Origin of the sequence: Nocardia bovistercoris (assembly GCF_015674855.1) — a bacterium.
Taxonomy (GTDB): domain Bacteria; phylum Actinomycetota; class Actinomycetes; order Mycobacteriales; family Mycobacteriaceae; genus Nocardia; species Nocardia bovistercoris.
In genome coordinates this window covers 603,338-661,008 of record NZ_JADMLG010000001.1, presented here as the reverse complement: position 1 = coordinate 661,008, position 57,671 = coordinate 603,338, and the positions used below count along the sequence as shown (strand labels likewise).

Below are 57,671 nucleotides of genomic sequence, written 5' to 3'. Positions count from 1 at the left end.
CGACGGGGTCTCGCATTCGCATCCGGCGCGGTTCGTGCTCGTCGGCACCATGAACCCGGAGGAGGGCGAGCTGCGCCCGCAGCTGCTCGACCGGTTCGGCCTGACCGTCGACGTGGTCGCCTCCCGCGACGTGGACGTGCGCATGGCGGTGGTGCGCCGCCGCCTCGACTACGAGGCCGATCCGGCCGCATTCGCCGCCCGCTACGCCGCGGAGGACCGCGCGGTCGCCGATCGGATCCTCGGCGCCCGCGACCGGGTCGGGCGGATCGCGCTCGACAACGGCGAATTGCGCCGGATCGCGGCGCTGTGCGCGGCCTTCGACGTCGACGGGATGCGCGCCGACCTGGTGGTCGCGCGGACCGCGAGCGCTCATGCGGCGTGGCGCGGGGCCGACCGGGTCAGCGAGGAGGATGTGCGGGTCGCCGCGGAGTTGGCGTTGCCGCACCGGCGCAGGCGCGATCCCTTCGACGAGCCCGGTATCAGTGACGAGCAGCTCGATCAGGCCATGCGTGACGCCGCCGAGGAAGTAGCGCGGGGTGCCTCGGAAGCCGAGGAGGATTCGGATCCTGGGCCGAATTCGCGCGGCGACATGTCGGAGGGTTCCGACCGGGACGCGCCGGAAGCCGAAAGCGTGCTGAAAGGCGAAGGCGCGCCTGATGATTCGGGCGCGTCGAATAATGGTGTAGGTGACGACTCCGGCCTCGGGGATGCGCGCGGCGATGCGGAGGGTGCGCGCGACGACGCCGGACCCGAGGGCGCGGTCGAGGATCACGGTCCCGATGGCGCGCGTGACGGTGGTTCCGATGACGACGGACCCGACGACAGTGGCCCGGACGACGGACCCGGCGGTGGTGGTCCGGACGGCGGTGGTCCCGACGACGACGGCCCCGGCGGCTCGCGCGGCTCGCGTGAGAACCGCACGGGCACACCCACTCCCGCCGCGGCGGCCGCGCCTTTCTGGGAGGTGCCCGGCATCGGGGAGGGCGCGCCGGGTCGCCGATCGCGCGCCGAGAGCCGCCACGGCCGCACGGTGCGGGCGAGCGCCGACACCTCGTCCGGGCTGCATCTGCTCGGCACGGTGTTCGCGGCGGCGCCGCATCAACATCGGCGCGGCCGCGTCGACGGCCCGCTCGCGCTGGCGGCGGAGGATCTGCGCGGTGCGTATCGCGAAGGGCGCGAAGGCAATCTGGTGCTGTTCGTGGTCGACGCCTCCGGGTCCATGGCCGCGCGCGACCGGCTCGCCGCCGTCACCGGCGCGGTGGTGACCCTGTTGCGTGACGCGTATCAGCGCCGCGACAAGGTCGCCGTGATCACCCTGCGCGGCACCGAGGCCGAACTCGTGCTTCCGCCGACCTCCTCGGTCGATATCGCGGTGCGCCGCCTCGCCGACCTGCGCACCGGCGGCAAGACCCCGTTGGCCGCCGGATTGCTGAAGGCGCGCGATGTCGTGCGCCGCGAACGCGTCCGCGATCCGCGCCGCCGCCCGATGCTGGTGCTGCTCACCGACGGTCGCGCCACCGGCGGTGTCGACCCGCTGCCGAGGGCGCGCGCCGCCGCGGCGATGCTGGCCCGCGACGCGGTGACGGCGATGGTGGTCGACTGCGAGCGCGGCATGGTCCGCCTCGGATTGGCCGCCGACCTGGCGCGCGCCCTGCGCGGCGGCTGCGTGCGATTGACCGAACTGACCGGCGAGACCGTCGCCGGCATCGTGCGCGCGGGCGCCGGACCTGGCGCGCGCGCCGCCTGACCCGCACCGCATGTCACCGCTACCACCGAGGAGTTGCCGATGCCGAAGGGCGTGCCGGAAACCGTTCCCGACGACGGCCTGACCACCCGGCAGCGCCGCAACCAGCCGGTGCTCGCGGTGCACACCGGACCGGGCAAGGGCAAGTCCACCGCCGCGTTCGGCATGGCGCTGCGCGCCTGGAACCAGGGCTTCGATGTCGCGGTCTTCCAGTTCGTGAAGAGCGCCAAGTGGAAGGTCGGCGAGGAAGCGGCGTTCCGCACCCTGGGCCGCCTGCACGAGGAGACCGGCGCGGGCGGCGCGGTGGAATGGCACAAGATGGGCGAAGGCTGGTCGTGGTCGCGCAAGCCCGGGTCCGACGAGGACCACGCGGCCGCCGCCCTCGCGGGCTGGCAGGAGATCGCCCGCCGCCTCGACACCGAACAACACCGCTTCTACGTCCTCGACGAATTCACCTACCCGCTCAAATGGGGCTGGGTGGACGTCGACGAAGTGGTCGAGACCCTGCGGAAACGCCCGGGCAACCAGCACGTCGTGATCACCGGCCGCGACGCCCCACCCGCCCTCGTCGCCGCCGCCGACCTGGTGACCGAGATGACGAAGGTCAAGCACCCCATGGACGCGGGCCGCAAGGGCCAGCGCGGCATCGAATGGTGAGCCGCCCGGCGCGAGGTCGATCGCGTGCCGCACGGTGTGGTGCCCTGCGATCGGGTGTCGTGCCGTTGTCGGCCGTCGGCGTGGGAACGGCCCGGATCGCGCCAGGGTGCGCGGTGCTCGGCGCGCAGGCGCGGGGGATTCGATGACCGCCCCCGCCGTCGTGATCGCGGCGCCTGCTTCCGGGAGCGGGAAGACCACGGTGGCGACGGGGTTGATCGGGGCATTGCGGCGGGCGGGGCATCGGGTGGCGCCGTTCAAGGTGGGACCCGACTACATCGATCCCGGGTATCACGGGCTTGCGGCCGGGCGGCCCGGGCGCAATCTGGATCCCGTGCTCGTTGGCGCGCATCGAGTGGCTCCGCTGTATCGGCACGGTGCCGCAGGCTGCGACATCGCGGTGGTCGAAGGCGTGATGGGGTTGTTCGACGGGCGCATCGATGACGGGGTCGCGCCGGTCGCGGAAGGTTCGACGGCTCAGGTCGCGGGAATACTCGGCGCCCCGGTCGTACTGGTCGTCGACGCGCGCGGGCACAGCCAGAGCTTGGCTGCCCTGCTGCACGGCTTCGCCACCTTCGACAGTTCCGTCCGACTCGGCGGCGTCATCCTCAACCGAGTCGGCAGCGAACGCCACGAACAGGTGCTGCGCGCCGCCTGCGACCGCGTCGGACTGCCGGTCCTCGGCAGCCTCCCGCGCATGGCCGCGCTGGAGGTCCCGTCCCGACATCTGGGACTCATACCCGCTGTCGAGCACGGCGCTGCCGCGACAACGGCGGTCGCCGCGATGACCGACCTGGTCGCCGCCCATGTCGATCTCGCCGCCCTCGTCCGCTCGGCCACCTGCACGGTGTCGGCCGCCGCATGGGATCCGCGCGCGGAAATCGCCGCGACCCGTGCGAAACCATCGCGCGACACCGCCTCCGAGGCGGTCGGAACGAAAGTGCCTCCGGTCGCGAGCGTCGCGACCGGAGGCGCGTTCGATGCGGAGGCGGTGTCCGCGCATCGCCGTCGCGCGGACCGTGCGAAGCCTGCTGATCCCCGGCGGCGTGGTCACCCGCTGACCGGCGATCGTGCCTGCGGCGCCGCGTTGTCCGATCCTGTTCTCCCGGAAAGTGATTCCGGCCAGTCAGTGGCAGGCGGGACCGCGTTGTCCGATCCCGGCCTCGCCGAGAGCGATGACGGTGAGTCCGCGCGCACCGCTGATCGGCCCGCCGCGACGGGGTCGGCACATCTCGCGGCCGAGCCGACCGGGTTCGGTGTCCTCGATGCCTCCGGTCGCGGCCCGGTGATCGCCATAGCGGGCGGCCCCGCCTTCACCTTCGGCTACGCCGAGCATCGCGAACTGTTGATCGCCGCGGGCGCGCGGGTCGCGGTCTTCGATCCGCTGCGTGACGAATTACCCATGGGTACAGCGGCATTGGTTCTGCCCGGCGGGTTCCCAGAGGAACACGCCGCCGCTCTCGCGGCCAATACCCCCCTCCTCGACGCCGTGCGCGAGCTGGCCGCACGCGGACTCCCGGTACACGCCGAATGCGCCGGTCTGCTCTATCTCACCCGTTCCCTCGACGGCCACACCATGGCCGGAGTCGTCCCCGCCACCGCCGAATTCGGCCCCCGCCTGACCCTTGGCTACCGAGATGCCGTGGCACTGGCCGATTCCCCGCTGTGGCGCGCGGGCGAACGCGTGACCGGCCACGAATTCCACCGCACCCACCTACTCGACGTAGGGTCCGAGGCACCGGCGTGGGGCTGGCGCGGCGGCCTCGGCGAACCCGTGCGCGAAGGGGCGCTCGTACACCGCGTCCACGCGTCCTACCTGCACACCCACCCCGCCGGAAACCCCTCGGCGACCGCGCGTTTCGTAGAAGTCGCCGCCTCCTACGCCCGCGCCGATGCCGCCCGCTGACCCCGACGATCGGGATCTGCGAACGCGGTCCGCGCACAGGCGTCCAGGTGGTCGATCGTTGTGGCGACCGGACACCGCGCCGGGCTCCGTTCGGCGTGGACCACGAGGATGCCGCCTGCACCACGCTGATCCGGCAGGGCATCGCCTCGCGCCTGCGACGGTCGCGCCGACATGTCGTGCGTCGGGCGGATCGAGGTGAGTGAGATCGACCCGGCCGGTACCGCGAGGGACGTGGCCACCACTCGGGTGTCCTCGACGGACGTGCTCGCGGTCGGACTGGGGCTGCGGCCGGGTGTCTCGGCGGAACGCGTCGTGCGCGCCGTACGTGAAGTGTTGGGGGAGTGCGTGATCGGCTGCCTCGCCACGATAGACCGGCGGGCCGGGGAGGAAGGGTTGCGGTCGGCGGCCGTCGCATTGGGGGTGCCGCTGCTCGGCTGGACCGCTGAACAACTCGCGAAGGTCGATGTCCCGCATCCGGGTGCGCGGACAGCGGCGGTGGTCGGCACGCCGAGCGTCGCGGAGGCCGCCGCCGTACTCGCCGCGCACGGCGGTCCGATCGTGCTACCCAAACGGGTGGTGGACGGGATCGTAGTGGCCGCGGCGGTCCGTGGTCACGGCGCCACGGAGGTCCAGTCGGCGAATCCGGTGGGGTCGTGACGTCCGAGGGCGGCGTGTTCGAACAGGCCCCAGCCTTCGGAATTGCCGCAGCGGGCGTGTGCGACGTAATCGGTGGCGCCGTAGGGCAGGCGTGCGGCGACGGCGGGATCGGTGAGGTCGTAGCGGCTGGTGGAGCTCCAGTCGCGGCCTTTCCACTGCCCGTGCTGCCATTCGGGGTCGCCGCTGTATCCGCAGCCGACGTGCAGCGGCACGCCGATGCCGGGGGTGATCTCGACCGTCAGCGGTGACCCGTCGAGGGCGGTGAGGTCGATGCGCGCGGCGATCGGCGTCCTGGTCCCGGACCGGTAGTCGATGCGCACGCGCGGCCAGCCGAGTTGTTCGACGCGCCCGTCCGGCCACACCCGCACCGCGTCGTTGAGGGTCCGCGTGCCGTCGGCTTCCTCTTGGACGATGACGACGATCGCGAAATCGGGGAAGCGCAGCGGCACATACAGCCACCAGAATCCGCCGAGGGGTTCGCTCGCGGCGCGTCCGGCGGGTTCGGCCTCGCCGACCGGGCGGATGCCCCACGAACGATCGCGGCAGCCGGTCCACACCTCGGGATCGACCCGCACCGGGTCGCCTTCGACGGTGAGCGTGCCCTCCCACGAACCGACCTGCGCGAAACGCGACGAGTCGATGATGGGCCGCGCGCCGCTCATGACGACATGCGGCTGTTCCCGCACCGCCGGGAACGCGCCGGTCCAGGTGAGGTCGAAGCCGAGGTCGTCGTGTTCGCACACGACCCTGATCCGCGACAGCGGTTCGAGCACTTCGATGCGGTAGCCGCCGACCCGCATGTCGAGGCCGCGGTCGCCGAGCGCGTCGGAGAAGCGCACCGCGCGCTGGATGTCGCCGCGGCGCACGCACGCGTACGCGTCGGTCACCCCGAGGTTGGGGTAGACGCCGAATCCGCTGACGAGGAAGGTGCCGCCGTCGCGGTCGCAGGCGTTGAAGTAGCTGCGGTCGTAGAAGTTCCGGTCGCTGCTCGCGACTCGCTCGAACGACAGCGGCGCTTGGTGGATGGCGTATTCGTCCAGCGGGGCAGGCATGATCAGTCCCATTCGTAGGTTCCGTCGAGCATTGCCTCGAGGCATGCTCGGTGCATCACGTAGTCGTCGCGCTCGGCGGGTTCGACGGCCTCGCCGAAGTGGATCATGCGCCGCGTGATGCGGCCCATGACAATGGCGTGCCGCAGCGCGGCGTACACCAGGTGGAAGTCGAGGTCGCGCGGCATATGCCCGCTGCGGCGTTCGTATTCGGCCGCGACGTCGGCGCGGCGCAGGAATCCCGGTAGCCCCGGTTGGTCGAATCTCGCGGCGAGGTCCTGGAAGAACCGGTGGATGAAGATCATCCACGCGATGTCCAGTTCGCGCGGGCCGAGCGCGGCCATCTCCCAGTCCAGGACCGCGGCGGGTGCGAGACCGCGGAAGATGATGTTGCCGGGTCGGGCGTCGCCCCAGCTCAGCACGTCGGGTCCGGGGTCGGCCGGCCAGTGCCGTTCGAGCCAGGCGAAGGCGCGGTCGATGAGCGGTACGGCGTAGCCGTCGTCGGCCAATGCCCAGCGGTACCAGGCTCGCTGGGCTTCGACGTGGCGGCGCAGCGCCGATCCCGCACCGTCGAGCATGGGGAAGCGGGCGGCCGGGTCGGGGATGGCGTGGATCCGCGCGATGACGTCGATGGTGTTGGCGGCGAGGGTTTCCCGTTCGGCGTCGGTGGCGTCGAACAGCCAGCCGACGAACACGTAGGGCGGATTGTCCGACGGGATACGGCCTTCCACGCGCCGCATCACGAAGAACGGTGTGCCGAGCGCGTTCTCGCCGGTCTCCAGCCAGCACAGGCCGGGCACCGGCACGTCGGTCGCGGCGGCGACGCCTTCCATGACCCGGTACTGGGTCGGCAGGTCGTAGGTCCGGAAGACCGGGAAGGAGTTGTCTTCTGGCGCCATCCTGGCGACGAACGACCCGCTCGCCGCGCGTCCGCCCACGCTCCATTCGGCGTCGAACAGGATCGAAGTGCTCGACATCCCGCCGGATTCCGGTCGGGCCAGGTCGCGGATCCGCGGCGGCGCGTCGGCGTCGACCCGCGCGCCGAGCCACCGCGACAGGTCGAGGGCGAGGCGGTCGAGGTCGCGCTCGCTCACCGTCAGCTGTACGCGTGCGCTTGGGTCGGGGTCGACGGCCATCAGTCCTCCTGTGTCGGGGCGCTCACCCGCGGGACCGCACCGAGATAGGTGACTGTAACGTGTTCTAGTTGTCTCGCGCCGGGAAACTCCGAAGAACAGAATGTGCTCGCTACCGGGTGACGCCGTCGGCCACGCCGATGTCCTCGAACCACAACTCGGGCCGCTCGGCCACGAACCGGGTCATCAACTCCACACAGCGCGCATCATCGAGCACGGTCACGCGGACGCCGTGTTCGGCCAGCCAGTCGTGGCCGCCGTGAAAGGTCCGCGCCTCGCCGACGATCACCGACCCGATGCCGAACTGGCGCACCAGGCCGCTGCAATACCAGCACGGCGACAGGGTGGTCACCATGATCGTCGAGCGGTAGTCGCGGCGGCGGCCCGCGGCGCGGAACGCGTCGGTTTCGGCGTGCGTACTCGGATCGCCGGACTGCACGCGGCGATTGTGCCCGCGGCCGAGCAGCGCGCCGCCCGCGTCGAACAGCGCGGCGCCGATCGGTATGCCGCCTTCGGCGAGTCCGCGCAGCGCTTCCTGATAGGCCACTTCGAGCAGATCTTCGGGCATCGGCTGGGTCATCGGTCAACGATCCGGCCCGCGCGGTGCGCGCGCAACCTACCGAATGTCCGCTTTGCTGGACCGATGCCGAACAGTTGCCGGTCCGTCAGCCGCAGGCTGGATCGTCAGCCCCAGGCCGATCCGGTCTGATTGCTCCAATGCGCGGACGGAGCGAACAGTTCACCGCCCATCCTGAACGCCCGCCGCGCGTCGGCGTCGCCGCGCAGCTCGGCCATCAGCCACGCCGTCGGATACCCGAGGAATCCGTACACCCCGACCCCGCACGGCGCGGACGCGCCCGCGCAGTCCGGCTGACCCTGCACATCGTTGTGATCGACCCCGTTCAGCGTCGCCCACACCTTCGGCACGTGCGGCGGGGTCGCCTCGTAGTAGGCCCGATTGGACTGGAGTCCGGCGATCTGCCAGGGGATCGACTGGTTGGACGGTGAGATGAAGCCGTCGGAGGAGCCGTTGACGAAGAAGACCGAACCGGTGCTCAGGGTGCGGGTATCGGCGCAGGTCGGCCGGTTCGAGCACAGCGCCTGCGCGGGGATCTCCAGCGGCACCGCGGTCGCGATGGCCCCGCGCGCGTCGCGCAGCGCGTTCACGACGCCGGTCGCGCCCTGGGAATGGCCGACGGCGCCCACCGCGGCCGTGTCGAGCTTGCCGTGGAGTTCGTCGGCCGGATCGGCGGCCCGGTCGAGCAGGTACCGCAGTGAGTCGCGGATCTCGACGCCGGAACCGGTGGCGGTGTGCTCGGTCGCGACGACGACGAAACCCCACGACGCCAGATGCCGCAGCAGCGTCCGGTACTGGGTCGGCACCGCGTTGGTGCCGTTGCCCCACAACACGATCAGGTGCCCGGCGCCGCCCGCGCCGAGGCCGCTCGGGTACCACAGATCGAACGACGCGCCCGCACTGTCGCAGCAGCCCACCGAGATTCGCTCGCTCACCCGCCACGGACCCGGCGCGGAATAGGTGGCCTCGATTCCGGGATTCGGCGTGAACCCCACCGGATCTGCCTGCGCGACAACAACTGTCGCTTGTGTCGCGACCGCCACCGCGGCGATCAGGAACGTACGCACCCAACCGATCATGGGCCGAGTATAAGAACCGGGCATGCCGCGGTGTCGAGGTCTCGGGCCGATCTGTTTGCGGAGTTGTCGGAGACGGGCCGTAGTCTCGTCCTCTGTGCCGACAACGTCAGACCCCACCGAAGAACAGCCGACCGGCGACCCGAACTATCTGGTCGGGCTCGATCTGAACGGCCGCCGCGTCGTCGTCATCGGCGGCGGAACGGTGGCGCAACGCAGGCTCGGGCTGCTGATCGCCTCGGGGGCCGACGTGCACGTGATCAGCCGCGAGGTCACCCCCGCCGTCGAGGGCATGGCCACCTCCGGGCAACTCACCGTCACCCTGCGCTCCTACGCCGACGGCGACCTGGACGGCGCCTGGTACGCCATCGCCTGCACCGACGAACCGCACACCAACGCGGCCGTGGTCGCCGAGGCCGAGCGCCGCCGCGTGTTCTGCGTGCGCGCCGACAACGCGCGCCTCGGCACCGCCGTCACCCCCGCCACCGCCCGCTACGACGGATTGAGCCTCGGCGTCCTGGCGAGCGGTCAGCATCGCCGGTCCGCCGCGGTCCGCACCGCACTGCTCGAAGCGCTGCAATCCGGTGTCGTGACCGACGACTCCGTCCCGCTCACCCCCGGCGTCGCGCTGGTCGGCGGCGGTCCCGGCGATCCCGACCTCATCACCGTGCGCGGGCGCAGACTGCTGGCAAGGGCGAACCTCGTCGTCGCCGACCGCCTCGCCCCGCCGGAACTGCTCGCCGAACTCGGCCCCGACGTCGAGGTCATCGACGCCGCCAAGATCCCCTACGGGCGCGCCATGGCCCAGGAGGCCATCAACGCCGCCCTCGTCGAAGGCGCGAAGGCGGGCAAGTTCGTGGTGCGGCTCAAGGGCGGCGACCCGTACGTGTTCGGCCGCGGGTTCGAAGAGGTGCAGGCGTGCGCGGAGGCAGGCATCCCGGTGACGGTGGTGCCCGGCGTCACCAGCCCCATCTCGGTGCCCGCCGCCGCGGGCATCCCGGTCACCCACCGCGGCGTCACCCACGAATTCGTGGTGGTGAGCGGCCACCTCGCCCCCGACCACCCCGAGTCGCTGGTGGACTGGCCCGCGCTCGCCCGCTTGCGCGGCACCCTGGTGCTGATGATGGCGGTGGAACGGATCGAACAGTTCGCGGGCGCGTTGATCGACGGCGGCCGGCCCACCGAAACCCCCGCCACCGTCATCCAGGAGGGCACCCTGCGCACCCAGCGGGTGCTGCGCGCCGACCTGGGCACGGTCGCCGAGCGGGTGCGCGCCGAGGGCATCCGCCCGCCCGCCATCGTGGTGATCGGACCGACCGCGGGGTTCACCGTGGACGCGCTGTGACGTCGGTCGCGCGGTGAAGTCGGGAGTCGCCACAGTGCGGCGGCGGGCGTTCTGTGGCGTGTCGGCCGGTTCCACGGCGACAACCGGGGCCGCTGCCGCCGTCAACTACAGTGGCTCACCATGCTCCAGAATCCCGCTGTGACGACGCAGTACCCCGTGACGCAGCGGGCCTTCGGGCTCGCGATCTTCGTCCTCAGCGGACTCCAGCTCATGGTGGTGCTCGACGGCAGTGTGGTGATCCTGGCGCTGCCGCGCCTGCAACAGGAAATGGGGCTGTCCAGTTCCGGCAGCGCGTGGACGGTCACCTCGTACGGGCTCACCTTCGCGGGCTTGATGCTGCTCGGCGGCCGCATCGGCGACGCCTTCGGCCGCAAACGCATGCTGATCGTCGGCGTCACGCTGTTCACCTTCGCGTCGCTGCTGTGCGGGCTGGCCACCGGCGAGGCCATGCTCATCGCCGCCCGCGCCCTGCAGGGCACGGGCGCCGCGCTGGCGGCGCCGTCGGCCTTCGCGCTGGTCGCCACCACCTTCGCCCCGGGCAAGGCCCGCAACCAGGCCATCGCGATCGTCGGCTCGATGGTCGGCGTCGGGTCGGTCGGCGGACTCGTCATCGGCGGCGCGCTGACCGAACTGTCCTGGCGGTGGATCTTCCTCATCAACGTGCCGATCGGCGTGCTGATCGTGATCGGCGCCGTCTACTGCCTCGCCGACACCGACCACCATCGCGTCGGACTCGACATCCGCGGCGCGGTCCTCGGCACCTCGGCCTGCACGGCCATCGTGTTCGCCGCCACCGAGGGACCCGAACTCGGATGGGGTCACTGGTCCATCATCGGGTCGCTGGTCGGGGGCCTCGTGCTGCTGATCGCCTTCGTCTTCGCCGAGCGGCGCGTCGACAATCCGCTGGTGCCGTGGACGCTGTTCGACAGCCGCGACCGCGTCGCGACCTTCGCCCTGATCCTGCTCGCGGGCGGCGTACTCGGCGCGATGACCTACTTCGTCGCCCAGTTCCTGCAGAACGTGCTCGGCTACAGCCCCCTGCACGCGGGCATCGCGTGCATCCCGTTCACCGTCGGCATCGGCGTCGGCGCGGCGGCCGCGTCCAAGGCGGCGCTGGTGATCGCGCCGCGCTGGCTGCTGAACGGCGCCGCCATCGTCCTCGCGATCGGGTTGTTGTTCGCGTCCACCCTCGACCGCGACGTGACCTACGTGCCCACCCTGTTGACGCTGCTCGTGGTGATCGGCGCTGGCGTCGGCGTCGCCATGGTGCTAACCCCGCTGTGCGTGCTGGTCGGCGTGCCCGCCTCCGATATCGGCCCGCTGGCCGCCGTCGGCCAGATGTACATGAACCTCGGCACCCCGCTGGCCATCGGCATCCTGACCCCGGTCGCGGTGTCGCGCACCCTGTCCCTCGGCGGGCGCACCGGCAACACCGCGACCATGACTCCCGCCCAGATCGCGGCCCTCGGCAACGGCTACACCCTGGTCCTCGCCGTCTGCGCGGGCGTCGCGATCCTCATCGCCCTCGTCGCGCTCACCCTCCGCTACACCCCCCAGCAGATCGCCCAGGCCCATTCCGCGCAGGAAGAGGCCCAGCGCAGCTGATTCACCGGGGGACGGCTCGCATTCGGTCGGTGGGCGCGGCGGGGATTCCGCCGCGCTTCGGCGTCTTCAGAACCGGCCGGTGATCTTGCGCGGTGTCACGCGGACGGTGATGCGATCCGCGCTGTCGTCGGGAGCGGACGGGTTGAAGTCGCCGTAATCCTGTCCGGTGTACTTGCGAGACAGGCGATCCGGCAGTTCGCGGTTCGGGTCGGGGGTGAAGGTCGCGGTGCCGACGATCTCGGCGTACACGTACGGGTTCTCCGGGGGATTGATGAGGATGGTGACGCGCGCGTCGCGGGCGATGTTCTTACCCTGGCGGCGCGGGCGAGTGGTGGAGAACACGATGTCGTCGCCGTCGCGCTCGATCCACACCACCGTCAGGTGCGGTTCACCGGCGGGGTTGATGGTGGCCGCGGTCGCGAACACCTTCGATTCATCGATGTACTTCTTGAGCTCTGCGGACAGTTCAACTGTGGTCACGCTTGTGCGCAACGTGCTCGACCGGCCGATCATTCCTTTTCGAGTGGAGAACCCCGTGGGCCTAGCCTGCCCACGGGGTTCCGCGTGTGCCACCCAATTCGCACAACCGGATCGAGGGGATCGGGTCACTCTGATCGCGACGCGCCCTACCTTTAGGCCATCCCCCATCGTGGCTGAGGGAGCCGGAGTCGAACCGGCATCTCGGCGCTGCGAGCCCTTTCCTCCTGATCGGTGTTCGGCGGCGAATACTCGTGCTGGAGCGAGAATTTGAGTGTCGTCACGGCTGCCTCTTCCGCTTGGGCTACTCGGGCGGGTACCCGAGGCGGGATTCGAACCCGCACTGACACCGTGTGATTCATTTTCCGAACTTCAGTGTGAGTGTGCGCTCCTCGCGCTGTCCCCGCACGCGGCGGGGACGACTGTGGGACCGGGGCGAGCCGCACTCGCCCCGGTCGGTGTCACCGGAACAGATACTCGAAGATCGCCGCCCCCGCCTTACGGTCGGTGATCTCCGCGCCATTGGCCTCCTCCCGCGCGAACTTCACCGCCCGCTGCACCTTCTCGATCCGCTCCGCCAACTCGTTGACCCGCCGAGCGGGCAGCGAACCACTGAACTTCACCGTGGTCCAGTAGCCGATGGCGATGTCTTCGTAGTAGACCTCGACCTGGGCGGGGTGCTTGTCGGTGGCTTCGGCCTTGACGTGGTTGCGTGGGACCTTCTTGGTGCGCAGGGTGCGGACGGCGTCGGTGCGCCAGGTGTCGGTGGAGTCGTCGAAGGTCCAGGTCTCGGCGGCGTCGAGGACGGGGAGCTTCTTGACGAAGGTGTGCAGGTCGGTGAGCTGCTTTTCGAGGAAGAGCAGGTAGGAGACCGGTACGCCGGACAGCAGGGTGGTGTCGTCGACGGTGATGTCGGCCTTGGCCTCGGTATTGGCCCAGTCCTTGGTCGCCGTGACATCGAAGAGCCGGGTGAGCGTGGCGGCCGTGCGCCGCAACACCTCCTCCGACTTCACCTGCACCCGAGTCGATTCCGGAGGCAGCTGCTCGCCTTCTTCGTCCTTGGGCTGGTAGGTGCGCGCGATGCCGGCGAGCAGGGCGGGCTTGTTCAACAGCCCGTGGGTCTCCGCGAGCTCCCGCGCCGCGCCACTCTTGACGCCCTTCTCGACGGCGATGATCTGGTTGAGCTTGGTCATGTCCTACCTCCCCGCGGCGCTCGGTGTGTTCGCCGAAGTGCTTCCACCGCAATTCTTTTCACGGTTCTGGTGCGCGGCCTCTGGTTGTCCTGCCCGCCGCTGTGATCACGGTACGCGTCCCTCGAGACCGACCGCATCCGAATTTCGGCACTCGGCGGGCGCACCGATCGATGGTCGTCCGATCCCTTCGGTCCAGGTGGCTCCCTATCTGCACAACGGAACTCTTACAGTGAAGTCAGTCGCATGGAAGGACAGATGAACCGCATGACGGGAAAGGTTGAGTTGCAGATCGACCCGAATGTCGGTGCCGCGTATATCCAGTTGAACGACAGCGCCGTTGTCAGGACTGTCGAGGTCACGGACAGTGTGTTGATCGATCTGGATGCGATGGACATGGTGGTGGGGATCGAGGTGCTCAGCTTGTCGGCGGAGATTCCCGTGGGGCCGCTGATGCGGGACTGGCACATTCATTCGGACGTGGTCTCGGCTCTGCAGAACATTCGACCGTCTGTCAGTGGCTTCGTCGCCTTGTTCAGTTCGGTCGGTGGAGCGGCTGTCGGCGTCGGAGAAGGGGTGGCGCAGGTCAGGTCCTGTTGATGTCGGCAGGTCGGGTGCACTGCGAGATCGTCTGTTTCCGAACGGTTTTCAGCTGCGGAGACTGTGGCCTAATGTGTGTCTTCGGCTCCGTCGCCGATGTGCGTGCTGGAGCAGCTTGGGACAGGAACTCCTGCGCGACGTCCAGGTTCGCGCTCCTTTCATCGCCGCGTGTGTCGCCTCACCGGCGTGGGAAGGACTAGGTCGCGCCCCCGCTCGGGACGGTCGCGGCTTGGGCGCGGATGGCGGCTCCGAGCCAGCGGCGCAGGTAGTGGCGCTGTTCGGCTTCGGTGCGGGTGCCGGGGGAGATGAAGAAGGATTGCATGGTGCGCAGGGTGTATTCGACCAGTTCGTGTTGGGCGCGGTCATCGAATCCGTGGCCGCGCCAGTCGACGTCGAAGCGGTCGAGCATCGCCATGCCGAACAGGTGTGCTCGTTCGGAGGCGACTTCTTCGGGGTGGGCGTTGGAATAGGTGCTCGACAGCATGAGGCCGAGGTGGGGGATCCGGCGCACCTGGGTGAGGGTGAACAGGACGGCTTCGGTCATGGCGTCGGCGGGGTCGGTGTTGCCGCTGACGTGTTCGGCGAGCTGATCGAGGAATCCGTCGACGGCGGCGTAGGCGGCGGCTTGCATCAGGGCGTCGGAGCTGGGGAAATAGCGGTATACGGTCTGGCGGATGACGCCGAGTGATTCGGCGACGTCGGCGATGCTGATCTCGGTGCCGGTGCGCCCGATCAGTTCCACGGCGGCCGCGACGATGCGACGGGTCGCTTCCTCGTCGCTGCTCGGCGGGTCTCCGCCCCATCCGCGCCTGCCTGCCACTGCTCGCTTCCCTCGGTTCACACTGTGCTTCTCGGGTACCAAGTCGCCGCGGCGGCGCATGCGACCGTTCAGTGAAAATGACGCTACCACAGGCCGTCGGTCCGGATGTTCGCCCTGGTCGGAGCGATGTTCGCGATCACATCATACAGAAAATCGGTTCTGTGTATGATTACCTCGATCGTGGGTGAGCGGCGTCACGTCTGCCCGCTCCTGACCGACATGAGGTGAAAGCACAGTGACGGATCTACAGGTGCGGAAAATGCGTTTCGCATTCGCCGACTACGACGTCCCGTTCATCTGGAACGAGCGCAATCCGGCCTTCTCGGCCATGGCCAACGCGGTGTCGTTCCTGGCGATCGGCTTCGAGAAGATGATCGTCAACATGATTCGCGAGACCATGCCGCGCATCACCGATCCGGCGGTCGCCGAGGAGGCCGACGCGTTCGTGCGCCAGGAGGGGCAGCATTCGACCGCGCACCGCCAGCACGCCAACGCCCTGATCCGGCGGTATCCGGGGCTGCGCGAAACACTCGGCCAGGTCGTCGGTGCGTTCGACACGATGACCGCCGAGAAATCGTTGGAATACCGGCTCGCCTACACCGCCGACCTCGAGGCCACCTTCACGCCGGTCTTCAAACTCATGCTCGACAACGACGCGGAACTGTTCGCGCCGGGTGACGACCGGGTCGCCTCGCTGTTCCTGTGGCATTTCGTGGAAGAGGTCGAACACCGCAGTTCCGCGCTCATCGTCTTCGACGCCGTGGTCGGCAGCGACATCTACCGAATGCGGATGGCGCCGTCGATATTCCGGCACGTCCTCGAGGTCATACGCATCGCCTGCGTCGGGTTCAACGAGCACGTGCCGCTCGCCGACCGGCAGGTGGACTGCCTGGCCATGTTCGCCACGCACCGGCGTGTGCAGCGGATTCGCAAGCGACTGCCGTGGCTCGACCACACCGACCACGGGCCCATGCCGCGCGCGTTCGACGCCCTGCCGCTGCGTGCACAACTCGTCGCGCTGGTCGGGATCGTGCGCAGCCAACTGCCGAGGCACAATCCCGAGCACGAGAACCTGCCGGAACTGGCGGGCGTGTGGTTCGAACGCTTCGCCGCGGGCTACGACGTCACCCGCTGGTACACCGCCGAAGCGACGGCGGGAGCCGACCGGTGAGCGACCACTGCGCGGCCACGTTCGCGCGACTCGCGGACGAAATGGGTTTCACCTGTGACGATATCGGTGGTCTCGTCGACCTGAACAACCCCTTCGGGCTGGAGAACTGGACGCTGCTCGTGCTCGAGGTGACCATCGTGCTCGGCGCGATCCTGGCGCTGGTCTACGCGATCACCCGGTACCGCCGCCACGGCGACCCGACGAATCTCGTGGTCTGGTTCGGCGCGACCGCCTACCTGTTCATCATCGAACCGCCGCTGTATTTCCCCGCCGCCTTCGGCATCGACGCCCACGTGGACACGATGTTCGCGCACAACCTGTTCACCGTGGAATTCCTGTGGGGGCGGCTGCCGATCTACATCGTGGCGATCTACCCGTTCGCGGCGACCCTCGCTTTCGAGATCGTCAGGATGCTCGGGGTGTTCCGCCGGTACGGCGTGCTCGTCGGCGCGGTCTGCGTCGGATTCGTGCACCACGCCTTCTACGAGATCTTCGACCACATCGGGCCGCAGCTGCGCTGGTGGGAATGGACCACCGAGAATCCGCTCAACCAGCCCATGTTCGACTCGGTTCCGCTGCCGAGCGTGGTGGTGTTCGCGGCGCTGTGGCCGATGTCGCTGGCGTTCTTCGCGCAGCTGTTCGTGGGGCGTCACGTCGATCGGGGACGCGAGTTCACCGGGGCGCAGCTGGTGGGGCGCACGGTGCTGATCGGTGTGCTCGCCTCGCTCGGCACCTTCGTGCTTCCGCTGCCCGCCACGGTGGGTGGCGCCGGGAGCGACACGGTGCGCGGTGTGCTGTACGCGGCGGAGTTGGTTGTGGTCGCGGTCGTCGCGGCGGTGGTGTTGTTGCGGCAGTGGACGAGTCTGCGTGCGGGTGATTCCGATGTCGAGCCCTACACCAACCGGTTCGTCCAGATCTACGGCTTCGTGTATCTGGGGGTGCTCGCGGTGCTGTGGGTGACGGCGCTGCCCGCCTTCCTCGACGCTGTGGACGGTGAGACGCCCAACGGTGACCCGATCGGCAATATCTGGTATGCCGCAGGATGTTTCGTCATCGCGGTGCTGTGTCTGGTCGCCACGCTAACGGTGCCGAAGCGGACGGGGAGCGGTTCGCGCGCGGTAGAGGACGCTGCGGTCGAACAGGCCGTCTGATGGTGTCGTGCCGTCCGGTGTTCACTCGGACGGCATGATGCTCGCACCTGTCGCTCGGATCGTTCCGGGTTCGACACGGTCCATGTCGAGTCGCGGTGTATCCGGTTCCGGCGGGACCGGCTCGCCTACGCCCGGTCCTGCTCGGCACGCGCCGGGCGTGGCGCAACGGTGAGGGGGATCGGCTCGTGTGGGTCGAGGCGGTACACGCACCGGGTGCGGGTGTAGATGGTCGGCATGCAGCGGTTGCAGTGCACGCACGCCGAGCGGGTGGTTTCGTCGGATCGGATGCGGTGCAACAGGTCCGGCTCGCGCAGCAGCGCCCGGCCCATCGCGACGAACTCGAAACCCTCGGACATGGCGGTGCGCATGGTGTCCATATCGGTGATGCCGCCCAACAGGATCAGCGGCATGGACAGTTCGCGGCGGAACTGGCGGGCTCGTTCCAGCAGATAGGTTCCGCGATAGGGGTATTCCTTCAGGAATGCGCGCCCGATCAGCCGGAATCCCCATCGTGCCGGTCCGGGAAGGGCTTTCGCGAACTCGCGGCGCGGCGCGTCGCCGTGGAACAGCAGCATGGGGTTGAGAAGTGAACTGCCCGCGGTCAATTCGAGTGCGTCCAAGGCGCCGTCGGCTTCCAGCCAGGCGGCGACCCGGAGCGCTTCTGGCACGGTGAGCCCGCCGCGTCGCCCGTCCTCCATATTGAGTTTCGCGGTGACGGCGAGCCGCCCGCCGACGGCGTCGGCCACCGCGACGGCGATCTCGCGGGCGAGCCTGGCGCGGTTGCGCGTCGAGCCGCCGTAGCCGTCCTCGCGTCGATTGAGCAGCGGGCTGAGGAAGGCGCTCACCAGGTAGTTGTGGCCGAAATGTATTTCCACGGCGTCGAATCCGGCCTGTTCGGCCAGTCGCGCCGCCCGCACGTGCGCGTCAACCACCTCGCGCAGCTCCGTCTCGTCGGGAACCTTCATGGCGCGCATGCCGAGCGGACTGAACAGCGGACTCGGCGCGAGCGCGGGCGCGCGGTTGGAGGCGGCGTTGGCGACCGGTCCGGCATGGCCGATCTGGGCGCTCGCGGCCGCGCCTTCGGCGTGCACGGCGTCGGTGAGAGCGCGCAGTCCGGCGACGGCTTCCTCGCGCATCCACAGCTGCCTGCGGTCGGTGCGACCGCCGGGGGTGACCGCGCAGTAGGCGACCGTCGTCATCCCGACGCCGCCCGCGGCGACCTCGCGGTGGAAGGCGACGAGATCGTCGGTGACGAGGGCGTCGGGAGTGCGGGCCTCGAAAGTGGCGGCTTTGATCACCCTGTTGCGCAACATGATCGGGCCGAGCCGGGCGGGGGCGAAGACATCGTGCATGCTCACTCCTGTGTCGGCGCGGTGAGTCCGGCGACCACGAAATCCCTTAGGGTCGCCACCGCGCGTTCGGATATGCCGTATTCCTCGACCTCGGGGCTGCCGAATCGCATGATGATCAGGTCGAAGGCGAGCATCCAGCGACGGCGGCTCTCACCGGCGCTCAGATGCGGCAGCAGCCCGGTCCACGAGTCCATTCGGAACCAGCGGCCCTGCCATGCGGTGAGGTGGCGGCCGAGGACGAAGCGCGCGAGCAGCCGCAGGTGCAGCCGTCCAAGCGGATCGGCGGCGAGGGTGCGGAACGGCGCGAGGACGGTGTCGACCAGTTCGGTCGCCGAGGTGGGCCGCCGGGTGGCCGCGTGCGCCATGTCGTCGGCCCACAGCGGTCCGAGCCTGTCCTCGATCAGCGCGCCTACCAGCGCTTCCTTCGATCCGAAGTGGTAGTGCACGGCCGCCGGGTTGGCGCCCGCCGCCGTGCACACGGCGCGGACCGATACGTCGTCGTAGGGCTCGGTCAGCAGCAGGCGTTCGGCCGCCGCCAACAACCGTTCGCGGGTTCCTCGGGAGACCTTCTCGACCATGGACAGAAGTAGAACACGTTTCAAACGAGACTTCAATCAGTGATTGAACCATTGATGGGGTCCACCTGCGCGCCGCTTGACCTACGACGCTCTCGGGGGCGTGCGGGTGGACCGCGTATCGGAGCACCGTGAATTCGCCCGACCGGTCCGACGGGATGGCCGACTCGGGCGGAGCGGGTGCCGGGGTCGGGATCCGCGGAGTGCCGGAACGCACAACCCCGACCCGTTGTCCGCGACAGCGCACATCGGTGAGACTGGGCCGATGGCAACCGAGGCGGAACGAGAACTGTCGGTGCGGTGGGTCGATCTCGCCGGGGCCGAGAACGCGGCGGTCGGTGCGGATCTGGTGCGGCGGTACGCCGAGCCGCACCGCCGGTATCACACGGTCCACCACCTGCTCGCGATGCTGCGGGTGATCGATGACCTGGCCGAAGACGCCGCCGACGCCGATGCCGTTCGGTACGCGGCCTGGTTCCACGACGCGATCTACGCCGTCGATCGCGCCGACAACGAGGAGCGCAGCGCCGAACTCGCCGAGGTCGTGCTCCCGTCGATGGGAGCAGCGCCCGAATTGACCTCCGAGGTCGCGCGGCTGGTACGTGTCACCGCGCGCCACGATCCCGCGTCCGACGATCGCGACGGCGGCGTGCTCTGCGACGCCGACCTGGCGGTGCTGGCGGCCGACGAACCCGGATACGCCGCCTATGCCGCCGCCGTGCGCGCCGAGTACCGGCACGTACCGGACGATGCGTTCCGGCATGGCCGCGCGGCGGTACTGCGCGGACTCGCCGAACAGCCGCGACTGTTCCACACCGAGCTCGCGCGCGCACGGTACGAACCCGCGGCGCGCGCCAACCTCGCGCGCGAGCTGGCGGCGCTGACGGGCTAGCTCAGAGCGTCACGAGAGTTGTGCGGGCGACGATTTCTCCGTGCCTGCCTGCGCGGTGAAGCGGCGCGCGAACTCGCGGGAGAGCTCAGGTCACCACGAGAAGTTCGGTGGGGGAGGCGATCTCGACGCGCAACCCGGCTTTGGCGGCGATCCGGGCGACCGCGCGGATATCGGTCGGATCGGCGCGCGTCAGGACCAGGGCGCGCGCCAGGAGTCCCTTGTGGTGCTTGTTGAAATGGCTGACCACCGTGCGACTGCCGTCGGGGTGTTCGGTGAGCACATTGGCGGTGATCGCGCCGGGGACACGCCCGAGTTGCTGGTAGGTGCCCGAACGTAGGTCGATGACCAGTTCGCCGTCGGCCTCCTCGGCCAGCGCGGCGCCGAGGTGGTCGCGCCACACCGCCGACAACGTAGGTAGACCGGGCAGTTTGGAGCCGCCGGACAGGCGGTAGGCGGGGATGCGGTCGCCCGCGCGGACCGCGCCGAACAACGCGGAGCCGATGGCGAGTCTGGCCTCGGCCTTCTGCCGCTGGACCTTGGTGAACCCCTTCGCGTCCAGCGCGTCGTAGAGCACGCCGGTGTAGCGCTCGAGCGCGGGACGGGTCGGCGCGGCGCGCAATGCGGCGTTGCGGGCGATCTCGGATTCGGCGCCCTTGCCGAGACCGAGTGCGACGCGGGAGGCGTCGGGATCGGCGGCGAGTCGGATCAATTCGGTGAGCAGCTCCTCGCGCACGCTCGTGAGCTGCGGCATCGCGAGTCCGGTGAGTTCCAGTGGCGCGTCGGCGCCGCCGTCGGACTTGGTTTCGGAGGGAGGCAGCAGCACCAGCACGAGCGGATACGGTACCGGCGCGCTGCGCGGGCCTCGGGTGGTGGTGGTCCGCGCGGGCGCGGGGACTACTGTGTCAGCCGTGATCACCCGCCTCTCCCACCTGTTCCTGCGCACCCTGCGCGACGACCCCGCCGACGCCGAAGTAGCCAGCCACCGGTTGCTGGTGCGCGCGGGTTATGTGCGTCGCATCGCTCCCGGCGTGTACTCGTGGTTGCCGCTCGGTCTGCGGGTGCTGCGCAAGGTGGAGCAGGTCGTGCGCCAGGAGATGGATGCCATGGGCGCACAGGAGATCTCGCTGCCCGCGCTGCTGCCGCGCGAACCGTACGAGACCACGCGGCGCTGGACCGAATACGGCGACGCGCTGTTCCGTTTGCAGGACCGCAAGCAGGCCGACTATCTGCTCGGCCCGACGCACGAGGAACTGTTCGCGCTCACGGTGAAGGGCGAGTACAACTCCTACAAGGATCTGCCGGTCACGCTCTACCAGATCCAGAACAAGTACCGCGACGAGGAGCGTCCGCGCGCGGGCATCCTGCGCGGGCGGGAATTCATCATGAAGGACTCGTACTCCTTCGATCTCGACGAGGCCGGACTCGCACGCAGTTACGCGGCGCACCGCGAGACCTATCAGCGCATCCTGGCCAGGCTCGGGGTGCGCTACGTCATCGTCTCGGCCACCTCGGGCGCGATGGGCGGCAGCGCGTCGGAGGAGTTCCTCGCCGAGAGTCCCGTGGGTGAGGACACTTACGTGCGGTCGCTCGAATCCGGGTACGCGGCCAATGTCGAGGCCGTGGTCACGCCCGCTCCCGCGCCGCTGCCCCTGGGCGGGCTGCCCCCGGCCGTCGTCCACGACACGCCGGACACCCCGACCATCGCCGCGTTGGTGGCGTGGGCGGAGTCGGCGAAGGTCGTCGACCGTCGGGTGAGCGCCGCCGACACGCTCAAGAACGTCATGGTGAAACTGCGCCACCCGGACGGCAAGTCCGAGATCGTCGGCATCGGCATCCCCGGCGACCGCGAGGTGGACGAGAAACGACTCGGCGCCGCGGTGGAGCCCGCCGAGGTGGAACTGCTCACAGAGGCCGATTTCGCGGCCAACCCATTCCTTGTGAAGGGCTATATCGGCCCGAAGGCGCTGTTGGACAACGGCATCCGGTACCTGGTCGATCCCAGGGTCGGTACCGGGACGCGCTGGATCACCGGCGCCGACGAGCCGGGCCGCCACGTCGTCGGACTCGTCGCGGGCCGCGATTTCGTGCCCGACGGCACCATCGAGGCGGCCGAGGTCCGCGACGGCGATCCCTCCCCGGACGGCCACGGCACGCTGGTGGCCGCGCGCGGCATCGAGATCGGGCACATCTTCCAGCTCGGATACAAGTACACCGACGCCTTCGAGGTCGACGTGCTCGGCGAGAACGGCAAGCCGGTGCGCCTGGTGATGGGCTCCTACGGGATCGGCGTCTCCCGCATGGTCGCGGTGGTCGCCGAACAGCAGCACGACGACAAGGGCCTGCGCTGGCCGTCGGAGATCGCGCCGTTCGATGTGCACGTGGTGATCGCGAACAAGGACGAGAGCGCGCGCGCGGGCGCCGAGCAGGTGGTCGCCGGACTCGACGCGCGCGGCTTGGACGTGCTGTTCGACGATCGCACCGCGTCGCCGGGCGTGAAGTTCAAGGACGCCGAACTGCTCGGCATGCCGTGGGTGCTCGTGGTCGGTCGCGGTTGGGCCGAGGGCAAGGTCGAGTTGCGCGACCGCTTCACCGGCGCGGTCGAGGAGATCGACGCGCAAGCCGCTGTCGACGCGGTGGTCGCGAGGATTCGGGGCTGATCCAACCCCGGCTTCGGCCGGGGTTCCCACCTACGGTCGCGTAGGGTGAATCGGCTGGTCACACTTTCGGCGGACCCGCGACTTCGTGGTGTTACCCGCTGGTAGTTTTACCGTATGACGAGCACCGACGCGCTGTTGTTCAACCCCGCCACCTACGATCCGCAACACTTCGACGCGGAGACACGGCGGCTGCTGAAGGCCACCGTCGAGTGGTTCGAGGCCAAGGGCAAGACGCGGCTGCTCGCCGACGACCTGGACGCGGTGTGGGTCGCGGACTTCCTCGACTTCGTCAAGCGGGAGAAACTGTTCGCGACCTTCCTCACCCCGGCCGCCTACGCCGACGGTGATCCGAACCGGCGCTGGGACACCGCCCGCAATGCCGCGCTCTCGGAGATCTTCGGCTTCTACGGGCTTGCTTACTGGTATGCGGAGCAAGTGACGATTCTCGGTCTCGGGCCGATCTGGCAGAGCGCCAACGAGGAAGCCAAGCGCAGGGCCGCCGCCGATCTCGCCGACGGTCAGGTGATGGCGTTCGGGCTGTCCGAACAGGCGCACGGCGCCGACATCTACAACACCGACCTGGTGCTGACCCCGAGCGAACCCGGCAGCGCCGACGCCGAGGACGGCGTCCTGTTCCGCGCCGACGGCGAGAAGTACTACATCGGCAACGGCAACGTCGCCAGTATGGTGTCGGTGTTCTCGCGTCGCGCCGATATCGAGGGCGCCGACGGATACGTGTGGTTCGCCGCCGACAGTCGCCGCGCCGAATACGAACTGATCGACAATGTGGTGCACGGCCAGATGTTCGTCAGCAATTTCCGGCTGGTGAACTATCCGGTGCGCGCGTCCGACATTCTGCACACCGGCCCCGAGGCTTTCTCGGCCGCGCTCAACACCGTCAACGTCGGCAAGTTCAACCTGTGCCACGGCGGTATCGGCATGGTGGAACACGCATTCCACGAGGCGATCACGCACGCCGACAACCGAATTCTGTACGGCCGCCCGGTGACCGGATTCCCGCACGTCCGCGGCAACTTCGTGGACGCCTACAGCCGTATCGTCGCGATGAAACTGTTCAGCGACCGCGCCGTCGACTATTTCCGCAGCGCGAATCTCGACGACCGCCGCTACCTGCTGTTCAATCCGATGACCAAATCCAAGGTGACCTCCGAGGGTGAAATCGTCACGACCTTGCTGCTGGATGTGCTGGCGGCCAAGGGATTCGAGAAGAACACCTATTTCGCGCAGGTCGCGAGGCTGATCGGAACACTGCCCCGGCTGGAGGGCACCGTGCACGTGAATGTCGGCCAGATCTTGAAATTCATGCCGAACTATCTGTTCGACCCGCGCGAGTATCCGGAGATCGGCACCCGCCTCGAGCCGGGCGACGACGAATTCTTCTGGCGGCAGGGACCTGCGCGCGGCGCGAGCGCCGTACGATTCGCCGACTGGACCCCGATCTACGACAAGCACGCCGACGTGGCGAACGTGGCCCGCTTCCACGAACAGGCCCTCGCGCTGCGCACCCTGCTGAGCACCGCGGCGCCCGATGAGGCGCAGCGCGCGGACCTGGACTTCATGCTCACGGTGGGCCACCTGTTCTCGCTGGTCGTCTACGGACAACTGATCCTGGAACAGGCCGCGATCACCGCCATCGACCGCGATGTGCTCGACCAGATCTTCGACTTCCAGATCCGCGACTTCAACGGGCACGCCACCACCCTGTTCGGCAAGTCGTCGGCGACGCCCGCGCAGCGCGAATGGGCCGTCGGCGCGCTGCGCGCCCCCGTCGCTGACGCCGAACGCTTCGACCGGATGTGGGCGCGGGTCGCCGCCTACAACGGGGCGTACGCGATGCGGCCGTAGGCGCGCGTCAGACCAGGTACAGGTCGACCACCAAGTCGTCGGATTCGTCCTCGGCGTGGCTTTCCCGGCGGTCCTCGTCGGTCGCGCGGACCGGTGCGGCGGCCGGGCCCGCCGACAGGAAGGCGGCCACGGCGGCCAAGACGATGACGAGCAGTATGCCGATGCGGCGGGTGGAACGGGTCACGAGTCGAATCCTCCGGCGATCCCATTGGGCGGCAACACGATAGTGACAACTATTCGGCGCCGGTCCGCCTCGGGATGGCTGTGGATCGCCTGCGTTCCGGTGTCAGGCTCGGCCCGGCAGCGCGAACGTCGGCGTGCCGAGAATGGCCTGCCAGGTCGCCAGGCGCAGGGCGCTGTCGGTCAACGCCTCGACGCCCAGGCCGCGCGTCGCCTCGGAGACCGCCTGCTCGACCACCGCGCGCCAGGCGATCGCGGCGTCGTTCTCCACGGTGACCGCGAGATTCGCGGCCGGAATGGGATCGTCCACCGGGAACGGCGCGGTGTAGGCGGGTTCCGGCGCGGGAACCGGCACGCCCGCGGCGGTGAGGGCCGCCACGGTGGCGTCGCGGCGGGCGCGGTGCGCTGCGGTGTACTCGGCCACCAGGCGCGTGCGTTCGGTGGAGGCGTATGCCGCGATCACGCCGTAGGCGTAGACGGCCGCGTACTCGGCGCCGAGCGCGTCGAGCACGGCCCGGTGTTCGGCGTCGGTCATGCCAGCAGGACTCCCGTCTGGGTGGCGCAGGCCGCGCTGATGGAGGCGAGCAGGCCCGCGCGATAGCCGTTCTGGGTGCGGGCCAGGTCCGCCGCGGACCGCTGCGACCGGGTGAGCTGCTCGCGCAACTGGTCGAGGGACGGCGGTGCGACGGGTTCCAGCGGCGCGGTCGGCGCTGGTGTGCGGCCCGGCGCCGCGACCGGGGTGTTCGGGTCGGCGGTGCGGTGCACCGGAGTGGTCCCGTCGCCGTAGACGCCGATCACCCGCTGCACCTCGGCGAGCAGCGCCGCCGCGTGTTCGGTGCGCTGCGCCGCGATCGCGGCGAGCGCGGCCTGCCGTTGCGGTGCGAGCGCGATCGCCGCGGTGGCGGCCGCAGCATCGGCGCGCGCGGAGCTCTCCTGTGCGGCCAGCGGATCCGGGAGGTAGATCGGTTCGTCGGCGCAACCCGCCACGGCGGTGAGTGCGATGGCGCCCATCGCACCGCCGCCCGCGAGTCGAAGCGCGGTGCGGCGGTCGACGGCGCGCCGGACCCCCGCCGGGTCGGGATGTGTTGGCGCGACCGATCGTTCGCTCGCGCTCGGGTACGGGTCGGCGACGGAGACATGTTCGCGCTCGGCGCGGTGGTACGCGGTGACGGTCTGCGCGAGGCCGGTGCGGGGACGGGCCGGGACGTGGCCCGGCCGGTCGACCGGGACGCCTGCGATGCACCCGGCGGGCGGGGCAGGGGGGCGAAGGGGCACGCGACCATCGTGCCAGACTCGATACGGTGTCGAGGACCGCGGCGCGGGCTCGCGATTCGCCGCGGACGCGCGCGACGGTGCGCACCCGGTGTGCGTGCCGAAGGCTGCTGGTCCTTTACACTCTCGGGGCGCGTTACGCTAGACCTTCGGTGGAGAAATTTGCCGTGGACGCCTGCCGAAGCGTCGCTCGAACAGACCCGATCACGTCACAACTGAACCAGGAGCCGCCTCACATGCCGATGCCGACCGAGGAAAGGGTGAGCCAGCTGATAGCCGGGCTCGTCGAACGTCGAGGATTCGACCTGGAGAGCGTCGAGATCTCGGCGTCGGGCAGGCATGCGCAAGCGCAGGCTCGGGTGACGGTTACCGTGGACAGCGACGACTCGGCGGACCTGGACACGATCGCGGTATTGAGCCAGGATCTGTCGGCGGTGCTCGACGAGGTCGCCGACTTCGGCGAGACGCCGTACCTGCTCGAGGTCTCCACACCGGGGGTCGACCGTCCGCTCACCGCCGACCGGCACTGGCGCCGCGCGCGGGGGCGCAAGGTCCGCGTCGAGTTGCGCTCCGGCGTCCAGCCGCCCGATCCGGGCGGGTCGGGCCGATTCGACGCTCGGGTCGGCGCGCTCGATGGCGAGGACATCGCGCTCGTTCTCGGCGGCAAGCAGCGCCCGCACCGGGTGCGCGTGCCGCTCGCCGATATCGAGCGCGCGGTCGTGCAGGTCGAATTCAGCGCGCCTGGCGCGCGTGAGCTGGAACTGGCGGGCGGCGTCGCGCCCGGCAGGCCGACGCCGGGACGCGAACCCGACGACGACTCGGTGACCATCGACGACGCGGCAACCGCCGACGCCGCCGAAACCGACGCGGTATCCGAAACAACCTCCGATGCGCCGACCGAAGGGATCGTGGAATGAACATCGAAATCGAAGCCCTGCGCGCGATTGTCACCGACAAGGGGATCTCGATCGAGACGGTGATCTCCGCGATCGAGTCGGCCCTGCTCACCGCCTACCGCCATACCGAGGGCCACCAGTCGAACGCGCGGATCGACATCAACCAGAAGACCGGCGTGGTCAAGGTGATGGCGCGCGAGGTGGACGCCGACGGCAACGTCGTCTCCGAATGGGACGACACCCCGGAGGGATTCGGGCGGATCGCGGCCACCACCGCGCGCCAGGTCGTGCTGCAGCGCCTGCGCGACGCCGAGAACGAGAAGTCCTTCGGCGAATTCTCCACGCACGAAGGCGATATCGTCGGCGGCGTGGTGCAGCGCGACGCCCGCGCCAACGCGCGCGGCACCGTCGTGGTGCGCATCGGCAGCGAACTGCACGGCGCGGAGGGTCTCGTGCCGCCCGCCGAGCAGGTGCCGGGCGAGACCTACGAACACGGCGACCGGATCAAGTGTTACGTGGTCGGGGTGTCGCGCGGACCGCGCGGACCGCAGATCACCCTCTCGCGCACCCACCCGAATCTGGTGCGCAGGCTCTTCGCCCTCGAGGTGCCGGAGATCGCCGACGGCTCGGTGGAGATCGTCGCGGTGGCGCGCGAAGCCGGGCACCGCTCCAAGATCGCGGTGCGCTCGACGGTCTCGGGCGTGAACGCCAAGGGCGCGTGCATCGGGCCGATGGGGCAGCGGGTGCGCAATGTGATGAGCGAACTCGCGGGCGAGAAGATCGACATCATCGACTTCGCCGACGATCCGGCGGCCTTCGTCGGTAACGCGCTCTCACCCTCGAAAGTGGTATCGGTCACCATTGTCGACCCGGACGCGAGGGCCGCGCGGGTCGTCGTGCCCGATTTCCAGCTGTCGCTCGCGATCGGCAAGGAGGGCCAGAACGCCCGGCTGGCCGCTCGGCTCACCGGCTGGCGCATCGATATCCGCAGCGACGCGGCCCCTGACGTGGGTGGCAGCGTGCGGACGGAGGCGCACCGCAGTTGACCGAAGCAGGCGTGCCGACGGGTGCGGCGGTCCGCGCGGCGAGTCACGCGTCCGGCCGATCGAGTCGGGAAAACGATGCGGCCGACCCGGCGTCGACGGCCGCTTCGGGGGCGGGGTTCGGTGTTCGGGCCCGGTCGGCGGTAGAGTGGTCTCAGGTTCAGCGCGAGCTTGCACCTTCTCCACAGGAAAGCACCCTCGATTCGACGCCTCGGCGCCGATCGGCTCCGGTGCGGACCTGTGTGGGATGTCGCAAGCGCGAGTTGGCCGTCGATCTGTTGCGGATCGTCGCGCAGGTTCGGGAATCCGGAGACGGGTCCCGTATCGTCGCGATCGTTCCGGATCCACGGCGCAGACTTCCCGGAAGGGGTGCTTGGTTGCACCCCCTTTCGTCTTGTCTGAGCACCGCAGAACGGCGCCGAGCGATCGGCAGAGCACTACGAGTGTCCGGACATCTGGATATCTCAGCCCTGGAGCATTACCTCGAGAACAGGCACGAGCACTCATGAGCACACCGTGAAGTACCAACGATGAACGTCCGTCGGAGATAACCCGAGGTCGTGCGGGCCGCCGTCCCCTGAAACGGCGGAGCTGCTCGACCTCTCAGTGAGGAGAGCAGTGGCAGGCAAGGCCCGCGTGCACGAGTTGGCCAAAGAACTCGGTGTCACAAGCAAAGAACTACTCGCGAAGCTCAAGGAGCAGGGCGAGTTCGTGAAGTCCGCGTCGTCGACGGTGGAAGCGCCCGTCGCACGCAGGCTGCGCGAATCGCTGTCGGCGAAATCCTCGTCGTCGGAATCCAAGTCGGGCGCCCGTCCGGGTCCGTCCTCGGCGCGCCCCGGCGCGAAGCCCACTCCGGGCGGTCCGCGTCCCGGCCCGCGTCCGTCGCCCGTCCAGGCCGCCACCCCGGCGCCCGCGGCCGCGTCGGCCGGTCCGGCGTCCGCGCCGAGCCGTCCCGCGCCGCGTCCCGGTGATGGCGCGCGTCCCGGCCCGTCGGCGAAGCCGGGCCCGGCTCCCGCCCCCGCTCCCGCGCCGACCTTCCAGGCGCCCGCGGCCAAGTCCGCGCCGTCCCCGGCGGCGCCGTCCGGTCCGCGTCCGACCCCCGGCGGCGGTCCGCGTCCCGGCCAGCAGCAACAGCGCCCTGGGCCGTCGCAGAACGGCGGTCCGCGTCCCGGCGGCCCCAAGCCGGGCCCCAAGACCCCTCGGGTCGGCAACAACCCTTATTCCTCGGCTCCCGCGCCCGAACGCGAGCGCGCGCCGCGTCCCGGTCCGTCGCAGGGTGGTCCGCGTCCCGGTCCCGCGCAGGGTGGTCCGCGTCCCGGTCCGTCGCAGGGCGGCGGGCAGCGTCCGGCCGCCGCGCAGGGCGGTGGCCCGCGCCCGGGCGGTAGCTCGCGGCCGAGCCCCGGCTCCATGCCTCCGCGCCCGAATCCTGGTGCGATGCCGCAGCGTTCGGCTCGTCCCGGCCCCGGTGCGGGTGGCGGCGCCGGTCGTCCCGGTCGTCCCGGCGGCGGTCCCGGCGGTGGCGGCGGTCGTCCCGGTGGCGGCGGCGGTGGCGGTGGCTACCGCGGCGGTGCGGCCGGTGGCGGCGGTGCTCCCGGCGCCGGTGCGGGCGCTCCCGCGGCGGGCGGCGGTTTCCGCGGTCGTCCCGGCGGTGGCGGTCCCGGCGGTGGCGGCGGTGGTCGTCCCGGCGGTCCCGGTGGCCGTGGCGGCGCCGCGGGCGCGTTCGGTCGTCCCGGTGGCGCACCGCGTCGCGGACGCAAGTCGAAGCGGGCCAAGCGCGCCGAATACGAGAGCATGCAGGCGCCCGCCGTCGGCGGCGTGCGGCTGCCGCGCGGCAATGGCGAGATCATCCGTCTGGCCCGCGGCGCGTCGCTGTCGGACTTCGCGGAGAAGATCGACGCGAACCCGGCCGCGCTGGTCCAGGCGCTGTTCAACCTCGGCGAGATGGTCACCGCGACCCAGTCGGTCAACGACGAGACCCTCGAGCTGCTCGGCGGCGAGATGAACTACGTCGTGCACGTGGTCAGCCCCGAGGACGAGGACCGCGAACTGCTCGAATCCTTCGACCTCACCTACGGCGAGGACGAGGGCGACGAGGGCGACCTCGAACAGCGTCCGCCGGTCGTCACGGTCATGGGCCACGTCGACCACGGCAAGACCCGACTGCTCGACACCATCCGCAAGGCCAACGTCCGCGAGGGCGAGGCCGGTGGTATCACCCAGCACATCGGCGCCTACCAGGTGCTGACCCACCTGGGCGAGCAGGACAGGCTCATCACCTTCATCGACACCCCCGGTCACGAGGCGTTCACCGCCATGCGTGCCCGCGGTGCGAAGGCCACCGACATCGCGATCCTCGTGGTCGCCGCCGACGACGGCGTCATGCCGCAGACGGTGGAGGCGATCAACCACGCCCAAGCGGCCGACGTGCCGATCGTGGTCGCGGTCAACAAGATCGACAAGGAAGGCGCGAATCCGCAGAAGATCCGCCAGCAGCTCACCGAATACGGGCTGGTGGCGGAGGAGTACGGCGGCGACACCATGTTCGTCGACATCTCGGCCAAGCAGGGCACCAATATCGAGGCGCTGCTCGAGGCCGTGCTGCTGACCGCCGACGCCGCCCTCGACCTGCGGGCCAACCCGAACCAGGACGCCCAGGGTGTCGCCATCGAGGCCCACCTCGACCGCGGTCGCGGTCCGGTGGCCACGGTGCTCATCCAGCGCGGCACGCTGCGCGTCGGCGACTCGATCGTCGCGGGCGACGCCTACGGCCGCGTGCGGCGCATGGTGGACGAACACGGCGACGATGTCACGGCCGCGCTGCCGTCGCGGCCCGTCGAGGTCGTCGGCTTCACCTCGGTGCCCGGCGCCGGTGACAACCTCATCGTCGTCGACGAGGACCGCATCGCCAGGCAGATCGCCGACCGGCGCAATGCCCGCAAGCGCAACGCGCTGCAGGCGCGCAGCCGCAAGCGGATCAGCCTCGAGGACCTGGACGCGGCGCTGAAGGAGACCAGCGAACTCAACCTGATCCTCAAGGGCGACAACGCGGGTACCGTCGAAGCGCTCGAAGAGTCGCTGATGGGCATCGAGATCGACGACGAGGTGCGCCTGCGGGTCATCAACCGCGGTGTCGGTGGCGTCACCGAAACCGATGTCAACCTGGCCTCGGCCTCGAACGCGATCATCATCGGGTTCAACGTCAGGGCCGAGGGCAAGGCGACCGAGCTGGCCAACCGCGAGGGCGTCGACATCCGGTACTACTCGGTGATCTACCAGGCCATCGACGAGATCGAGAAGGCGCTCAAGGGCCTGCTCAAGCCGATCTACGAAGAGGTCGAGCTGGGTCGCGCCGAGATCAGGGCGCTGTTCCGGTCCTCCAAGATCGGCAATATCGCCGGTTGCATGGTCATCTCGGGCAGCGTCAAACGCAATGCCAAGGCGCGTCTGCTGCGTGACAACGTGGTGATCGTCGAGACGATGACGATCTCCTCGCTCAAGCGGGAGAAGGACGACGCCGTCGAAGTCCGCGAAGGGTACGAGTGCGGTATGACCGTCACCTACAACGACATCAAAGAAGGCGACATCATCGAGGCATACGAGTTGCGCGAGAAGCCGCGCGACTGATTCGACCGGGATGCACGGTGCCGCGCAGGCGCGCGGCACCGTGACCCGACACTGGAGAGGTGTGCGTGTACCTGGGGGCACTCGAGTTCGACATCCTGCTCGGCGATGTGCACTCGCTCAAACAGAAGCGTTCGGTGATCCGGCCGGTGCTGGCCGAATTGCAGCGCTTCGGGGTGAGCGCGGCCGAGGGCGGGGAACACGATCTGCATCGCCGTTCACTGCTCGGCATCGCCATGGTCAGCCCCGGCATGAGCCATCTGACCGAGGTGCTCGACAAATGTGAGCGGCACGTCGCGGCCCGTCCGGAGTTACAGTTGCTGGCAGTGCGCCGCCGGATCTTCGGACCCGAGGACTGAACGTTCGATAGTGATGTGAGGAGGAAACGGCCATGGTGGATCAAGCCAGGGCACGCCGACTCGCCAAGCGGATTTCCTCGATCGTGGCGACCGCGATCGAATACGAGATCAAGGATCCGCGGCTGCGTTTCGTGACGGTCACCGACGCGAAGGTCACCGGTGATCTACGCGAGGCGACGGTGTACTACACGGTCATGGGCGAAACCCTCGACGCCGAACCGGATTACGCGGCCGCGGCCGCCGGTCTCGAGAAGGCCAGAGGCGTGCTTCGTTCGAAGGTGGGCGCGGGCACCGGGGTGAAGTTCACCCCGACGCTGGCGTTCGTGCTGGACAAGGTGCCCGACGCCGCGCGCGAGATGGAAGAACTACTAGCGCGGGCGAGGGCCGCCGACGACGCGGTCGCCAAGGTAGCCTCGACGGCGACCCACGCCGGTGACGCCGACCCGTACAAGGTCGAGCGCGACGGCGACGAGTCCTGAGCCGAACGGCGACAGAAGTACCTCGAGAGACTGCGGCGCGAATGACATCACACGGTGAACCGATCGATTTCGGCGCTGCGATCCGGGCTCTGACGTCCGCCCGGTCGGTGACCGTCGTCTGCCACGTGCAGCCCGACGCCGACACCCTCGGCAGCGGGCTGGCGTTGGCGCTGGTCCTGCATCGGCGCGGGGTGCCCGTATGCGTGTCCTTCGCCGAACCCGCGCAGGTGCCGGTGTCCATGCGTTCGCTACCCGGGTTGCGGCACGTGGTGGCGCCCGAGCAGGTCCCGCACGAAGTCGACGTCCTGGTCGCCGTGGACTGCGGCAGCGCCGGGCGGCTCGGCGCGCTCCGCGACCGGATGGCGGGCGCGGCGACCACCATCGTCATCGACCACCACCGCTCCAACACCGAATTCGGGATGATCAACGTGGTCGACGCGGCCGCGGAATCGACAACGAGCGTGGTGGCGAGACTGTTCGACGCGTGGGGCGAGCAGATCGACCGCGAGATCGCGCACTGCCTGTACGCGGGGTTGGTGACCGACACGGGATCGTTCCGCTGGGTACGTCCGGGCACCCACGAACTCGCCGAACGGCTACTCGGCACCGGTATCGACGGCGCGGGCATCGCGCGCACGCTCATGGACACCCATCCGTTCGGGTGGCTGCCGATGCTGTCGAGGGTGCTCGGCACCGCGCGACTCGAACCGTCCGTGCACGGCGGCGTCGGGCTGGCCTACGCGGTGGTCCGCCGCGAGGACCAGGTGGATGTGCGGTCGGAGGAGGTGGAGAGCGTCATCGATATCGTGCGCACCACCGCCGAGGCGGGCGTCGCCGCTGTGTTCAAGCAGTCGCGCGTGGTGGAGAACCGGTGGACGGTGTCGCTGCGCTCGCGCGACAGCGGGCCGGGGGCCGACGACGGTGTCGACGTCGCCGGCGTCGCGACGACGCTCGGTGGCGGTGGGCACCGTTTCGCGGCCGGGTACACCGCGCACGGCGAGGCCGACGAGGTGATCGCCGCCCTGCTGACCGCGCTCGGCTGAGTACTCGACGTGGAATTCTTTGTCGCGGTGGGTATATCGCAATGGTTGGCTCATGCGCGGGTGCCGATCGGTCGGGCCGGTGCCGATCGACATCGCCCCGCACGCAGGCGGGTGCGTGAATCGCCCGGTGATGAGCGGACCGGGATCGTGGTCGGTCACGGATCGGTGGGACTGTCCGCGCTGTCGATGGGGCAGGTGCGACCGGTTCGATGGTCCGGCGGGAGCGGTGACGGGTGACGCGTGAGAACGGTGGTCCGAGTGCGGAACTCGGGGCGGTGGTTACCGCCGAGCCCGGCGAGGTGGCGTCGGCGGGGCCGCGCCGGATTCTCGGGCTCGCCGGTCCGACACTGGGGGTGCTGGTCGCCGAACCGATATATCTGCTGTTCGACATGGCGGTGGTCGGGCGGCTCGGGGCACAGGCGCTCGCCGGGCTCGCTGTCGGCGGGTTGATTCTGGCGCAGGTGAGTTCGCAGCTGACCTTCCTTTCCTACGGGACCACCGCGCGTTCGGCGCGACGCCACGGTGCGGGCGACGCGCGCGGGGCGGTGGCCGAAGGGGTGCAGGCGAGCTGGATCGCGGTCACGGTGGGAGTGCTGATCTTCGCGGTCGCGCAGGTATCGGCGGTCGCGGTCACCGATGCGATCGCGGGCGGCGGCGACATCGCGGCCGAGGCGCTGCGGTGGATGCGGATCGCGCTGTTCGGGGTGCCGCTGATCCTCGTTTCCATGGCGGGTAACGGGTGGATGCGCGGCATCCAGCAGACCCGTCGGCCGCTGACCTACGTGGTGACGGGGCTGGTCGCGTCGGGGCTGCTGTGCCCGGTCCTCGTACACGGCCTGCTCGGCGCCCCACGCATGGAACTGGCAGGCTCTGCGGTGGCGAACGTGGTCGGGCAGTCGGTGACGGCGATCCTGTTCGGTTCCGCCCTGATACGGGAGCGGGTCGCGCTGCGGCCGGATCGGCAGATGATCCGGGCGCAACTCGTCCTCGGCCGGGACCTGATCGCGCGCAGCCTCGCCTTCCAGGCGTGTTTCGTGTCGGCGGCCGCGGTGGCCGCGCGATTCGGCGCGGCGTCGGTGGCCGCGCACCAACTGGTGCTGCAACTGTGGAACTTCCTGACGCTGGCGCTGGATTCGCTGGCGATCGCCGCGCAGACCCTGGTCGGAGCGGCACTCGGCGCGGGGAACGTGCGGAGTGCGCGCGGGCTGGTGCGGCGGGTCACGGGGTGGTCGGAGCTGTTCGCGGTCGCGCTCGCGGTCTGTTTCGCCCTCGGCTACAGCGTGATTCCGACGCTGTTCACCGACGATGTCTCGGTTCTCGACCGTACGCATGTCGCGTGGTGGTTCTTCGTCGCGATCATCCCGGTCGCGGGCATCGTGTTCGCCCTCGACGGCGTGCTGCTCGGCGCTGGTGACGCCGCCTTCCTGCGCACCGCCACTCTCGCCTGTGCCCTGGCCGGTTTCCTTCCCGCCATCTGGCTGTCCCTCGTGTTCGACTGGGGGATAGCAGGCATTTGGTCGGGCCTTGTCGCGTTCATGCTGTTGCGGATGGGGGCGGTGGTGTGGCGGACTCTGTCGGGGAAATGGGCGCGAGTGGGGGCGGAGATCTAGTTGTGTTCATTGGCGTCGACTTCGTCGCCGCGAACGGCACCTTCGGTGCCTCCAGGGTTCGCCAGGGGGAGTTCGTGAGTGGGGGCGCTGCGGTTTATTCAGGCTGCGCTGCTTCGGGGTCGCGGGGGGCGGGATGGTTCGGGTCAGCGGTGGCGGCGGACGACTACTCGAGCGGGGCGGATCGAGCGGCCGGGCACGCTCAGGCCGGGTTGGATGACCGAGGCGACGGTGCGGTCGAATGCCGGGTCTTCGGTGTCGACGACGTCGGCGGCTTCCATGGTCAGCGAGTCGAAGGGGGTGTCGGTCGGCGGGTCTACGAGGATGCCGCCGCGGCCGATCAGTAGGCGTTCGATACGGGTGGTGATCGCTTCGAAAGCTTCTCGCTCGCGGTCGGATTCGGCGGTTCGCGCGCAGGCGGTGGTGTCGCCCAACAGCGCGAAGAGTTCGGTGACCAGGGGGAGGTCGGCGCCTTGGCGTTCGCGTTGGGCGCGTGCCTTGGCGTCGTCGGCGAGCCGTTCGATGCTTGCGGCCTGGCGCGCGAGCACACGGGTCAGGTCCTCGACGCGCTCGGCCAGATCGCGCTGCCCGGCGGCAAGATTCGTGACGGAGCCGTCGGGATCGCTTGTGGCGTCGCCGTATTCGGCCGAGTCGACGGTGTCCGAAACCGGGGCGTACTCGGCCGGGCCCGCGGTGTCGGCGTCCACCTGCGTCACGGGGGTGACTGGTTCGGTCATGGTCGCACGATAGCTCGCGCCGCTTTTCCGGGCCTGCGCCGAGTCCGAGACTTCCCGTTCTCACGCGCCGGATCAACTCGCGTACTCAGCTCGCGGGGACCGCGCCGGGGATCTCGATGAGCGAGCCGCTGTGGGTGCCGACGTAGACGCTCGTCGGGGCGAAACCCGCGCCTTCCTTGCCGACGGCGATGCCCGCGGGCAGGAGTCGACCGTCGAGGAGCACGCAGCCGCTGCTGCCGTCGGGGGCGATGCGCCACACCTGCCCGCCCTGCCAGGCCGTCACGAACAGGTAGCCGGAGCGCTCGTCGATCTTGATGTCGTCCAGGGCGACACCGCTCAACGCGGCGGGCGGGCGGAAGAAGGTGGTTGCGTTGCCGGTCGCGATGTCGATCGCCAGCACATGCGTGTCGCCGAAGGTGACGTTGACGTACAGGGTCGTGCCGTCCGCCGAGATCGCGCCGCCGTTGGTGTTGGAGCCGCGATACCAGCCCGCGGTGACGCGACCGTCGGGGTCGACCCGGTCCAACGCGTCCGAACCGTCGTTGGTGACGAAGACCGTGCCGTCCTTCGCGCGCACCACACCGTTGCCCTGGGACAGGCCGGTGGCGACCGTGGTCGTCGCGCCGGTGTCGAGGTCGAGCCTGCGCAGCTCCGCGACGCCGCCGCCCGGTGCGAGCGGGGAGGCGGGGGTGACGCCGACGCCGACCAGCATCGTTCCCCCCGGTTCCGGAGCGAGTCCGCCGGGGAGCGGGATGGGACCCGCGATCCCGCGCAGCGGTGCGCCGGGAGCGTCCATGACGTCGATGCCGCCGCCGACCCAGTCGCTGACCACGAGACGGCCGTTCCGGTCGAAGGCGATGGCCTCGAAGGTGGCGGGCGCCTGCGCGAGCGTCACGGGGGCGCCGACGCCCGCGCACCACGGCAGGGCGGTCTCGGGTGCGGCGTTCGCGAGTGTCGTGCCTGCGGCGATGAGCACGCAAGCGAGTGCGGCCGAAGCCACGCTCCGCACCGTTCGGAAGCGCGCCGATGTCCCGTGCGCGGCGGGTAGGTCGGAGACTTCGGTGTCCATGGTCGTGGCGTCCTTTCAGGTGCTCGGCGCGCGCGGCCGCGTCGGTGCGCCGCGCGATCGCTCGGCCGCGAGACGCCTCGACCGCCTGCGTCGTTGGGGCGTTGCGATCTGTGGAAGGTCGAATCGCGAGTTGTTCGACAGTAATTCATGCCCGTGGTCCGGGGCGCGTGGGCAGGGCGCGCAGGAGGCTGAATCGTGGCGGAAGTCCATGGGTTTCGCCATCGATATGCGGTGGTCGCGGTTGCGATCGTCGATGGCTGGGCCGCTGTCGGCGGTGGCTGCTACGATCGCTCGCCATGGGGGTCTACGGCATCGACCTGGGCACAACGAACTCGGCCATCGCGCGGATCGACGCCGATGGTCGTCCTGAGGTAATGGTCGGGATCAACGGCGAGCCGACGGTTCCGTCGGTGGTGCTGTTCGCTTCCGCGTTCGACCATCTGGTCGGCGAGGGTGCGCGCAGGCAGTCGCGGTTGGATCCCGAGCATGTCTGCGCGCTGGTCAAGCGGCGCATGGGCGAGGCGGATTGGCGTTTCACCGCGCACGGCGAGAGCTGGTCGGCGCCCGCGGTGTCGGCGCTGATCCTCAAGAGCCTGGCCGCCGACGTGGAATTCGGCGGTGGCGAGCCGGTGCGGCGCGCGGTGATCACGGTGCCCGCCTACTTCGGTGACGAGGAGCGGCGCGCCACCATCCAGTCCGGCGCCTACGCGGGCTTCGACGTGGCGGGTGTGCTGTCGGAGCCGATCGCCGCGGCGCTGTCCTACGGTTTCGGCCGCCTCGACGGCACGGTCGATGTCGGCAAGCCGGGCGAGCGCGAGACGGTCCTTGTCTACGACCTCGGCGGCGGCACCTTCGACGCGACGGTCATCGAACTCGCCGATCGCCGCATCTCGGTGCTCGCGGTGGAGGGCGATCACCAACTCGGCGGCGCCGACTGGGACGAGCGCATCGCGCTGTACCTGTCGCAGCAGTTCTGCGCGGCGAATCCGGACGCCGAGGATCCGCTCGACGATTCGGCGGGTTCGCAGATGCTGGTGCTGGCCGCCGAACAGGCCAAACGTGAACTGTCCGAGGTCGATCGCACCGATGTGGTCGTCGCACACGACGGCGCGCGCGCCGTGGTGTCGCTGACCCGCGCCGAGGTGGAGTCGTTGACGGCCTCGCTGATGCGCCGCACCATCGAGCTCACCCGCGATTGCCTGACCGCGGCCGGTAAGCGCGGCGTCGCCTCGGTGGACCGGTTGCTGCTGGTGGGCGGCTCGTCGCGAATGCCGATGGTGGAGCGCGAACTGAACAAGGAACTGGGGTTGCGCGGCGAACTGCGCGATCCCGACCTGTCGGTGGCGCGCGGCGCGGCGCTCTACGGCGAGAAACTCGAGATGGAGCGGCTGATCCTCGCGGATCTGGTGACGCGGGGCAGGTTGCGCGACGGTTCCGCGTTGCGCGAGGCCGCGCCCGCCGATCTGGAGCAGTCGGTGGCGAGGGTCGCCGCGTCCTTCGGCCAGCCGGTCGCGCTGGTGCGGCGCATGCTGGAGATCCAGGTCGACACCGTGGTCTCGCGCGGTTTCGGCGTGCTGGCGCTCGACAATCACTACGGCCTCGCGGCCGCGTGGCTGGTCCATCGCAACCAGACGCTCCCGGTGCGGGTGCGTCGGTCCTTCGGCACGGTGCGCGAGGATCAGGATCAGATCGAGCTCACCATCGTCGAGCAGCAGGGGCAGGCCGCCTCGGTGCGCCCCGAGGACACGAAGGTGTTGGTGGAGGGCAGGATTCGTGGCATTCCGCCGGGCTATCCCGCGGGCAGCGAGGTCAGGGTCACCTTCGAGATGGGCTTCGACGGCGTCCTGCACGTCACCGCGCACCATGTCGACGCCGATATGCCGTTGACCTTGTCGGCCCAGACCGGCGCAACGCTGTCCCAGGCCGACGTGGCGCGCGAACTCGACCAGGTGCAGCGCTCCCGCCGCCGCGCCGGTTAGCGGCGGGCATGGAAGCCTTCGATCCGAACGACTATCGCAAACGGGTGCTCGCCGCCGTCGAACGGCGCGGCGGCGTCGAGCGATCGGATTCGTTCGAGCTCTACGACATTCCGGTGGAGGAGGCCGAAACCCTCACCGACGCACAGGTTACCGAGCGTGTGGCGGAGGTCTGGGGTTTCTGGCAGCGCCAGCGCGACCATCCGAAGTACCGGGTGCTCGTCGGGTTGCTGGTCGACGAGCACGACCGCCGCAGCGAACTGTTGCTGCGGGCGAGTTCGCGCCGCGCCGAGGCCATGCGGGTGCGGCAGATGCGCGAGGAGCGCGACGCCGAACGCTACGAGATGCTCGACACCGCGATCGCACGTCTGGTGCAGCGCCACGGCGGCGTGCCCGCGAGCAAGGTGGCCGGTCTCGAGGAGATCGGCGCTATGGGCGGACTCGGCGCCGCCGAGGTCGCCGCGCGATTGCGCAGGCACCGGATCCTCGCGGAAGACGCGCCGCCATCCGCGCCCGCGCCGACCCTGACCGAGCAGCGCCGCAAGCAGATCCGCCAACTCCTCGCCGAATGGGAACGGCTGCTGGACGGCGGCCCGTCCGCACCCACCTTGTTCGCCCTGCTCGGACTCGATCCGTCCAGCGCCGGGCACACCGAGGAGATCCGGTTGCGCGCCGACGCGTTGCGCGCGCGGGCGCGGGAATTGCCGCCGGGGCGGGTTCGCGTCGTCCTCGACGAGTTGCTGGTCCACGTCAACGATCTGCTCACCGGCGGCGGTCCCGAGGTGGACGAGTACGTCCGCGCGGTGATCGAGGACGTCACCGCCGAATTGCGGCCGAAGGTGCGTGCCGCGGTGTTGGTCGAGGACCAGTTGGTCGGCGAGGACTACCGGTATCTGGTGGACGAGGCCGTCGAACTCGGTCTCGACCATGCCGAGGCGGTGCGTGTGCTCACCGATCTCGCGACGGGGTTGGGCGCGCGGATCGAAACCGGTTCCGCCGCACCCGCTCACCCCGTGGTACCGCGGACTCCCCGTCCCGCCCCGGCAGTCGGCGGTCGCGCCACCGCACCGCAACGGCAGTGGGAGGAGCCGCTCAAGGCGGCGCGCGCGGCGCTGCGCGGCGGTCGCCCTCAGGAGGCGGCCAAGCAGGTCGCCCGTGCGCGCCAGCTCGACAACGGCGCGGGTGCCACCTCCATTCGATCCGTCGCCGACGAGGTGGAGCGGATCCTCGCCGAGGCGGCCGTGCGCTGGCGCAATGTGGCCTCGGCTCGTGCGGCCCGACGCTACGTCGAGGCGCTCGAACACCTCGAATACCTGCGCCGCACGGCCGCCGACGTGCCGCCGCCGACCGCGCAGCGCGAAAGCTTGGACGAGCTGACCGCCGAGGCCACGCGTGCGGTAGCGGAAGCCGATCGACTCGTCGCCGCGGCGAGTTCGGGCCCCGCCGCCGATCGCGTGCGCGGTCTGCTGGCGGCACAGGGCGTGTGCGCCGATCACGAGGGCGCTTCGGCGGCGCTGGCGGCCACGCCGGTGGAGGCGCCGGGTCGGGTCGAGGCGAGTCGGATGGGCAACGGCTCGGTGCTGGTCACCTGGTCGCCGTCGACCACCGAGGACGTGGCGTACAAGGTCACCCGAAGGCACGCGGAGGGCAACTGGCGAGTTGTCGGCCGCACCAGGACCACCGAGTTGGAAGACGGCGGCGCGCCCCCGCACGAGATCCCGGTCTACGCGGTGGTTGCCACATCCGCCGGACGCTCATCCGAGGAGGCACGCTCGGACGCGCCTTCGAGACCGCTCGCCGCACCCGGCCCGAGGCAGGGTTCGAGCAGCGCGGCATCCACCTCGGGACAGCCCGCCACCGCGACGGTTTCCGCACTACCCGACGAACCGAATCCAGGCGGCATCCCCACCGTCGGCGCCCTCGCCGGGCAAGGCGGCCTGCTGGTGTTCACCTGGCCCCCCGGTGTCACCGAGGTCTACGTGGTGGCCCGCGCCGACGCGCCCCCGGTGCGCCCCGACGACCCGGCCGCCCGGTCCTGGAAGGTCACCAACATGCGCTACGAGATAGACGGCGGCGCGAAGATCCCTACCGACCTCCCTACCCCCTGCCACATCGCGGTCGCCTCGTGCAGACGCGAGGCCAACGGCGCACTCACCATCGCCCCCGGTTTCGCCGCCACCGCCCGCCTGCACTGGACCTCCTGACGCGGTCGGATCGGCGTGCGGCGCTTGGACCGCGTCCGGCCGCGATGGGCGTGGCGACAGTCCGTGACCGCTCGGCGGGACCAACCGACGGCGGGTGCGGCACGGCGGTGTCGGTGCGGGTATGACAATGTGGATGTGGTGATACCCAAGTTGATGGCGGTGAGCGACATCCATGTCGGGCACCAGGGGAATCGGCCGGTCGTCGAGCAGATTCGCGCCGATTCGCCCGAGGATTGGCTGATCGTGGCCGGTGACGTGGGAGAGAAGGCCGAGGACGTCCGCTGGGCGTTGGAGTTGCTGCGCGGCCGGTTCGCGAAGGTGATCTGGGTGCCGGGCAACCACGAGCTGTGGACCACGCCGAAGGATCCGGTGCAGATGCACGGCGCGGCCCGCTACGACTACCTGGTGTCGATGTGCCGCGACCTGGATGTGATCACCCCCGAGGACCCGTTCCCGGTGTGGGCGGGCGCGGGCGCCGAGGAATTCGGCACGCCGGTGACCATCGTCCCGATGTTCCTGCTCTACGACTATTCGTTCCTGCCCGAAGGCGCGCGCACCAAGTCCGAGGGGCTGGCCATCGCGCGGGAACGCAATGTGGTGGCGACCGACGAGTTCATGCTGTCGCCCGACCCGTACGCGACGCGCGACGCGTGGTGTCACGCGCGGGTGCAGTCGACGACGCGGCGCCTCGACGCCATCCCCGATGGCGCGCCGATCGTGTTGATCAACCATTTCCCGCTGGTCCGCGAGCCCACCGACGTGCTGTGGTATCCGGAGTTCGCGCTGTGGTGCGGCACCACCCTGACCGCCGACTGGCACACCCGCTACAACGTGGTGTGCTCGGTCTACGGCCACCTGCACATCCCACGCACCTCCTACTACGACGGCGTGCGCTTCGAGGAGGTGTCGCTCGGTTATCCGCGCGAGTGGCAGCGCCGCGGCCTGCCCGACACCCTGCTGCGCCAGATCCTGCCGACCCCCAGCTATCCGCCGGGGGCGCTCAACAAGTGGGGCGGACATTTCCAGGTGACCCCGGAGATGGAGGCGGCCGCCGCGCAGATGCGGGAGAAGGCCGACCGCCGCCGCGGCGTCTGATCCGGTCGTCGGCCCGCTCGCGGCGCTCGATTAGGCTGGTCGGTGATGATCGAGAACATCTTGCCCAGTGGGGTCGCCGCGTCCGAACTGTTGGCGTACCCGGAGGATCTGGCGCCGCATCCGGCGGAGGAACATCTCATCGCCAAGTCGGTGGACAAGCGCCGTCGCGATTTCATCGGCGCCAGGCATTGCGCGCGCCGGGCACTCGAGCAGTTGGGTGAGGAGCCGGTGGCGATCGGCAAGGGCGAGCGCGGGATGCCGCTGTTCCCGCGCGGCGTCGTCGGCAGCCTGACCCACTGCGAGGGGTATCGCGCGGCCGCGCTGACGCACAAGTTGCGTTTCCGTTCGGTCGGCATCGACGCCGAACCGCACGAGGCGCTGCCCGAGGGGGTGCTCGATTCGGTGAGTCTCGCCCCGGAGCGGAAGTGGCTGGCCGCCAACGATTCCGCGCTGCACCTGGACCGTCTGCTGTTCTGCGCCAAGGAGGCCACCTACAAGGCGTGGTTTCCGCTGACCCTGCGCTGGCTGGGTTTCGAGGACGCCCACATCACTTTCACCGTCGACGAGAATTCCGGCGGCGGTTCCGGAACATTCCACAGCGAGCTGCTGATTCCGGGTCAGGCCACCGACGGCGGAGTTCCGCTGACGAGTTTCGACGGGCGCTGGCTGATCGGCGGCGGACTGATCCTGACCGCGATCGTGCACGGCTGATGGCCGATACCGGCGCCATTGACCTGCTCGGCGGACTGCTCGTGGTGGACAAGGACGGCGGCCGCACCAGTCACGACGTGGTCGCCAGAGCGCGAAAGATCCTGCGCACCAGGAAGATCGGCCATGCGGGCACACTGGACCCGATGGCCACCGGCGTGCTCGTGCTCGGGGTGGAGCGCGCCACGAAACTACTCGGCCTGCTCACCCTCACCACCAAGTCCTATACCGCGACCATCCGGCTCGGGCAGTCGACCAACACCGACGACGCGGAAGGCGAAGTGCTCGCGACCACCGAGGCGCGGCACCTGGACGACGGCGCGATAGCCGCGCGGGTCGCCGCGCTGACCGGCGAGATCGATCAGGTGCCCGCCACCGTGAGCGCGATCAAGGTCGACGGCGAACGCGCCTACGCCCGGCACCGCGCGGGTGAGGAGGTGCGGCTCGCGGCGCGCCCGGTCACCGTCTCGCGTTTCGACATCCTGTCCCGCCGCGACACCGACGCCGGATTCGTGGACCTGGACGTGGTGGTCGACTGCTCCTCGGGCACCTACATCCGCGCTCTGGCCCGCGACCTCGGCGCCGCGCTCGGCGTCGGCGGCCATCTCACCGCCCTGCGCCGCACCAGGGTCGGCCCGTTCACCCTGGAACACGCCCGCACCCTCGACGACCTCGCGGCCGCCGCCGAATCGGGTCCGCCGCCGTTGAGCCTAGGCATGGACGCGGCCGTGGCCACGGCCTTCGACCGCAGGGTCGTCACCGAGGGCGAGGCCGAATCCCTGCGCGACGGTCGCTGGCTCGATCCCGTCGGCATGGCCGGGGTGTACGCGGCCGTGACCGAGGCGGGCGCGGCCATCGCTCTGCTCGCGGAGAAGGGCAAGCGCGCCGCGCCGGTGTTGGTGGTGCGGCCGCGCGGCCTGCTCGACTGAACCCGCACCGGGGCAGCGGAATCCGTACAGTGGACGCGGTGGCGTCGCCGGTGTCGGCGGGCTGGTGCGGAAGGCAGTGCGATGGGTGAGCATCCGGTCGACATCTTCGATCTGTGGGATCGCGACGGCGACGGGCTGGTCTCGGTCGAGGACATCACGCTCGGTTTCCGCTCGCAGGGCCGCGATGTCGACGTCGAGGCCGTCGAACGGATGGTGGCCGCCGCTGACACCAACGGCGACTACCTGGTCTCGCGTGCGGAATTCGACGCGGCGGTGGTCGGCGGACGCATCGAGGTGACCGACGCGGACGCCGCCTTCGAGGTGTTCGACGTCAACGGTGACGGCCGGATCTCGGTGGCGGAGCTGGAATCGATGATCCGCCACATCGGCGCGGGCCGCATCGATGAACCGGCCGCGTCGCTGCTGGCCGCGGCCGACCTGGACGGCGACGGCTACCTCTCACCGGCCGAATTCCGCGCCCTGCTCGATTTCCTCTCGCGCTGAAGCGTTTCGGGCGCGTCAGAAGGTGAGCCAGATGGCCTCGGCGGCGGGACGACCGAGGTCGGTCGGTGATTCGCCCGCGCCGATGCGAATGGCGATGGTGCCCGCGAAATCCCGGCGCTCCTGCACCGTGATCACGGTGTCGAGGGCGATGCCGACCGAATCGAAGTAGCGCAGCATCTCCGGATCGGAATCGGAGATGCGCGCCACCCGCCCGGATTCCCCGGCGTGGAAGTCGCTGAGCTGTTTGGCGGGCGGAGTGGGGACCGCGCCGTCCACCGACGGAATCGGATCGCCGTGCGGATCACGGTCCGGATAGCCGAGTTTGGCGTCGATGCGGGCCATCAGCAGATCCGACACCGCGTGCTCGAGCACCTCGGCCTCATCGTGGACCTCGTCCCAGCCGTAGCCGAGTTCGTTCACCAGGAAGGTCTCGAGCAGCCGATGCCTGCGCACCATCGCGATGGCGGCGAGCCTGCCGTGTTCGGTGAGCGTGATCGAACCGTAGCGCGCGTGCTCGACCAAGCCCTGGTCGGCGAGTTTGCGCACGGCCTCCGACACCGTCGAAGCCGAAACCCCGATCCGCTCCGCCAGCAGTTTGGTCGAAACCTTCTCCTGCGACCACTCCTGTGCGGTCCAGATCACCTTCAGATAGTCCTGGGCGACCGAGGTCAGCTCCGGGGCCACCGATGCCGTGGCCGCGGCGGGAACGCCGGATTCGTCACGCGCCGCGCGGCCTGCCAGCTCGCGTCGGGTGGCGATATCTCGTTTACCAGGCACATACCGAGCTTATGCACTCATCGGAGATTTCACACACTGCGACGCTCCCGCCCCCGCGACGGCGAACCACATGCCACCGCGCGGCCAATGACATCCGAACTTCACGTGACATCCGCTCCACGCGAATACCGTTCGCGCCGACCGCATACGAACCTCCGCGCGCGTCGGTCGCCGAGCGGCGGCTTCGGTCGGACCGGGCCGAGGCCGGTCCATTAGGCTTCGGACTGTGCAGAGATGGCGAAGCCTCGAAGAGGTGCCCGCGGACTGGGGCCGTTGCGTGCTCACGATCGGCGTATTCGACGGAGTCCATCGCGGCCACGCGCAGCTGATCAGCAGAGCCGTGAAGGCGGCGGCCGCGCGCGGCGTACCCGCCGCGCTGATGACCTTCGACCCGCACCCGATGGAGGTGGTCCGCCCCGGCTCGCACCCCGCGCAGCTCACCACCCTCACCCGCCGCGCCGAACTGGCCGAAGAACTCGGCGTCGACGTGTTCTGCGTGATCCCGTTCACCCACGACTTCATGAAACTCACCCCCGGTCGATACGTCCACGACCTGCTCGTGGAACGGATGCACGTGGCCGAAGTCGTCATCGGGGACAACTTCACCTTCGGCAAGAAGGCCGCGGGCACCGTGGCGACCATGCGCGAACTCGGCGAACGCTTCGGATTCGAAGTCGACGGCGTGAAACTGGTCGGCGAACACGCCGTCACCTTCTCCTCCACCTACATCAGGGCCTGCGTGGACGCCGGAGACATGGCGGCGGCCGCCGAAGCGCTCGGACGGCCGCACCGGGTCGAAGGCGTCGTCGTGCACGGGGACGGGCGCGGACGCCAACTCGGATTCCCCACCGCCAACGTCGCGCCGCCGATGCACGCCGCCATACCCGCCGACGGCGTCTACGCGGGCTGGTTCACGGTCCTCGGGCCCGGGCCGACCATAGGTACCGTCACGCCGGGAGAGCGGGCCATGGCTGCCATCTCCGTCGGGACCAACCCCACCTTCTCCGGGCGGTCGCGGACCGTCGAGGCATATGTGCTCGACGGTAACGCCGACCTGTACGGGCAGCATGTCGCGGTGGATTTCGTCGAACATCTGCGGGGGATGCGGAAATTCGAAACACTCGACGCGCTCGTCGAGGCGATGGGCCGCGATGTCGACCTGACTCGCAAAGTCCTCGGCTCCTGAGGCCGGATTTCACCGCCGGGGAGTGGTCCGGTAATGTGGCTCGTCGGGTTTGCTGCGGTCCGCGGCGGCGCCCATGTCCGGCCGTCGGACAAATCCGAGCGCGGAACTGGAAAATAGGAGTGGATGCCGCGTGGCTTTGACCACTGAGCAGAAGTCGGCGATTCTCAAGGAATACGGACTCCACGAGAAGGACACCGGTTCGCCCGAGGCACAGATCGCCCTGCTGTCGAAGCGAATCTCCGACCTCACCGAGCACCTGAAAGTGCACAAGCACGATCACCACACCCGCCACGGTTTGCTCGCCCTGATCGGCCGCCGCCGCAGGCTGTCGAAGTACCTGCAGAGCAAGGACATCGAACGCTACCGTTCGCTGATCGAGCGCCTGGGCCTGCGCCGCTGAGCAGCCACCCTCGGCGGCAGCACCCCTGCCGCCGAGCCCTGCCACATGGCGGGTGCGAGCCTCGATTCAGAGGTGAGCCTCGATACGGCTCTCTCCGCAATCTCACCAGCCCCCGAACCTACCCCCTCGTCAAACCGAGAAGTGTCTCCTTCCGAGCCCCACCCCCACCACAAGGGAGCGAGCCCGACGAGCGACGGTTCGCGGCCGTCTCGCGTCCCAGCGGTCGAGACAATGCGACGCAGGAGCAAGTATCGACCGCTGGGACGCGAGACTCCCAGGGCCGCGAACCCGCGGCGACGAAGTCGACGCCAATAAACACAGCGCGCGGGTAAACCATTGCGAAGAGCCGCGCCCGAAATCTCTCACGTTCCAGCCCTGCCCGCCCCGCTGGTCAGTGGGGGTTCTATTGCGAAGAGCCGCGCCCGAAATCTCTCACGTTCCAGCCCTGCTCGCCCACTGGTCCACCAGGTCCCATTACCGGGAACCGCCGTGTAATTCTCCCGCGTTCCGGCCCACAACGCCCACTCGTGGTGGGAGGTCTTCGGCCATGCAAGACAGGCGCCTGGATCTGCCCGAGCCGATGCCCACCTGAGGACGAGTCCCCAACAACGCACACACGACTGTCCGCAGGGCATTGACAGTCCCCCCGACGCGGAGACGTACAATCTCCTCGTTGGCTTTTCGTGTATGCGGGATTGTTGCCGTCGAGACAGTGCTCGAGCTGTCCGGGAGGCAGGTCGGATGCACGAACAACACGGCCGTACGCACTCGAACGCGTGGCGTCGGTCTTCGGTAGTGGCCCCTCGGTGCACCGACGGGCTTCGATCGATGACCGCCTCCGCGTCGCCGAGCCCAAGGGGGTTCGGCCGGGTGCGCGCGCGCAGCCAGGAGGGTTGCCGCGCGTCCGTATCCGGTACGGCTAACGACAGCCGGGTCGCGCCCTGCATGGTGCTCGAGACCCGGCGAGACGAGAGGTTGAGAGAAGAGATATGTCGGAGACAACTGAACGCAAGTCCTCGGCCGTCGAGGTCGAGCCCGGAGTATTCGAATCCGTCGCGCTGATCGACAACGGCGCCTACGGCACCCGCACCGTCCGCTTCGAGACCGGCCGTCTGGCCCGTCAGGCCGCCGGTTCGGTGGTGGCCTACCTGGACGACGAGACCATGCTGCTGTCGGCCACCACGGCGGGCAAGCAGCCCAAGGATCAGTTCGACTTCTTTCCGTTGACGGTGGATGTCGAGGAGCGCATGTACGCGGCGGGCCGCATTCCCGGCTCGTTCTTCCGTCGCGAGGGCCGTCCTTCCACCGACGCGATCCTGACCTGTCGCCTCATCGACCGGCCGCTGCGCCCGTCCTTCGTGGACGGTCTGCGCAACGAGATCCAGGTCGTGGTCACGGTCATGAGCCTGGATCCCAAGGATCTCTACGATGTGGTGGCCATCAACGCGGCCTCGGCGTCCACGCAGATCGCCGGGCTGCCGTTCTCGGGGCCGGTCGGCGGTGTGCGGGTCGCGCTGATCGAGGGGCAGTGGGTGGCTTTCCCCACCGTGGAACAGCTCGAGGGCGCCGTGTTCGACATGGTCGTCGCGGGTCGGGTCGTCGAGTCCGGCGATGTCGCGATCATGATGGTCGAGGCGGAGGCCACCGACAAGGTCATCGCGCTGATCGAGGGCGGTGCGCAGGCGCCGACCGAGGCCGTGGTCGCCGAGGGGCTCGAGGCGGCCAAGCCGTTCATCGCGCGTCTGGTGCGGGCCCAGTCGGATCTGGCCGAGCTGGCCGCCAAGCCGACCGGTGAGTTCCCGCTGTTCCCGCCCTACGGCGCGGATGTGTTCGAGGCCGTTGAGGGCACCGCCAAGCGGGAGCTGAACGAGGCGCTGAGCATCGCCGACAAGCAGAGCCGCGAGAACAAGATCGACGAGATCAAGGTCGAGGTGCTGTCGCGGCTCGGTGACGACTTCGCCGGTCGCGAGAAGGAACTGGGCGCGGCGTTCCGTTCGGTCACCAAGAAGCTGGTGCGTCAGCGCATCCTCACCGACGGGTTCCGCATCGACGGCCGCGGTCTGGCCGATATCCGCGCGCTGTCCGCCGAGGTCGCGGTCGTGCCGCGCGCGCACGGTTCGGCGCTGTTCGAGCGCGGCGAGACCCAGATCCTCGGCGTCACCACGCTCGACATGGTGAAGATGGCGCAGCAGGTCGACTCGCTCGGTCCCGAGACCAGCAAGCGCTACATGCACCACTACAACTTCCCGCCGTACTCCACCGGTGAGACCGGTCGCGTCGGCTCGCCCAAGCGCCGCGAAATCGGCCACGGCGCCCTCGCGGAGCGGGCCCTGATGCCGGTGCTGCCGAGCCAGGAGGAGTTCCCGTACGCGATCCGTCAGGTCTCGGAGGCGTTGGGCTCCAACGGTTCCACCTCGATGGGTTCGGTGTGCGCCTCCACGCTGGCGCTGCTGAACGCCGGTGTGCCGCTGAAGGCGCCGGTCGCGGGTATCGCGATGGGCCTGGTCTCCGACACCGTCACCAACGACGCCGGTGTCGAGGAGGTGCGCTACGTCGCGCTCACCGACATCCTCGGCGCCGAGGACGCGTTCGGTGACATGGACTTCAAGGTCGCGGGCACCCGCGAGTTCGTCACCGCGTTGCAACTCGACACCAAGCTCGACGGCATCCCCTCGCAGGTGCTGGCCGGTGCGCTGAGCCAGGCGCACGACGCGCGCACCACCATCCTGGACGTGATGGCCGAGGCCATCACCACCCCCGACGAGATGAGCCCGTACGCGCCGCGCGTCACCGCGATCAAGATCCCGGTCGACAAGATCGGCGAGGTCATCGGCCCCAAGGGCAAGGTCATCAACCAGATCACCGAGGACACCGGCGCCAACATCTCGATCGAGGACGACGGCACCGTCTTCGTCGGCGCCACCGACGGTCCCTCGGCGCAGGCCGCGATCGACGCGATCAACGCCATCGCCAACCCGCAGCTGCCGAAGGTCGGCGAGCGTTTCCTCGGCACGGTCGTCAAGACCACCGCCTTCGGCGCGTTCGTCTCCTTGCTGCCGGGGCGCGACGGTCTGGTGCACATCTCGAAGCTCGGCAACGGCAAACGCGTCGCGAAGGTCGAGGACGTGGTGAACGTCGGCGACAAGCTGCGCGTCGAGATCGCCGACATCGACAACCGCGGCAAGATCTCGCTGGTCCCGGTCGACGAGAACGCCGAGGAGCCCGCCGCGGTCGAGACCGTGGATGCGGGTGTGGCGGCGGGCGAGTAGTACTTGTCTCTGTGACGAAGAAGAAAAAGGCAACCCCTCTGCTCCACGGCGAGCAGGGGGGTTCGTCACTCCAGTTGCGTTCCGACGATTCGATTCACCCGCACGGCGCCCAGTCGGGAGTGCGTCGAACGGTGTTGCCCGGTGGTCTGCGCGTGGTCACCGAACATGTCCCCGGTGTCCGGTCGGCTTCGGTCGGGGTGTGGGTCGGCGTCGGCTCGCGCGACGAGGGCCCGACGGTGGCGGGCGCCGCGCACTTCCTGGAGCACCTGCTGTTCAAGGCCACCCCGACCAGGTCGGCACTCGATATCGCGCAGGCGATGGACGCGGTCGGCGGTGAGCTGAACGCCTTCACCGCCAAGGAACAGACCTGCTACTACGCCCACGTCCTCGACGAGGATCTGCCGCTTGCGGTGGACATGGTCACCGACGTGGTGCTGAACGGCCTGTGCCGCGCGCAGGACGTCGACATCGAACGCCAAGTGGTGCTCGAGGAGATCGCGATGCGCGACGACGACCCCGAGGACATCGTCGGCGACGCCTTCCTCACCGCGCTGTTCGGCGAACACCCGATCGGGCGCCCGGTCATCGGTTCCATCGAATCCATCGAATCCATGCAGGCCACCCAGCTGCGTTCCTTCCATCAGCGGCGGTACCGCCCGGACCGGATGGTGGTGGCGGTGGCGGGCAATGTCGAGCACGATCACACCGTCGAACTGGTGTATCGCGCGTTCGCCGACCGGCTCGATCCCGCCGCCGAACCCGCGGCGCGGCGCGAGGGCCGGTTCCGTCCGCACGGTGCGCCGGAACTGCACTGGAGTCACCGCGACAGCGAACAAGCGCACCTGGCGTTCGGCGTGCGCGCGTTCGGGCGGCACGAGGGCCCGCGCCGCTGGCCGCTTTCGGTGCTCAACACCGTCGTCGGCGGAGGTCTGAGTTCTCGCCTGTTCCAACGTATCCGGGAAGAACGCGGGCTGGCCTACTCGGTCTACTCCAGTGTCGACACCTTCGCCGACACCGGCGCGTTCTCGGTGTACATCGGCTGCCAGCCGGAGAACCTCGGCAAGGTCGCGAGCCTGGCGCGCGGCGTGCTCGAGGAGGTCGCCGCCGACGGCATCACCGATGCCGAATGCGCGCGCGCCAAGGGTTCGCTGCGCGGCGGGCTGGTACTCGGACTCGAGGATTCGGCGTCCCGGATGAACCGCATCGGCCGCAGTGAACTCAGCTACGGCAATCATCGGACGGTGTCGGAGACGCTGGCGCACATCGACGCGGTGACCACCGAACAGGTCACCACGATCGCGCGTAGCCTGCTGTCGCGTCCGTTCGCGGCGTCGGTGACCGGGCCGTACCGGCGGACCAGGGAGTTGCCCGCGGCGGTGCGGAGGTTGGTTCCCGACTGAACTCGTCGCCGCATCGTTTCGGTTTCGCCGCCTCCGCGCGGTCCGGGTTCAGTGGAGGTCGGCTGAGTAAGCGCGGTTGGCGGCGTCGACGATCGACGGTAGGACTCCGGGCAGTGCCGCGTCGAGGTCGGCGGCGCGCAGGCGTTGGCAGGTCTGGCCTTCGACGGTGAGGCGTTCCACGACGCCCGCTTCGCGCAGGATCTTGAAGTGGTGGGTCGCGGTGGATTTGTTGATGACCTCGTAGAGTGCGCCGCAGCGGACGGCGGCGCCCGCGTTGCTCAGTCTGCGGACCATTTCCAGCCGGACCGGATCCTGGAGTGCGGCGAGGACGGTGGGCAGCGGCGCGACCGGTGGCAACTCTTCGTTAGCATCGGTCATGATCTACCTCACTCGGGGGTTTGATGAACGTCAAACCGCTTGTATGGTCGAATCCGGTTCGATCGACATCAAACCTACCTGATCGGAGGAACGACCGCGGCGACTGCGGCAAATAGCGGACGGCCAATGCCGATGTGATCCACGCGGCACGAAGGCGCTGCTACCGTCACGACCCGCTACCATTCGGCATATGGTGTGGGGGTGGGTGCGTGATCGAATGCACCGCGCGGAGACGCCGAATCAAGTTGATCTCACCAAGATCGCGTTGTCGGTCACCGCCGGGGTGGGCGGCGCGGTCGCGCTGGTCGTGGCATACCGCAGGCAGCGAGATCTGGAGCGGGGTCGGTTCGCGGAGCTGTTCGGCGCCGCGGCCAAGCAGTTGGGTGATGCCGATCCCGCTGTCCGATTGGCAGGCGTGTACGCGATGGCCGGTGTGGCGGACGAGTTCTCGGCGCGGGCCCGCCGTCAGCAGTGTGTGGACGTGCTGTGCGGATATCTGCGCCTGCCCTATGACGTGCGGTCCGGCGCGGACCACCTGGTGTCGCGCTCGGAGACCTCCGACGAGTCCGGCATCCAGGTGGCTCGCACATATCAGGTCAGGCACAACGACCGCGAGGTGCGATCGGCGGTGGTCGGCGTGATCGCGAACCATCTGCGGCGATACTCCGAGGTGTCGTGGTCGCGCTGCGCATTCGATTTCACCGGTGCGGTATTCGAGGACGCTGATTTCGAGGCCGTGGAATTCGGTGGACGTCTGACGGATTTCACGCGGGCGCGGTTCGTGGGCGAGCGTGGTACGGACTTCCGCCGCGCGCGGTTCACCGGTGGCCATCTCACCTTTCGCGACGCTGTCTTCGACGGTACATCCGTCTCGTTCGAACGCGCTCGATTCGATTCGGCGCGAACCACTTTCGACGGCGGCGTGGTCTCGGCTCCGGTGTCCTTCGTCGAGACCCGTTTCCGCGGTGCGCGTACCACCTTCATCGGTACCCGCTTCGAGGGCGCGCGGACCTCCTTCACGGACGCTCGATTCGACGGCGCGACGGTCTCGTTCGAACGCGCGGTCTTCGCCGCGGGCCGGATCGGTTTCGAGCGTGCGCGTTTCGCGAACCGGCACATCACCTTCGCCTCCGCCCGTTACCAGGCATCCGCCGTGGATTTCACCGACGCGACACTGGGCGCCCACCGTCGACGGCCCCGCGCGGGCACCGGAGACCTGGATTTCACCGCGGTCGAATTCCACGCGCCCATCGCCTTCACCCGTGCCACCTTCGCGGCCCGACACGCAACCTTCACCCGCGCGGATTTCTTCGGTGACATCTCTTTCGATGGCGTCCGTTTCCATACCGGTGAAACGACCTTCGAGAATCCCACCGCCTGGGTCGGGTTGCGCTTCGACTGGGATGACGGGTCGGCCTCCAAACCTCTCTGCGTGAAACCCGACACCTGGCCGCCCGCGCCGCCTACACCTTCCTGATCCGCCGGAACCCGGAAGCACCATCACACCCGAACGACCCCGCGATCCACAGCCCCGCCCGCGCCGCAAATACACTCGGCTCATGAAGATTCGTGGTGCGGTTCTGGAACGGATCTCGGCGCCGTCCCCTTTCGCGGATTCGACGCCGATCACGATTTGCGACCTTGATCTCGCCTCCCCCGCCCGAGGCGAGTTGCTGGTCCGAATCGAAGCAGCTGGTCTGTGCCATTCGGACCTGTCGGTCGTGGACGGCAATCGGGTTCGACCGGTGCCGATGCTTCTCGGGCACGAAGCGGCGGGCATCGTGGAAGCGACCGGACCGGGCGATACCGACATCACCCCGGGCCAACGCGTGGTGATGACCTTCCTCCCACGCTGCGGAACCTGCGCGGGCTGCGCGAGCGACGGTCGCACCCCCTGCGTACCCGGCAGTGCCGCCAACAACGCGGGTGAACTGCTCAACGGCGGCCGCAGACTCCACCGCGCGGGTGACCCGATCCACCATCACCTGGGTGTCTCCGCCTTCGCGACCCACGCGGTGGTGGACCGCCGCTCGGTGGTCCCCGTACCCGACGACGTGCCACCGGAGGTAGCCGCGGTCCTCGGCTGCGCGGTGCTGACCGGCGGTGGCGCGCTGCTGAATTCCGCCTCGCCGTCCCCTGGCGACCGAGTGGCGGTGGTCGGCTTGGGCGGCGTCGGCATGGCCGCGGTCCTGGTCGCCGTCAGTCTCGGCGCGGAGGTGATCGCCGTGGACACCGTCCCCGAGAAGTTGGCGTTGGCGGCCGACCTCGGCGCGAGCGCGGGTTACGCCCCCGCCGAGGCGGCGGCCCAGCAGATCCGGGCCGAGATCGTGATCGAGGCCGCGGGTAATGTGCGCGCTTTCGAGACAGCGGTCGGCCTGACCGCGCCGGGTGGGGTGACGGTGACCGTCGGCCTCCCCGCCCCGGACGCGATGGCGAGCATCTCCCCGCTCGCGCTGGTCGCGCAGGGCCGCTCCATCGTCGGCAGCTATCTGGGTTCCGCGGTGCCGGAACGCGACATTCCGAAGTACGTGGCCATGTGGCGGGCGGGCCGCCTGCCGGTCGAGCGCTTGGTGTCTTCGCGGATCCGCCTCGAGGACATCAACCGCGGCATGGACGAACTCGCCGCTGGGCACGCACTGCGCCAGGTGGTGCTCTTCGACTGATCCGGTACGGCACGGATCACACCAGGTCGCCTGCCGCGAGTTCGCCGGGCCGGATTAGGCTGGCCTGACATCGGCGATACGAGGAGGTGCGGTGACCATTCGGGTCGGAGTGCTCGGGGCACGCGGGAAAGTCGGTCAGGCGATCTGCGCGGCGGTGCGGGACGCGGCCGATCTGGAGTTGGTCGCGGCCGTCGACAAGGACGACGCGCTCGAGGTCTTCACCGAGTCCGGCACGCAGGTCGTCGTCGATTTCACCCATCCAGACGTGGTGATGGGGAATCTGAAGTTCCTCGTCGAGAACGGTATCCACGCCGTGGTCGGCACCACCGGTTTCGACGCCGCCCGGTTGGACGAGGTGCGCGGGTGGCTCGCGGGCAGCCCGAGCACGGGTGTGTTGATCGCGCCGAATTTCGCGATCGGCGCGGTGCTGCTGATGCGTTTCGCCGAGCAGGCTGCTCGCTTCTTCGAATCGGTCGAGGTGATCGAGTTGCATCACCCGAACAAGGCCGACGCCCCTTCGGGCACCGCCTACCGAACGGCCGGTCTGATCGCGCAGGCGCGTCGCGAGGCCGGAGTCGGTGTCAGCCCCGACGCGACCAGCACCGAACTCGACGGCGCGCGCGGCGCCGCCGTGGACGACGTCCGCGTGCATTCGGTCCGGCTGGCAGGCTTGGTCGCCCACCAGGAGGTGCTGCTCGGCACCCAGGGCGAGACGCTGACCATCCGCCACGACTCCATCGACCGTTCCTCTTTCGCGCCGGGTGTCCTGCTCGGCGTGCGCGAGATCGCGAACCGCCCCGGCTTGACCGTCGGCCTCGACCCGCTGCTGGATCTGTGAACCGAGCACCGACGGGGGACCGCTCGTGACCGAGCGCCCGTTCGAAGGCGACGAGGGACAAGGCGGCGAGGGACAAGGCGACGCCCCCGCCGCGGGTGGTTCCGAGTCGAGCGGCGCGGGCTCGCGCGGCGTGATCGCGCTCATCGGCGCGCTGATTCTGGCTCTGTGCTTCTACTTCTTCCTTCTCGGCCGAATCGCGCTGAGCCTCATCGGTTCCGGCGAGGCGGCAGCGGTCGCCATCGGCATCGGCGTGCTGATCCTGCCCCTGCTCGGCGTATGGATGGTGTGGGCCAGCGTCCGCGCCGTCCTCGACCACCAACGCCTGGCTCGCCGCATCCACGAGGAAGAACTCGAACTCGACATCTCCGACCTGCCACGTCGCCCATCGGGCCGCATCGAACGCGCCGCCGCGGACGCACTCTTCGCCCGCGTTGGCGCGGAATGGGAAGCCGACCCGGACAACTGGCGCACCAGCTACCGCCTGGCCCGCGCCTACGACTACGCGGGCGACCGCCGCCGCGCCCGCGAAACCATGCGTCGCGCGGTCGCCCTCGAGAAACACGAACGCGAGGCCACCCGGTGACGGCCAGGCTCCTGATCATCCACCACACGCCTTCCCCGCACACCCAGGCGATGTTCGAAGCGGTGGTCTCCGGCGCGACCGACCCCGAGATCGATGGCGTCGAAGTGGTACGCCGAGCCGCACTCGCCGTCACCGCGTCCGACGTCCTGCACGCCGACGGCTATCTCCTCGGCACCCCGGCGAACCTCGGATACATGAGCGGCGCCCTCAAACACGCATTCGATGTCGTCTACTACCCCTGCCTCGACTCGACGCGCGGCCGACCGTTCGGTCTCTACCTGCACGGCAACGAGGGCACCGAGGGTGCGGAGCGCGGCGTCACCTCCATCACGACCGGATTGGGGTGGGTCAAAGCATCCGAGTACGTGGTCGTATCGGGCAAGCCGTCCAAGGATGATCTCGAAGCATGCTGGGAACTCGGTGCGACGGTCGCCGCTCAGCTGATGGCGTAGCCGGACGGTCTCAGCCCCGGTACGGCGAATATTGCCGGGCTGAGCGCGGTTTGGTACGTATGAAGGCTGTGGACGCTCGCACTTTGGCCCTGATCGATGACACCGACCGTCTCGTCGAGTATTCGGTCGCCATGGATCGGATGGGGGAACTGTGGCGGGAACGTGTCGAGGGGCGGCGGCCGGACACGTTGTGGCTGCTCGGGCACGAGCCGGTCTTCACCATCGGCCGCCGTACCCCGCGGGCGCATCTGCCGGGGCCCGAGAGCGGGATACCGGTGGTGGAGACCGATCGCGGCGGGCAGCTGACGTATCACGGTCCGGGGCAGTTGGTGGGCTATCTCGTGGTCGGGCTGCGTCGAAACGAAGGTGTGGTCGACTACATCCGTGAGGTCGAGTATCGGATGGTCGCGGCGCTGGAGGCGCTCGGTATCGCCGCCGAACGGCGGGAAACGCCGCCCGGTTCCGAGCTGTTGACGGGGGTGTGGACGCGCGCGACCGGTCGCAAGATCACCTCGATCGGTATGCGGGTGGGGCGCGGGGTCTCCACGCACGGTTTCGCGCTCAATGTCACCGGGGATTTGGGACCGTGGCGAACGGCCGTACCCTGTGGTCTCGCGGATGTGGACATGACCTCGGTCGAGCGGGAGTTGGGCGACCGCATGCCCACCGTGCACGAGGTCGCGGCGACGGTGTCCGCGGCCTTCGAAGCGAACGTTCTCAGTGGGCCGGTCCCGGCTCGCGTCCCGTAGTCCCGGTTCGGTCGTCGGGTGTCGAACCGCAGCCGACTCGTGGACCGAACACCCGCCGGATGCCGACGACGTGTCGCGTACCCCCGATTTCTGGTGTCTCTCCGCGAGGTGGTGCGGATTGTCATACTTCGAGGTGACGTCCACAGGTGGGGACGTGGGTTCGCAGTCGGTCGGAATGGGAGTGGTCGGGTGAGTTGGGGTGTCGGGGGCGAGAGCGCGCCGCGTCGGATCGGGTTGGTCGAGGATCACGAATCCGTGGCGATCGGGCTCGCCGCCATGTTGGCGCCGCAACCGGATCTGGATCTGGCGCTGACCGCGGGGACCGTGCCCGAACTGCTCGCCGCCGCCGACCGCGCGTCGCTCACCGCGGAACTGGATCTGGTTGTGCTCGATCTGCGCCTGGCCGACGGGTCGACGCCGCAGGACAATGTGTGCGCGCTGCGCGAACGCGGTATCGAGGTGCTGGTGTTCACCGGGGCGGACAATGCCTTCCTGGTGCGCTCGGCGGCCAAGGCCGGTGTGCTCGGGGTGGTGCGCAAATCCGAGGACGTGCCGACCGTGGTCGCCGCGGTGCGTCGGGCCGCGTCCGGCGAGCAGGTCGTTACCACGGACTGGGCGGCGGCCATCGACGGCGACCCGCGACTGTCGGATGTGGGTTTGAGCCCACGGCAGGAGGAAGTGCTGACCCTGTACGCGTCGGGGGAGAAGGCTTCGCGAGTGGCGCGGCTGACCGGGCTGTCGGAGCAGACCGTCAACG

General features: G+C 69.4%; 54 protein-coding genes (2 of these 54 running past the window's edge). 37 read left to right on the top strand and 17 right to left on the bottom strand.

From position 1 onward, the window contains the following. The 4 genes from IT779_RS03015 to IT779_RS03000 all read left to right on the top strand — a co-directional run. Positions 1-1,747, top strand: the 3' portion of a protein-coding gene (locus IT779_RS03015; protein WP_196147797.1) for a VWA domain-containing protein. The gene continues 470 nt to the left of window position 1, outside the view; only the last 1,747 of its 2,217 coding nucleotides appear in the window; its start codon lies beyond the left edge, outside the window; it ends in the stop codon at positions 1,745-1,747. 39 nt (positions 1,748-1,786) lie between these two features. After that, positions 1,787-2,401 carry a cob(I)yrinic acid a,c-diamide adenosyltransferase gene (gene cobO / locus IT779_RS03010; RefSeq protein ID WP_196147536.1) on the top strand — a complete coding sequence of 205 codons (615 nt, stop codon included), beginning with the start codon at positions 1,787-1,789 and terminating at the stop codon, positions 2,399-2,401. A 142-nt stretch (positions 2,402-2,543) separates the two neighbouring features. Then, a complete protein-coding gene (locus IT779_RS03005; protein ID WP_196147535.1) occupies positions 2,544-4,304 on the top strand; it encodes a cobyrinate a,c-diamide synthase in 1,761 nt (586 codons plus the stop codon). Positions 4,305-4,499: 195 nt separating this feature from the next. Then, a complete protein-coding gene (locus IT779_RS03000; protein WP_332838621.1) occupies positions 4,500-4,961 on the top strand; it encodes a cobalamin biosynthesis protein in 462 nt (153 codons plus the stop codon). Here IT779_RS03000 and IT779_RS02995 read toward each other — a convergent pair. The 4 genes from IT779_RS02995 to IT779_RS02980 form a co-directional block, all read right to left on the bottom strand. Beyond that, on the bottom strand, positions 4,916-6,013 hold the full coding sequence (locus IT779_RS02995; protein ID WP_196147796.1) for a hypothetical protein: 1,098 nt from the start codon (positions 6,011-6,013) through the stop codon (positions 4,916-4,918). The two genes, IT779_RS03000 and IT779_RS02995, sit on opposite strands and share 46 nt — an antisense overlap. A gap of 2 nt (positions 6,014-6,015) precedes the next feature. Continuing rightward, complete coding sequence (locus tag IT779_RS02990) at positions 6,016-7,146, bottom strand: phosphotransferase family protein (protein WP_196147533.1); 1,131 nt, start codon at positions 7,144-7,146, stop codon at positions 6,016-6,018. 109 nt (positions 7,147-7,255) lie between these two features. Beyond that, complete coding sequence (locus IT779_RS02985) at positions 7,256-7,699, bottom strand: nucleoside deaminase (RefSeq protein ID WP_196147795.1); 444 nt, start codon at positions 7,697-7,699, stop codon at positions 7,256-7,258. 128 nt (positions 7,700-7,827) lie between these two features. Beyond that, positions 7,828-8,799: a poly(ethylene terephthalate) hydrolase family protein gene (locus IT779_RS02980; protein ID WP_196147532.1), complete on the bottom strand. Its 972-nt coding sequence runs from the start codon at positions 8,797-8,799 to the stop codon at positions 7,828-7,830. Positions 8,800-8,893: 94 nt separating this feature from the next. Between IT779_RS02980 and cobA the strand changes: the two genes are divergently transcribed. Together cobA and IT779_RS02970 are read left to right on the top strand one after the other, a co-directional pair. Further along, complete coding sequence (gene cobA, locus IT779_RS02975; RefSeq protein ID WP_196147531.1) at positions 8,894-10,141, top strand: uroporphyrinogen-III C-methyltransferase; 1,248 nt, start codon at positions 8,894-8,896, stop codon at positions 10,139-10,141. Between the two features lie 120 nt (positions 10,142-10,261). Then, entirely contained in the window at positions 10,262-11,746 is a 1,485-nt protein-coding gene (locus tag IT779_RS02970) for an MFS transporter (RefSeq protein WP_196147530.1), read from the top strand. A gap of 66 nt (positions 11,747-11,812) precedes the next feature. On the opposite strand, the gene IT779_RS02965 is transcribed toward IT779_RS02970, so the two are convergent. Beyond that, on the bottom strand, positions 11,813-12,226 hold the full coding sequence (locus IT779_RS02965; RefSeq protein WP_332838620.1) for a PPOX class F420-dependent oxidoreductase: 414 nt from the start codon (positions 12,224-12,226) through the stop codon (positions 11,813-11,815). A 458-nt stretch (positions 12,227-12,684) separates the two neighbouring features. Beyond that, complete coding sequence (locus IT779_RS02960) at positions 12,685-13,416, bottom strand: DUF7873 family protein (RefSeq protein ID WP_196147528.1); 732 nt, start codon at positions 13,414-13,416, stop codon at positions 12,685-12,687. Positions 13,417-13,671: 255 nt separating this feature from the next. On the opposite strand from IT779_RS02960, the gene IT779_RS02955 reads away from it, so the two are divergent. Next, on the top strand, positions 13,672-14,013 hold the full coding sequence (locus tag IT779_RS02955) for a DUF2283 domain-containing protein (RefSeq protein ID WP_196147527.1): 342 nt from the start codon (positions 13,672-13,674) through the stop codon (positions 14,011-14,013). Between the two features lie 196 nt (positions 14,014-14,209). Here IT779_RS02955 and IT779_RS02950 read toward each other — a convergent pair whose 3' ends face one another. Then, positions 14,210-14,833 carry a TetR/AcrR family transcriptional regulator gene (locus tag IT779_RS02950; RefSeq protein ID WP_196147526.1) on the bottom strand — a complete coding sequence of 208 codons (624 nt, stop codon included), beginning with the start codon at positions 14,831-14,833 and terminating at the stop codon, positions 14,210-14,212. Positions 14,834-15,068: 235 nt separating this feature from the next. On the opposite strand from IT779_RS02950, the gene IT779_RS02945 reads away from it, so the two are divergent. Further along, complete coding sequence (locus IT779_RS02945; RefSeq protein ID WP_196147525.1) at positions 15,069-16,004, top strand: metal-dependent hydrolase; 936 nt, start codon at positions 15,069-15,071, stop codon at positions 16,002-16,004. Then, positions 16,001-17,155 carry a DUF7802 domain-containing protein gene (locus IT779_RS02940; RefSeq protein ID WP_196147524.1) on the top strand — a complete coding sequence of 385 codons (1,155 nt, stop codon included), beginning with the start codon at positions 16,001-16,003 and terminating at the stop codon, positions 17,153-17,155. Before IT779_RS02945 ends, IT779_RS02940 begins: the two co-directional genes overlap by 4 nt. Positions 17,156-17,280: 125 nt before the next feature. Here the strand turns inward: IT779_RS02940 and IT779_RS02935 are convergent, their stop codons facing one another. Then, positions 17,281-18,507 (bottom strand): NADH:flavin oxidoreductase, encoded by a 1,227-nt coding sequence (locus IT779_RS02935; protein ID WP_196147523.1) that lies wholly within the window; start codon positions 18,505-18,507, stop codon positions 17,281-17,283. 2 nt (positions 18,508-18,509) lie between these two features. Next, positions 18,510-19,085 (bottom strand): TetR/AcrR family transcriptional regulator, encoded by a 576-nt coding sequence (locus IT779_RS02930; protein WP_196147522.1) that lies wholly within the window; start codon positions 19,083-19,085, stop codon positions 18,510-18,512. A 262-nt stretch (positions 19,086-19,347) separates the two neighbouring features. Here IT779_RS02930 and IT779_RS02925 point away from each other — a divergent pair, with 262 nt between their 5' ends. Beyond that, positions 19,348-19,974: an HD domain-containing protein gene (locus tag IT779_RS02925; protein WP_196147521.1), complete on the top strand. Its 627-nt coding sequence runs from the start codon at positions 19,348-19,350 to the stop codon at positions 19,972-19,974. A gap of 85 nt (positions 19,975-20,059) precedes the next feature. On the opposite strand, the gene yaaA is transcribed toward IT779_RS02925, so the two are convergent. Continuing rightward, positions 20,060-20,803 carry a peroxide stress protein YaaA gene (gene yaaA / locus IT779_RS02920; protein WP_196147794.1) on the bottom strand — a complete coding sequence of 248 codons (744 nt, stop codon included), beginning with the start codon at positions 20,801-20,803 and terminating at the stop codon, positions 20,060-20,062. 79 nt (positions 20,804-20,882) lie between these two features. Between yaaA and IT779_RS02915 the strand changes: the two genes are divergently transcribed. Together IT779_RS02915 and IT779_RS02910 are read left to right on the top strand one after the other, a co-directional pair. Continuing rightward, complete coding sequence (locus tag IT779_RS02915; RefSeq protein ID WP_196147520.1) at positions 20,883-22,631, top strand: proline--tRNA ligase; 1,749 nt, start codon at positions 20,883-20,885, stop codon at positions 22,629-22,631. 114 nt (positions 22,632-22,745) lie between these two features. Then, on the top strand, positions 22,746-24,497 hold the full coding sequence (locus IT779_RS02910) for an acyl-CoA dehydrogenase family protein (RefSeq protein WP_196147519.1): 1,752 nt from the start codon (positions 22,746-22,748) through the stop codon (positions 24,495-24,497). Positions 24,498-24,504: 7 nt separating this feature from the next. Here the strand turns inward: IT779_RS02910 and IT779_RS02905 are convergent, their stop codons facing one another. The 3 genes from IT779_RS02905 to IT779_RS38680 all read right to left on the bottom strand — a co-directional run bounded on the left by IT779_RS02905 (position 24,505) and on the right by IT779_RS38680 (position 25,952). Further along, positions 24,505-24,681, bottom strand: coding sequence for a hypothetical protein (locus IT779_RS02905; protein ID WP_196147518.1), 177 nt, complete (start codon positions 24,679-24,681; stop codon positions 24,505-24,507). 102 nt (positions 24,682-24,783) lie between these two features. After that, positions 24,784-25,212, bottom strand: coding sequence for a ferritin-like domain-containing protein (locus tag IT779_RS02900; RefSeq protein ID WP_196147517.1), 429 nt, complete (start codon positions 25,210-25,212; stop codon positions 24,784-24,786). Next, complete coding sequence (locus IT779_RS38680) at positions 25,209-25,952, bottom strand: hypothetical protein (protein ID WP_332838619.1); 744 nt, start codon at positions 25,950-25,952, stop codon at positions 25,209-25,211. Before IT779_RS38680 ends, IT779_RS02900 begins: the two co-directional genes overlap by 4 nt. A 233-nt stretch (positions 25,953-26,185) precedes the next feature. Here IT779_RS38680 and rimP point away from each other — a divergent pair, with 233 nt between their 5' ends. The 8 genes from rimP (at position 26,186) to IT779_RS02855 (ending at position 35,000) form a co-directional block, all read left to right on the top strand. After that, complete coding sequence (gene rimP / locus IT779_RS02890) at positions 26,186-26,866, top strand: ribosome maturation factor RimP (RefSeq protein WP_196147516.1); 681 nt, start codon at positions 26,186-26,188, stop codon at positions 26,864-26,866. Then, a complete protein-coding gene (gene nusA, locus IT779_RS02885; protein ID WP_196147515.1) occupies positions 26,863-27,891 on the top strand; it encodes a transcription termination factor NusA in 1,029 nt (342 codons plus the stop codon). The genes rimP and nusA overlap by 4 nt, the downstream gene beginning before the upstream one ends. A 227-nt stretch (positions 27,892-28,118) precedes the next feature. Further along, positions 28,119-28,397 (top strand): YlxR family protein, encoded by a 279-nt coding sequence (locus IT779_RS37405; protein WP_196147792.1) that lies wholly within the window; start codon positions 28,119-28,121, stop codon positions 28,395-28,397. A 109-nt stretch (positions 28,398-28,506) separates the two neighbouring features. Continuing rightward, entirely contained in the window at positions 28,507-31,512 is a 3,006-nt protein-coding gene (gene infB / locus IT779_RS02875) for a translation initiation factor IF-2 (RefSeq protein WP_196147514.1), read from the top strand. Between the two features lie 65 nt (positions 31,513-31,577). Continuing rightward, positions 31,578-31,868: a DUF503 domain-containing protein gene (locus IT779_RS02870; protein WP_196147791.1), complete on the top strand. Its 291-nt coding sequence runs from the start codon at positions 31,578-31,580 to the stop codon at positions 31,866-31,868. Positions 31,869-31,900: 32 nt separating this feature from the next. Next, positions 31,901-32,347 (top strand): 30S ribosome-binding factor RbfA, encoded by a 447-nt coding sequence (gene rbfA / locus IT779_RS02865; protein ID WP_196147513.1) that lies wholly within the window; start codon positions 31,901-31,903, stop codon positions 32,345-32,347. A gap of 41 nt (positions 32,348-32,388) precedes the next feature. Next, a complete protein-coding gene (locus tag IT779_RS02860) occupies positions 32,389-33,390 on the top strand; it encodes a DHH family phosphoesterase (RefSeq protein WP_196147512.1) in 1,002 nt (333 codons plus the stop codon). Between the two features lie 275 nt (positions 33,391-33,665). Then, positions 33,666-35,000 carry an MATE family efflux transporter gene (locus IT779_RS02855; RefSeq protein WP_196147790.1) on the top strand — a complete coding sequence of 445 codons (1,335 nt, stop codon included), beginning with the start codon at positions 33,666-33,668 and terminating at the stop codon, positions 34,998-35,000. Positions 35,001-35,143: 143 nt separating this feature from the next. On the opposite strand, the gene grpE is transcribed toward IT779_RS02855, so the two are convergent. Both grpE and IT779_RS02845 read right to left on the bottom strand, forming a co-directional pair. Next, positions 35,144-35,734 carry a nucleotide exchange factor GrpE gene (gene grpE / locus IT779_RS02850; protein WP_196147511.1) on the bottom strand — a complete coding sequence of 197 codons (591 nt, stop codon included), beginning with the start codon at positions 35,732-35,734 and terminating at the stop codon, positions 35,144-35,146. 85 nt (positions 35,735-35,819) lie between these two features. Then, positions 35,820-36,803 carry an SMP-30/gluconolactonase/LRE family protein gene (locus IT779_RS02845; RefSeq protein WP_196147510.1) on the bottom strand — a complete coding sequence of 328 codons (984 nt, stop codon included), beginning with the start codon at positions 36,801-36,803 and terminating at the stop codon, positions 35,820-35,822. Between the two features lie 296 nt (positions 36,804-37,099). Here IT779_RS02845 and IT779_RS02840 point away from each other — a divergent pair, with 296 nt between their 5' ends. The 6 genes from IT779_RS02840 to IT779_RS02815 all read left to right on the top strand — a co-directional run bounded on the left by IT779_RS02840 (position 37,100) and on the right by IT779_RS02815 (position 44,219). Beyond that, complete coding sequence (locus IT779_RS02840; RefSeq protein WP_196147509.1) at positions 37,100-38,782, top strand: Hsp70 family protein; 1,683 nt, start codon at positions 37,100-37,102, stop codon at positions 38,780-38,782. Positions 38,783-38,790: 8 nt separating this feature from the next. Further along, the gene (locus tag IT779_RS02835) at positions 38,791-40,983 is read left to right on the top strand and encodes an Ig-like domain repeat protein (RefSeq protein ID WP_196147508.1); all 2,193 of its coding nucleotides are present in this window, start codon (positions 38,791-38,793) and stop codon (positions 40,981-40,983) included. A 153-nt stretch (positions 40,984-41,136) separates the two neighbouring features. Next, the gene (locus IT779_RS02830; protein ID WP_198428152.1) at positions 41,137-42,078 is read left to right on the top strand and encodes a metallophosphoesterase family protein; all 942 of its coding nucleotides are present in this window, start codon (positions 41,137-41,139) and stop codon (positions 42,076-42,078) included. Positions 42,079-42,123: 45 nt separating this feature from the next. Continuing rightward, on the top strand, positions 42,124-42,789 hold the full coding sequence (npt, locus tag IT779_RS02825) for a 4'-phosphopantetheinyl transferase Npt (RefSeq protein WP_196147507.1): 666 nt from the start codon (positions 42,124-42,126) through the stop codon (positions 42,787-42,789). After that, positions 42,789-43,715, top strand: coding sequence for a tRNA pseudouridine(55) synthase TruB (truB, locus tag IT779_RS02820; RefSeq protein ID WP_196147506.1), 927 nt, complete (start codon positions 42,789-42,791; stop codon positions 43,713-43,715). Before npt ends, truB begins: the two co-directional genes overlap by 1 nt. Before the next feature lie 81 nt (positions 43,716-43,796). Beyond that, positions 43,797-44,219: an EF-hand domain-containing protein gene (locus IT779_RS02815; RefSeq protein WP_196147505.1), complete on the top strand. Its 423-nt coding sequence runs from the start codon at positions 43,797-43,799 to the stop codon at positions 44,217-44,219. 15 nt (positions 44,220-44,234) lie between these two features. Here the strand turns inward: IT779_RS02815 and IT779_RS02810 are convergent, their stop codons facing one another. Continuing rightward, complete coding sequence (locus IT779_RS02810; protein ID WP_196147788.1) at positions 44,235-44,903, bottom strand: metal-dependent transcriptional regulator; 669 nt, start codon at positions 44,901-44,903, stop codon at positions 44,235-44,237. 319 nt (positions 44,904-45,222) lie between these two features. Between IT779_RS02810 and IT779_RS02805 the strand changes: the two genes are divergently transcribed. The 4 genes from IT779_RS02805 to IT779_RS02790 all read left to right on the top strand — a co-directional run bounded on the left by IT779_RS02805 (position 45,223) and on the right by IT779_RS02790 (position 51,251). Next, the gene (locus IT779_RS02805) at positions 45,223-46,182 is read left to right on the top strand and encodes a bifunctional riboflavin kinase/FAD synthetase (RefSeq protein ID WP_196147504.1); all 960 of its coding nucleotides are present in this window, start codon (positions 45,223-45,225) and stop codon (positions 46,180-46,182) included. A gap of 130 nt (positions 46,183-46,312) precedes the next feature. Continuing rightward, positions 46,313-46,582, top strand: coding sequence for a 30S ribosomal protein S15 (gene rpsO, locus IT779_RS02800; protein WP_054814207.1), 270 nt, complete (start codon positions 46,313-46,315; stop codon positions 46,580-46,582). Between the two features lie 989 nt (positions 46,583-47,571). Further along, positions 47,572-49,851 carry a polyribonucleotide nucleotidyltransferase gene (locus IT779_RS02795; protein ID WP_196147503.1) on the top strand — a complete coding sequence of 760 codons (2,280 nt, stop codon included), beginning with the start codon at positions 47,572-47,574 and terminating at the stop codon, positions 49,849-49,851. Between the two features lie 74 nt (positions 49,852-49,925). Beyond that, on the top strand, positions 49,926-51,251 hold the full coding sequence (locus IT779_RS02790; protein ID WP_232541426.1) for a M16 family metallopeptidase: 1,326 nt from the start codon (positions 49,926-49,928) through the stop codon (positions 51,249-51,251). Between the two features lie 48 nt (positions 51,252-51,299). Here the strand turns inward: IT779_RS02790 and IT779_RS02785 are convergent, their stop codons facing one another. Next, positions 51,300-51,629 carry an ArsR/SmtB family transcription factor gene (locus IT779_RS02785; RefSeq protein ID WP_196147501.1) on the bottom strand — a complete coding sequence of 110 codons (330 nt, stop codon included), beginning with the start codon at positions 51,627-51,629 and terminating at the stop codon, positions 51,300-51,302. Between the two features lie 190 nt (positions 51,630-51,819). Between IT779_RS02785 and IT779_RS02780 the strand changes: the two genes are divergently transcribed. The 7 genes from IT779_RS02780 to IT779_RS02750 form a co-directional block, all read left to right on the top strand. After that, the gene (locus tag IT779_RS02780) at positions 51,820-53,106 is read left to right on the top strand and encodes a pentapeptide repeat-containing protein (RefSeq protein WP_196147500.1); all 1,287 of its coding nucleotides are present in this window, start codon (positions 51,820-51,822) and stop codon (positions 53,104-53,106) included. Positions 53,107-53,188: 82 nt separating this feature from the next. Next, a complete protein-coding gene (locus IT779_RS02775) occupies positions 53,189-54,292 on the top strand; it encodes an alcohol dehydrogenase catalytic domain-containing protein (RefSeq protein WP_196147499.1) in 1,104 nt (367 codons plus the stop codon). Positions 54,293-54,383: 91 nt separating this feature from the next. Further along, positions 54,384-55,130, top strand: coding sequence for a 4-hydroxy-tetrahydrodipicolinate reductase (gene dapB, locus IT779_RS02770; RefSeq protein ID WP_196147498.1), 747 nt, complete (start codon positions 54,384-54,386; stop codon positions 55,128-55,130). A 130-nt stretch (positions 55,131-55,260) separates the two neighbouring features. Then, on the top strand, positions 55,261-55,713 hold the full coding sequence (locus IT779_RS02765; protein ID WP_196147787.1) for a hypothetical protein: 453 nt from the start codon (positions 55,261-55,263) through the stop codon (positions 55,711-55,713). After that, complete coding sequence (locus IT779_RS02760) at positions 55,710-56,165, top strand: flavodoxin family protein (RefSeq protein ID WP_196147497.1); 456 nt, start codon at positions 55,710-55,712, stop codon at positions 56,163-56,165. The genes IT779_RS02765 and IT779_RS02760 overlap by 4 nt, the downstream gene beginning before the upstream one ends. A 59-nt stretch (positions 56,166-56,224) precedes the next feature. After that, on the top strand, positions 56,225-56,914 hold the full coding sequence (lipB, locus tag IT779_RS02755) for a lipoyl(octanoyl) transferase LipB (protein ID WP_196147496.1): 690 nt from the start codon (positions 56,225-56,227) through the stop codon (positions 56,912-56,914). A gap of 189 nt (positions 56,915-57,103) precedes the next feature. Next, positions 57,104-57,671 carry the 5' portion of a response regulator transcription factor gene (locus tag IT779_RS02750; RefSeq protein ID WP_196147495.1) on the top strand. It continues 128 nt past the right edge of the window, so 568 of the gene's 696 nt are visible here — the first part of the coding sequence; the start codon lies at positions 57,104-57,106; its stop codon lies beyond the right edge, outside the window.

Bases quoted from the DNA above. Each gene is read 5' to 3' on its own strand.
- IT779_RS02845 (WP_196147510.1), bottom strand. From the start codon at position 36,803: ATGGACACCGAAGTCTCCGACCTACCCGCCGCGCACGGGACATCGGCG.
- IT779_RS02775 (WP_196147499.1), top strand. From the start codon at position 53,189: ATGAAGATTCGTGGTGCGGTTCTGGAACGGATCTCGGCGCCGTCCCCT.
- IT779_RS02960 (WP_196147528.1), bottom strand. From the start codon at position 13,416: ATGACCAAGCTCAACCAGATCATCGCCGTCGAGAAGGGCGTCAAGAGT.
- cobO (WP_196147536.1), top strand. From the start codon at position 1,787: ATGCCGAAGGGCGTGCCGGAAACCGTTCCCGACGACGGCCTGACCACC.
- IT779_RS02930 (WP_196147522.1), bottom strand. From the start codon at position 19,085: ATGGTCGAGAAGGTCTCCCGAGGAACCCGCGAACGGTTGTTGGCGGCG.
- IT779_RS02995 (WP_196147796.1), bottom strand. From the start codon at position 6,013: ATGCCTGCCCCGCTGGACGAATACGCCATCCACCAAGCGCCGCTGTCG.
- IT779_RS02955 (WP_196147527.1), top strand. From the start codon at position 13,672: ATGAACCGCATGACGGGAAAGGTTGAGTTGCAGATCGACCCGAATGTC.
- nusA (WP_196147515.1), top strand. From the start codon at position 26,863: ATGAACATCGAAATCGAAGCCCTGCGCGCGATTGTCACCGACAAGGGG.
- IT779_RS02970 (WP_196147530.1), top strand. From the start codon at position 10,262: ATGCTCCAGAATCCCGCTGTGACGACGCAGTACCCCGTGACGCAGCGG.
- rbfA (WP_196147513.1), top strand. From the start codon at position 31,901: ATGGTGGATCAAGCCAGGGCACGCCGACTCGCCAAGCGGATTTCCTCG.
- IT779_RS02860 (WP_196147512.1), top strand. From the start codon at position 32,389: ATGACATCACACGGTGAACCGATCGATTTCGGCGCTGCGATCCGGGCT.
- IT779_RS02815 (WP_196147505.1), top strand. From the start codon at position 43,797: ATGGGTGAGCATCCGGTCGACATCTTCGATCTGTGGGATCGCGACGGC.
- IT779_RS02780 (WP_196147500.1), top strand. From the start codon at position 51,820: ATGGTGTGGGGGTGGGTGCGTGATCGAATGCACCGCGCGGAGACGCCG.
- truB (WP_196147506.1), top strand. From the start codon at position 42,789: ATGGCCGATACCGGCGCCATTGACCTGCTCGGCGGACTGCTCGTGGTG.
- rimP (WP_196147516.1), top strand. From the start codon at position 26,186: ATGCCGATGCCGACCGAGGAAAGGGTGAGCCAGCTGATAGCCGGGCTC.
- IT779_RS02830 (WP_198428152.1), top strand. From the start codon at position 41,137: ATGGCGGTGAGCGACATCCATGTCGGGCACCAGGGGAATCGGCCGGTC.
- IT779_RS02840 (WP_196147509.1), top strand. From the start codon at position 37,100: ATGGGGGTCTACGGCATCGACCTGGGCACAACGAACTCGGCCATCGCG.
- IT779_RS02910 (WP_196147519.1), top strand. From the start codon at position 22,746: ATGACGAGCACCGACGCGCTGTTGTTCAACCCCGCCACCTACGATCCG.
- IT779_RS02900 (WP_196147517.1), bottom strand. From the start codon at position 25,212: ATGACCGACGCCGAACACCGGGCCGTGCTCGACGCGCTCGGCGCCGAG.
- IT779_RS02935 (WP_196147523.1), bottom strand. From the start codon at position 18,507: ATGCACGATGTCTTCGCCCCCGCCCGGCTCGGCCCGATCATGTTGCGC.
- IT779_RS02925 (WP_196147521.1), top strand. From the start codon at position 19,348: ATGGCAACCGAGGCGGAACGAGAACTGTCGGTGCGGTGGGTCGATCTC.
- IT779_RS02795 (WP_196147503.1), top strand. From the start codon at position 47,572: ATGTCGGAGACAACTGAACGCAAGTCCTCGGCCGTCGAGGTCGAGCCC.
- IT779_RS02785 (WP_196147501.1), bottom strand. From the start codon at position 51,629: ATGACCGATGCTAACGAAGAGTTGCCACCGGTCGCGCCGCTGCCCACC.
- IT779_RS02990 (WP_196147533.1), bottom strand. From the start codon at position 7,146: ATGGCCGTCGACCCCGACCCAAGCGCACGCGTACAGCTGACGGTGAGC.
- IT779_RS03005 (WP_196147535.1), top strand. From the start codon at position 2,544: ATGACCGCCCCCGCCGTCGTGATCGCGGCGCCTGCTTCCGGGAGCGGG.
- IT779_RS02835 (WP_196147508.1), top strand. From the start codon at position 38,791: ATGGAAGCCTTCGATCCGAACGACTATCGCAAACGGGTGCTCGCCGCC.
- grpE (WP_196147511.1), bottom strand. From the start codon at position 35,734: ATGACCGAACCAGTCACCCCCGTGACGCAGGTGGACGCCGACACCGCG.
- IT779_RS02980 (WP_196147532.1), bottom strand. From the start codon at position 8,799: ATGATCGGTTGGGTGCGTACGTTCCTGATCGCCGCGGTGGCGGTCGCG.
- npt (WP_196147507.1), top strand. From the start codon at position 42,124: ATGATCGAGAACATCTTGCCCAGTGGGGTCGCCGCGTCCGAACTGTTG.
- lipB (WP_196147496.1), top strand. From the start codon at position 56,225: ATGAAGGCTGTGGACGCTCGCACTTTGGCCCTGATCGATGACACCGAC.